Origin of the sequence: Isoptericola sp. NPDC019693, assembly GCF_044389085.1 — a bacterium.
In the GTDB taxonomy this organism is placed as follows: domain Bacteria; phylum Actinomycetota; class Actinomycetes; order Actinomycetales; family Cellulomonadaceae; genus Isoptericola.
This window is the reverse complement of record NZ_JBIRXP010000002.1, coordinates 625,061-680,601: the sequence shown is the minus strand read 5'-3', so window position 1 is coordinate 680,601 and position 55,541 is coordinate 625,061. Positions and strand designations below refer to the sequence as shown.

Here is a 55,541-nt window from a genome sequence, read left to right as displayed (position 1 = left end):
CGAGAACTACTCCGCCGTGCTGGCGCAGCCCCTGTTCTGGAAGTCCCTGGTCAACACGTTCTCGATCTTCGTCTTCTCGAGCATCCCGCAGGTGATCCTCGCGATCACCATCGCGGCGCTGCTCGACCAGAACCTGCGCGCCGCCACCTTCTGGCGGATGGGCGTGCTGATCCCCTACGTCGTTGCGCCCGTCGCGGTCTCGATGATCTTCGGCCGGCTGTTCGCCGACGACTACGGCCTCATCAACGAGCTGCTCGGGCTCGTCGGCATCGATCCCATCGGCTGGCACACCGACCGCGTCGCCAGCCACGTCGCGATCGCCAGCATGGTGAACTTCCGCTGGACCGGCTACAACGCGCTGATCTTCCTCGCCGCCATGCAGGCCGTGCCGCGCGAGCTCTACGAGGCCGCGGTCATCGACGGCGCCGGGCGTGCACGGCAGTTCTTCTCCATCACCGTGCCGCAGATCCGCGCCACCATCATCTTCGTGGTCATCACCTCCACGATCGGTGGCCTGCAGATCTTCGACGAGGTCCGCATGTACGACCCGAAGGGCCTCGGCGGGCCTGACCAGGACTGGATGACCACGGTCGTCTACCTGTACGACGTCGCATGGGGCAACCAGAAGAACCTCGGCCGGGCGTCCGCCGTCGCCCTGCTCCTCTTCCTGCTGATCGTCCTCATCGGCATGATCAACTTCCTCATCACGCAGCGGATCGCGACCTCCGGCCCGAAGCAGGCCAAGGTGAGCCGACGGCAGACTCGTCGCCTCCTGGCGGAGGCCCGTGCCGCGCAGGCTCCCGCGTCGGCCGCCCCCGAGGGCCGGGGCCCGGCCGCCGGGCCGCCGCCCACGTTCCCCCCGACCACCTCGACCACCGACCGGGAGGACCGCCGATGAGCTCCGTCGCCGTCACCGCCCAGACCGCCGGCCCGGGCGCGGCCCGCGCGGCCGCCAAGCGCCGCAACGGGAGCTCGCGAGCCGCCCGGACGGCCCAGCGCAGGCCCGGCCGTGTCACCTACGTGCTGCTCGGGATCACGCTGCTGATCTCGATCTTCCCGCTGTACTTCACGCTGCTCCTCGGGTCCTCCGACCCGGTGACGATCGCGAAGAACGCGGTGCCGCAGTGGCTGCCGGACTCAAGCCTCTTCCAGCAGTTCTCCGCCGTGATCGAGTCCACCAGGATCAACTTCTGGAAGGCGCTGACGAACTCTCTGATCGTCTCGGTGCTGACCTCGCTGTCCGTGGTGCTGTTCTCCACGCTCGCCGGCTACTCGTTCGCCAAGCTGCGGTTCCGGGGCCGCGGCCCGCTGCTGGTCTTCGTCATCGCGACGATGGCGGTGCCGACGCAGCTCGGCGTCATCCCGATGTACATCCTCATGACGGACCTGGGCTGGATCGGCAAGCTCCAGGCCGTCATCGTGCCGGCGCTCGTCACCGCGTTCGGCGTCTTCTGGATGACCCAGTACCTGTCCGAGGCGCTGCCCTACGAGCTCATCGAGGCGGCCCGCGTGGACGGCGCGTCGATGATCCGGACGTTCTGGTCGGTGGCCCTGCCGGCCGCCCGCCCGGCCGCCGCGATGCTGGGCCTGTTCACGTTCGTGCAGCAGTGGACGAACTTCTTCTGGCCGTCCATCGTGCTGAACAGCGAGAACCCGACGCTGCCGCTCGTCGTGCAGTCCCTGCAGGCCAACTTCTTCGTGGACTACTCGCTCGTCATGGCGGGCATCTTCCTCGTGACGCTGCCGCTGCTGGTGATCTTCGCCTTCGTCGGCAAGCAGCTCGTCGCGGGCATCATGGCCGGCGCCGTGAAGGGCTGAGCCCCTCCGTCGCCCCGGTTCGACGTCACGCCCCCGCAGCCGCGCCGCCGTGCGGCTGCGGGGGCCCACCACCGATGGAAAGATCCGAATTCATGACCCTCCCCACCCCCGGCGCGCGCCGGGCGGCCCCCGGCGTCGCCGTGCCGTTCGCGCCCAGCACCCCGCTCCCGAGCTCCCCGCACGCCACGGGGGCGGTCACGTTCCCCGACGGCTTCCTGTGGGGCACGGCCACGGCCGCCTTCCAGATCGAGGGCGCGTCCACCGAGGGTGGCCGCGAGGACTCCGTCTGGGACACGTTCTGCCGCATCCCGGGCGCCGTCGTGAACGGTGACGACGGGTCGGTCGCCGACGACCACTACCACCGCTACCGCGAGGACGTCGCGCTCATGCGGCAGATGAACCTCGACGCGTACCGGTTCTCGACGTCGTGGGCCCGGGTGGTCCCCGACGGGAAGACGGTCAACCAGGAGGGCCTGGACTTCTACTCCCGGCTGGTCGACGAGCTGCTCGGCGCCGACATCCTGCCCTGGCTGACGCTCTACCACTGGGACCTGCCCCAGGCGCTGGAGGACCTGGGCGGCTGGCCGAACCGGGACACCGCCTCCCGCTTCGTCGACTACGCGGTGACGATGCACGAGGCGCTCGGCGACCGGGTGAAGGTCTGGACGACGCTCAACGAGCCGTGGTGCTCCGCGTTCCTCGGCTACACGGCCGGCGCGCACGCGCCCGGGCGCAAGTCCCCGGCGGACGGTCTCGCCGCGGCCCACCACCTCATGCTCGCCCACGGCCGCGCCGTGCAGGCGCTGCGCGAGCGCGACCCGGAGGCGGTGCTCGGCCTCACCCTCAACTTCACCGTCTCCGACCCGGTCGACCCCACCGACCCGGCGGACGTCGACGTCGCGCGCCGCGACGACGGCATGTTCAACCGCATCTTCCTCGACCCGATCCTGCGCGGCACCTACCCGCAGGACCTGCTCGACGACGTCGCGCACCTCGGCTTCGCCGACGTCGTGCACGACGGCGACCTCGAGGTGATCTCCACGCCGATCGACGTGCTCGGCGTCAACTACTACAACGGCGGCGCGGTCTCGGCCCGGCCGCAGGGCGCCGCCGGCGAGAGCCCGGCGGGCACGGCCGACCCGGGCGGCGAGCGCGTCGATGCCGCGGTGTGGGAGACCCGCTCCCCCAACCCGGTGCCCGACGGCATCCACCACCACAGCCGGGGCCTGCCCCTCACGGACATGGGCTGGGAGGTGCAGCCGGAGGGCCTCACCCGCCTGCTGACCCGGCTGCAGGACGACTACACCGGCCCGCGCGGCACCTCGCTGTACGTCACGGAGAACGGCGCCGCGTACCCCGACGTGGTGCAGGCCGACGGGAGCGTCGACGACCCCGACCGTCTCGCCTTCGTCGACGCGCACCTGCGCGCCGTCCGGGACGCGATCGACGCCGGCGCGGACGTGCGCGGCTACTTCGCCTGGTCGCTGCTCGACAACTTCGAGTGGGCCCTCGGCTACACCAAGCGCTTCGGCCTCGTGCACGTCGACTACGACACGCAGGAGCGCACCGTGAAGTCCTCCGGGCGCTGGTACGCCGAGGTCGCGCGCACCGGCGTCGTGCCGGCACGCGACGGCGCGGACGCAGAGTAGTCTCCCGCAGGTGGTCATCGAGCATGCCAGCCCGACGCTGGACGACGTCGCCCGGGCCGCGGGGGTCTCGCGGTCCACGGCTTCGCGCGCCATCAACGGTGGCGACCGGGTCTCGCCCGAGGCGCAGACCGCCGTCGACGACGCCGTCGCCCGGCTCGGGTACGCCCCGAACCGGGCGGCCCGCTCGCTGGTCACCCGGCGCACCGACTCGATCGCCCTCGTGGTGCCCGAGCCCGACGCGCGCATCCTCACCGACCCGTTCCTCGCGGGGGTGCTGCGCGGCGTCAGCGAGGGGCTGACCGGCACGGAGCTGCAGCTCGTGCTGCTGCTCGCGCGCCCGGGCGAGCCGCCGGGCCACATCGCCCGGTACCTGCGGTCGGGGCACGTGGACGGCGTCATCGTGGCGTCGCACCACAAGGAGGACCAGCTCGAGTCCGAGCTGATGCGCTCGCACCTGCCCTCGGTGTTCGTGGGGCGGCCGTTCGACACCGAGTCGCTGCACTTCGTCGACGTGGACAACGCCTCGGGCGGCCGCACCGCCACGCAGCGCCTCGTGAACCGCGGCTGCACCCGCATCGCCACGATCACCGGCCCGCTGGACATGACCGCGGCGGTCGACCGGCACGACGCCTGGCAGCACACCCTCGAGGACGCCGGCCTGCCGGCCGTCGCGGTGGCGAACGGCGACTTCACGGTGGCCGGCGGAGCGTCGGCGATGGAGCGGATCCTGGCGGAGCACCCCGACGTGGACGGCGTCTTCGCGGCGTCGGACCTCATGGCCACGGGAGCGCTGCAGGTGCTGCGCGAGTCGGGCCGGAGGGTGCCCGACGACGTCGCGCTGGTCGGCTTCGACGCCCTCGGCGCGGAGCGGACGACGCCGCGCCTGACGACGGTGCTGCAGCCCGTGGTCGAGATGGTCACGGCCGCGACCGCGACGCTCCTCGACGTCCTCGGTGGGTCCGACGTGCCCGCCGAGCCGCAGATCTTCGTGCCGCGGCTCATCGAGGGCGAATCGGCGTAGCCGTCGATACCGTGCACGGGAGCCCGGCCGCAGCGGCCGGACCGCACCGGACGGAGGCGGCAATGAGCGACACCCCCACGGTCCAGACGTTCACCACCACCCTGCTCGCGACCGGCGGCAACAACGTCGGGCTCCCCGTGCCCGACGACGTCGTCGCGGCGTTCGGGCGCGGCAGGCGCGTGCCCGTCGTCGTGACGGTCGACGGCGGCTACACCTACCGCACCACCGTCTCGTCGATGGGCGGCCGCTTCCTGGTCTCGTTCAACGCGGAGACCCGTGCGGCCACCGGCCGTGGCGCCGGCGACGAGGTCGGCGTGCGCCTGGAGCTCGACGACGCTCCCCGCACCGTCGAGACGCCGGCCGCCCTCGCGACCGCCCTCGCCGCCGACCCGGTGGCCGCCGCGGCCTGGGAGCGGCTGTCCCCGAGCCGGCAGAAGGCGCACGCGCTGAGCGTGGACGGCGCCAGGACGCAGGAGACGCGCGACCGTCGCGTCGCGAAGGTGCTGGAGGCGCTCGCCGGCTGACCGGAGGCCCCGGCCCGGGACGCACGACGGTGGCCCGTCAGAGTGCTCTGACGGGCCACCGTGGCGTGCCGGGCGCGAGCGGTCAGCCGCGCCGCGGGGTGTCGTCGTCCACGCCGACGGCCGTCTGCATGGCCTCGCGGTAGTCGGCGGCGAGCTGCGACGGGTTCTTGCCCAGCTGCGAGTTGCGGTAGCCGTACAGGAAGTAGATCGCGAAACCGAGCGCGAGCCACACGAGGAACCGCAGCCACGTCTCGACGTCCAGCTGCAGCATCAGCCACAGGCACAGCACGCCCGAGATGATCGGCAGCACCGGCGACCAGGGCACGCGGAAGTGGTCGGCGTGCGCCTCGCCGCCGCCGGCCTTGAGCTGGCGCCGGCGCAGGATCGGGATGCCGAAGCTCACCAGGACGAACGCCGACAGGGTGCCGATGTTCACCATGTTGCCGAGCACGTCGACGGAGAAGAAGCAGGTGACGATCACCAGCAGGACGGCGGAGCCGATCTGGATCGTCACCGGGGTGCCGCGCTTCTCCGACGTCTTCGACATGCCGCGGGGCAGCAGGCCGTCGCGGCTCATCGCGAAGACGATGCGGGTGAGGCCGAGCATGAGCACCATGACCACGGTCGTGAGGCCCACGAGGATGCCCACCGTGATGACCTGGGTGGCCCAGGTCGGGGCGTTCGGCTGCAGCTGGAACGCGGTGATGATGGTCGCCGACGCGCCGCCGTCGGGCGTGGCGTCGCGCAGCTGCTGCGGGGTGGCCATCCCGGACAGGGCGATCGAGACGGCGATGTAGAGGCCGGTGCAGATCGCGAGGCCGCCGAGGATGCCGCGCGGGACGTTCCGCCGCGGGTTCTTGGTCTCCTCCGCCGCGGTGGCGACGACGTCGAACCCGATGAAGGCGAAGAACACGGTGCCCGCGCCGGCGAGGATGCCCATCACGCCGCCCACGGAGAGCTCGGCGCCGGCCAACCAGGAGAAGAGGGTCTGCGTCATCGTGGTGCCGTGCGTCGTGGACTCGCCGAACGACTCCGGGCTCGGCACGAACGGGCTGAGGTTGGACGCGCTGAAGAACGCGAAGCCGACCACGATGATGAGCAGCACGATCGCGACCTTGATGGCCGTGAGCACGCCGGTGACGCGCGTCGAGAGCTTGGTGCCGACGGCGAGGAGGGTGGCGAGCACGACGATGAGGACGGCGGTGCCCCAGTCGAAGGAGACGCCCCCGAGGTGCACGGTGTTGTGGATGCCGGACGCGACCCCTTCGGAGTCCACCCCGCCCAGCCCGAAGACGTTGAGGAAGTTGTCGAAGTACAGGCCCCACGCCTTCGCGACGACCGACGCGGCGAAGAACATCTCCAGGATGAGGTCCCAGCCGATGATCCAGGCGAGCAGCTCGCCCATCGACGCGTACGAGAACGTGTACGCGGAGCCCGCCACGGGCATGTACGACGCGAACTCGGCGTAGCACAGGGCCGCCAGGGCGCACACGGTCCCGGCGATCACGAACGAGATGACGACCGACGGGCCGGTCTGCGTGGCCGACACCTGCGCGGCCTTCGAGAAGATGCCGGCGCCGATCACCACGGAGATCCCGAGGACGACGAGGTCCCAGGCCCCGAGGGTGCGCTTGAGCTGTCGCTGTGGCTCGTCCGACGCCGCGATCGTGGCTTCGATCGAGCGTCTCCGCATGAGCTGCATCGTTGGGCTCCTCACTGCAGTGGTCTGTACCACCGGGTCTCGGCGGCCGGGAGACCCTACACGACGGTACGACATCACTGAACGGGTCGTTCAGCGGGAGCGGTCACGGCGTGCCCGCACGACGGGGCGGTCGACGTCCCGCTCCGAGATCCACGCGTCCACGCGCTCCCACTGCTCGAACAGCCACAGCTCGCGGCCCTCCCCGTCCCGGGGCAGGTCGGCCGCGCGGGTAAGCCTGCCGCCCAGCACGATCTCCTTGTCCATGGGCAGCTCGCGCCAGATGTCGCGGGCGGTGACGAGCCGTTCGAGCCCGCTGTGGGCCACCACCAGGACGGCCGCGTCGGGCGCGATGGCGTCGAGCGCGGCCAGGAAGCCGCCCGCGTGCGGCACCATGACGTGCGGCATGCGCTCGGCCCGGTCCGCGAGGGCGTCCTTGCCGCGCTCCCGGAGCTCCGCGATCCGCCGGGCCCGCCGCTGGGGGGTGACGTTGCCGCCCTCGGGGAAGAGCACCAGCGCGCCGTCGGTCCCCAGCCCGGCGGCGATCCGGGCGATCGTCGCGGCGGCCCCGGGCCGGCCCGGTGCGCGCCGCGACGCCGGCGTGACGAAGGCGGCCGGCAGGCGGTTCAGCAGGACGTCGATCGCCGGGTCCCACTGCAGCGTGTCCTTGAGGACGACGGCGGGCGCGCGGCGTCCACGCCCCAGCAGGGTGTCGACGAGGATGAAGGAGTCGCCCGGGCCGGCGTGCCGGCTCAGCACGAGGAGGGGCACGTCGGGCAGGCTCGCGCCGGTCGGGGCCTCGACGACGATGCGCAGCCGCAGCGTCCAGCGGACCTGCCAGAACAGCACGGCCAGCGCGGCGCGCGCGACGGCGACGTGCGCGCGCTGCATGCCGGGCCGGTGCATCGCCAGGCCGAACCCCGACGCCACCCAGAGCGCGAACAGCACCACCACGGCCGCCGCGTCCCACAGCACGTAGAACGACAGCATCCACAGCAGGCGGAGCACCCGCAGCCTGCCGGGGAGCAGCCAGGTGAGCGCGGCGCCGACGACCAGGGCGAGCATGATCGACGTCGGCACCAGCAGCACCGCGAGCAGCACCACGAGCGGCGCCAGCACGATCCGGCGCACCCAGCGGGGCGGGGGCGCGATCACGACCGTCCCGCGGCGTCCGGCGGCACCGCCGGTGCCGGCCCGGGCGGCGGCGCGGCCGCGAGGTAGTCCCGCCCGGCGGCGTACGACCGCGCGATCCGCGCCGCGGTGGCGTCCATGCGCCGGAACGCGCCGATCTTCTCGTCCCCCGGCAGCGCGCCGCCGGTGGGCAGCACGTGCACGGTCGCGACCCGGCGGGCCTCTTCCAACTCCCGGAAGTACCGGTGCCGCCGCGCGATCTCGAAGCTCACGCGGGCGACGTCGGACGGCTTCGACGGCACGGTCAGCGGCTCCTCGACGCGGCCCACCTGCAGCACGTACACCGTGGTCGCGCCGCGCCGCACGGCCTCACCGAGGGGGATGGAGTTCACCATGCCGCCGTCGACGAAGTGCTCGCCGTCGATCTCGGTGGGCGGCAGCGCCCCGGGCACGCTCGCCGAGGCCAGCACGGCGTCGACGAGGGGCCCGGAGTCGAACCAGCGCTCGGCCGCGCGCTCGATGCTGGCCGCGACCACCACGAGCGGCACCCGCAGGTCCTCGAAGCTGGTGCGCTCCCCCAGCGTGCCGGCGATGAGCCGTCGCAGCGCGGCCGGGTCGTAGAGGTGCGTGCGTGACCGGGCGAGCCGCGTGAGCTGCCGGTACCAGGGCTCCCCGTAGACCTCGTCCGCCGTGGGCGACGCCCACGCCTCGCCGAGCCGGTCGACGACGGCGACGCTCGGGTCCGCGGCGACGGCGGCGCCGTTGATCGCGCCGATCGACGTGCCGACCACGAGGTCCGGAGCCAGGCCCGCCTCGAACAGCGCCTGCAGCATGCCGACCTGGACGGCGCCGCGCACGCCGCCGCCGCCGAGCACGAACGCCACCGTCATGGGCGCGATCGTGCCACGCCGGGATGGAGAGGGCACCCGCGCGAAGAGAGAACCCTCTTCCGCGAGATGGAGTATCTCTCTCTCGCGGAAGAGGGTTCTTCAGCTCGCGATCAGGCGTGCACGTGCCCGTAGCGGTGACGAGTGCGGCTGACGGCCTGCTCGCGCACGACGGCGAGCAGCTCGCGGCGGCCGCTGGCGACCACCGGCGCGTCGAGCACCGTGACGGTGCCCAGGCGGGTCGCGGCCGCCTCGCGCAGGCCGGGCGCGCGACCGATCACGCGGACGCGGCCGGCGACGCGGCCCGCTGCCACGGCGGCGGCGAAGTCCTCGTGGGACACCGGGGCCTCGTGGGGCACGCCCCAGCCGGAGTCGGTGTCCGGCACGACGACGGCCGGCACGCCCGCGCGCTTCGCGGCGGCGAGCACGCGCCGCACCTCGATCGGCAGGGCGCCGTCGCCGACGCGCACGGTGAGGCGGTCGATCGGCCGGTAGCGGAAGGTGTTCTCCTCCACGCTCAGGCCCGACTTGTCGTGCCCGACGCCGATCTCCGTGGCCCAGGCGGCCTCGTCCGACGCCTGCGCCGCGGCGAGCCAGCCCTCGGGGTCGGCGGTGCGCGACGGCACGCCGGGCGCGTCGGCCCACGCGCCGAGCTCGGCCACGTAGTTGGGTCCGCCGGCCTTGGCGCCCGGGCCCACCGCCGAGGCCTTCCAGCCGCCGAACGACTGCCGCTGCACGATGGCGCCCGTGATGTGCCGGTTGACGTACACGTTGCCCGCCTCGACCCGGTCGAGCCAGGTCGCGATCTCGTCGTCGTCGAGCGAGTGGATGCCCGCGGTGAGGCCGAAGTCCACCTGGTTCTGCAGGCGGATCGCCTCGTCGAGGTCCTTCGCGGTCATGATGCCGAGCACCGGGCCGAACACCTCGGTGAGGTGGAAGAACGACCCGGGCGCGACGCCGGCGCGCAGGCCCGGCGACCAGAGCCGGTCGGCCTCGATCCCGGCCGCCGCGGCCGCGTCGTCCAGGCGGCGCGGCCGCACCAGCCACGACTCGCCGGGCTCGAGGGTGGTGAGCGCGCGCAGCAGCTTGCCCTGGGCGGGCTCGGTGAGCGGCCCCATGACGGTGGACAGCTCGGTGGGCGATCCCACGGCGAGCGACTGGACGGCGTCGACGAGCTGCCGGCGGAACCGCTTGCCGGTCTCGGTGGTCGGGTCGCCGACGGAGCCCACGAGGATGACCAGCGAGGCGGCGGAGCACTTCTGCCCGGCGTGGCCGAAGGCGCTCTTGACGAGGTCGGAGACCGCGAGGTCGAGGTCCGCCGACGGCGTCACGACCAGCGCGTTCTTGCCCGACGTCTCCGCGAGCACGGGCCGCTCCGGCCGCCAGGAGGCGAACAGCTCGGCCGTCTCGATGGAGCCGGTGAGGATCACGCGGGCGACGTCGGGGTGCGTGACGAGGTGCCGGCCGAGGTCGCCGTCGGGCACCCGCAGGAACTGCACGACGTCGCGCGCCGTGCCCGGGTCGAGGCCGATCTCGGGCCCGACCTCGTCGAGCGCCGCGTGCACGGCCTCGATCGCCAGCTCGTAGCACCGGGGCGTGGTCGGGGCCGGCTTGGCGAGCACGGCGGACCCGGCCGCGAGCGCCGCGAGGGCGCCGCCCGTGGGGATGGCGACGGGGAAGTTCCACGGCGGGGTGACGAGGGTGACGCCGGCGGGGGTGAACGTGGCGCCGTCCACCTGCTCCAGGGCCTCGGCCATCGCCGCGTAGTAGTTGGCGAAGTCGATCGCCTCGCTGACCTCCGGGTCGGCCTCGGCGACGGTCTTGCCCGGCTCGTGCACCATCGCGGCGACGAGGTCGGTGCGGCGCGCCTCGAGCTCGGTGGCGGCGGCACGCAGCACGCGTGCGCGGTCCGTCGGCGCGACGGCGGCCCAGGCCTGCTGGGCGGCGACGGCGCGCGCGACGGCCTCGTCGATCTGGGGGGTGCTGGTGACCTCGGGCGCCTGGACCGGGACGTAGCCCGAGTCCGGCCCGACGACGGCGCGCGCCCAGGCGCGGTGGGCGGCCACGGCGGGGTCCGTGTCGACGGCGTTGCGGAACGGCTCCGCGGACGGGCAGCCGGTGGCCGTGGGCGCGGTGGCCCCGCCGGCGAACCGGTCCCGGCGGCGCGGCGCGACGTCCACGGCCTCGTAGTGCACGCCGTGCGTCACCGACGCCCGGAACGCGAGCTCCTGGCGCTCCATCGGCGTCGCCCGGACGCCGGCGGAGCCGGACGCGGGCGCGAAGGCGGCGTGCAGGAAGTTCTGCTCGGCGGCGTTCTCCTCGAGGCGGCGCACCAGGTAGGAGATGGCGACGTCGAAGTCCTCGTCGCGCACGACCGGCGTGTACAGGACGACGTGGCCGCCGTCCTTGGCCACCTCGTCGCGCACGAGCCGCGCCTCGATGGGAGCCATGCCCTGGAGCATCTCGATGTCGAGCCCCTCCGTGACGCCGCGGGCGCGGGCGAGCAGCACCGCGAGCGCCACGTGGAAGAGGTTGTGCGACGCGACGCCGAGGCGCACGGCGGCGGTGCGGTCGGCGTGCAGGTGGTGGTCGAGGATGCGCACGTAGTTGGCGTCCACGTCCGGCTTGGTGGGGTACGGCGCCTGCGCCCAGTCGTGCAGCTCGGCCTCGACGTGCTCCATCGCCAGGTTCGCGCCCTTGACCAGGCGCACCTTGATGCGCGCGCCGCCGGCGGCCACCCGCTTCTGGGCGAACTCGGTGAGCTCGTCGAGGGCGCCCATCGCGTCGGGGAGGTAGGCCTGGAGCACGATGCCGGCCTCGAGGTCGCGGAACTCCTCGCGGTCGAGCACCTGCGTGAACACCGCGGTGGTCAGCGCGAGGTCCTTGTACTCCTCCATGTCGAGGTTGAGGAAGACGCCGTGGTCGCGCGCGGCCCGGTACAGGGGCAGCAGGTGCTCGACGACGCGCTCGCGCGAGCCGTCCAGGTCCCAGGTGACGAGCTGCGCCGCGACGGACGACACCTTGACCGACACGTAGTCGACGTCGGGCCGGCGCACCAGGTCGATGGTGCGCTGCAGGCGGGCGGCGGCCTCGTCGTCGCCGAGCACCGCCTCGCCGAGCAGGTTGACGTTGAGGGTGTAGCCCTCGGCCCGGGTGCGGGCGAGGTGCTGGGTGAGTCCCTTGCCGGCGTCGGCCACGAGGTGGCCGACGAGCTGGCGCAGCCGCACCCGCGCGGCGGGGACGACGACGGACGGCAGCACGGGGGCGACGACGGCGCCCACCTTGAACAGGGTGCGGTCGACGGGGCCCAGGAAGGTGGCGGAGCCCGCGTCCCGGCCCAGGCGCGCGAGCGCGGTGGCGGCGACGCCCACGTCGTGCGGGCGGGCGACGTCGTCGACGAACCCGACGGCGAGCTCGAGCCCGGCCGGGTCGGAGACGAGCGAGCCGAGCCGCTCGGCCGTGGCGCGCGTCCGGCGGTCGGCGCGGGTGGTCGACCCACCGCCCTGCGGGGTGGCGCCGGAGGCGACCGCGATCCAGTGATGGGCGAGGGCGACGGCGTCCTCGACGAGGGCTTCGGCGCCCTGCTGGCCTGCGACGGTGTCGGCGCTGAGCGCGGCGGGAGGGGTGGCGCCGCCGCGCGCCGGAACGGAGGTACTCATCCCCCCAGGGTGCGCCCTCGCGCCGGGGCCCGTCTTGTACGATCGGGCGCGCGATGGGCGCAGATTCCGACAACACCACCGGCACCTCGGCCGACACCCCGGGGCGCACCCCGGGCGACGCCGCTGCCGACCGCGCCGAGCCGCCCCCGGCCGTGCCCGGCACGGCCGCCCTCATGGCCGCCCTGTCCCCCGTGATGGTGGACCTCATGGACGAGCTCTCCGACGTCATGTTCTGCGCGAAGGACGCCGACGGCCGGTACCTCGCCGTCAACCAGGTGTTCGTGCGCCGCACCAACGAGCGCTCGCGCCGCCAGGTGCTGGGCCGCCGCGCCGTCGACCTCTTCGTGCCGGAGCTGGCGGAGCGCTACGAGGCGCAGGACGCCGAGGTGCTCCGCACGGGCCGGCCGCTGCGCAACGAGCTGGAGCTCATCCGCCGCGTGGGGGGCACGCCGGGCTGGTTCCTCACGGCGAAGCTGCCCGTGCGCGACGCCGACGGTCGCGTCGTCGGCCTGGTCTCCGTGTCCCAGGACCTGCGCTCGGGCGACGCCGACGACGCGACGATGGACGCCATGGCCCGCCTGGTGGCCGCCGTCGAGCGGCACCTCGACGCCTCCCCGGGCGGCCCGCTGTCGGTGGCCGACCTGGCGCGCCTGTCGGGCAGCACGCCCGCCGTCCTGGACCGCCGGGTGCGCAAGGTCTTCGGCCTCTCCCCGCGCCAGCTCGTGCTGCGCACCCGCGTGGACCGGGCGGCGCACCTGCTGACGTCCACCGCGACCCCGCTGGCCGAGGTCGCGGCGGCCGCCGGCTTCTACGACCAGCCGTCGTTCACGCGCACGTTCGCGCGGCTCACGGGCGAGACGCCGTCGTCGTTCCGGCGCCGCGCCCGCGCCGCGGCGGATCAGCGGCCGACCTGAGAGGTACACCATGCAGTTCGTCAGGGAGTTCGTGACGCGGGTGCCCGGGGTGCCGATCATCGTGGTGCTGGCCCTGAGCGGAGCCGGGCTCGTCGTGTCCCTCCCGGCCCTGTTCGAGCCCCATGACCGGCGCCACGAGCTCACGACGCTGCTGCTCGCCGCGATCTTCGTCGCGTCGTGGGCCCTGGCGCTGCTGAAGAAGCACAGGAGCGGCCGCCCCTCCGGCGGTTGAGCCTGTCGAAACCCCGGCGCGGTCTCGACAGGCTCCGACCGACGATCAGCCGAAGACCGGGGCGAGCGCCTCGACGAGCTGCTGCACGCCCAGCACGACGAACATCAGCGCCACCAGCGCCAGGATCACGTTCGTGACCGGCTTGTTGCGCCACCGCTGCGGCACCCGCGAGGAGTTCATGAGGATGAGCAGCGTGATCGCCAGGAACGGCATGAACAGCGAGCCGAGCGCGCCGTACGCGACGACGAGCGCGATGGGCTTGTCGAGCAGGAGCAGCAGCATCGGCGGGAACGTGAGCCACAGGATGTACGCCTTGTAGTACGTGCCGCCGGACTTGCGGCGGGGGTCGTCCTCGGCCAGGCCCCGGGCGGTCGCGACGAAGTCCGCGAACATCAGCGAGACGCCGTTCCACACCCCCAGCACCGACGAGAACGAGGACGCCCAGAAGCCGATCAGGAACAGCGGCGCCATGAACGCCCCGTACCGCTCGGCGAGCACGTCGGCGAGGTCGACCAGCCCTCCCTCGCCGTCGGCGACGGTGATGCCGGAGGAGTACAGCAGCTCCGCCCCCACGATCAGCATGGAGATCACGAAGACGCCGGAGATCACGTACGCCATCGCGTTGTCGATGCGCATGACCTTCATCCAGCGCGGCGTGTGCCAGCCCTTCTCCTTGAGCCAGTACCCGTAGGCCGCGAGCGTGATGGTGCCGCCGACGCCGCCGGCGAGGCTCAGCGTGTAAAGGATCGAGCCCTCGGGGATGCGCGGCACCAGGCCCCCGAGGACCTGGCCGAGGTTCGGCACCGTGAGCACCGCGGAGCCGACGATCGTCACGAACATGACGCCGACGAGCACGGCGATGACGACCTCGAACATCTTGTATTTCCCGAGCCACACGATGGCCGCGCCGATCAGCCCCATGGCGATGGCGAACCAGATGAGGTCGACCTGCGGGAACAGCGCGACGAGCGGCAGCGCCGAGCTCGACATCGCCGCGGCCCCGTAGCTGAAGCCCCACACCACGATGTAGATGCCGAAGTAGACGCTGGCCCATGCGCCGAGCGACTTCCAGCCGTCGAAGATCGTGCGGTTCGTGGCCAGCGACCACCGGCCCGCGCCCTCCACCAGCACGATCTTGATGACGACGCCGAGCACGGCCGCCCACAGCAGCGTGTACCCGAACTTGCTGCCCGCGACGAGCGTGGCCACCAGGTCCCCGGCGCCGATGCCGGTGGCCGCGACGACCAGCCCCGGGCCGACCAGCCGCCAGCGTGGGCGTTCCACGTCCGTGCCGGGGTCGAGGTCGCGGTCGAGGGGTGTGACGTCCTTGTCAGCCATGTCGCCGGAGGCTACCGCACGGAGGTTTCGGTCCTGTGACCCCTCGGGCGCGTCGCGGGCTCGAGTTGCACGATTCCCACAAGGGGACGGGCGCTGCACACTCCTCTCCCCGCCGCGACTGTACGACCTGCACAAACACCGAGCCTCGACTCGTGCGGCACCGGTGCGTGACCCGCCCCGCCGCGCGCCCCTAGCGTCGTCGTCATGACCGCAGCTGCACTCCCCCTCTCCCCCGCCCGCCCGCGCCGCGTCCTGGCGGACCTGCTGCCCGGCGCGCTCGCCCGCGACGTCGTGCTCGTGGTCGCCGTGGCCGCCCTGACGGCGCTGGCCGCCCAGGTCGTGATCCCGGTGCCCGGGCTGCCGGTGCCGCTCACCGGCCAGACGTTCGCCGTCCTGCTGGGGGCCGCCGCGCTCGGACCGTGGCGCGGGGCCGCCGCGCAGGCGGTCTACCTCACCGCGGGCGTCGCGGGGCTGCCGGTGTTCGCCGGCTCGACGGCGGGCTGGGAGTCCGTCGCCGGCGCGAGCGGCGGCTACCTCGTCGGGTTCCTCCTCGCGGCCGTGGTCGTGGGTTCGCTCGCCCGCCGCGGCGCCGACCGCCGCGTCCTGTCCACGGTCGGCACCTACGCGCTCGGCTCCCTCGCCGTCTACGCCGTGGGCGTGCCCTGGCTCGCCGCGAGCACCGGGATGCCCGTCGGCACCGCCCTGCTCACCGGCGCCGTCGTCTTCCTGCCCGGCGACGCCCTCAAGGCCGCGCTCGCCGCCGCCCTGCTGCCGACCGCGTGGCGCCTCGCGCGCTGACCGGGAGAACCGCGACGTGCGTGCTGACTTGTTCCTCAACCCTCAGTGTTGAGGAACAAGTCAGCACGCACGTCGCGTCGCTCGGTCAGGCCCGGGTCAACGCCCGGTCAGAGGTGCGACACGGCTCGACCAGGCCGCAGGTTTCGCCCGTCGACGCCGTCCCGGAAAGGGCTACCGTGGGCGCCGAGGCCCACCATCCCGGGCCGCGCCACCCCTGCCGGCCCCCCACCCGGGGCCACCGGCACCGTGTCCTGGAGGACCCGTGACGACGACGACGTCGATGACCTCGACCCCCCTGCCCGACACCCCGCTCGATCGCCTCGACGACCGCCCGGCCGTCCGGTCGGGCTCCCCGCTCGACACCGCGCACAGCCAGCTCGCCAGCGCCGTGGCCGTGCTCGGCTACGACGAGGGCCAGCACCGGATGCTCGCCACCCCGCGCCGGGAGATCCACGTGGCCGTGCCCCTGCGGCGCGACGACGGCGAGACCGTCCTGTTCCACGGCTTCCGCGTGCAGCACAACATCTCCCGCGGGCCCGGCAAGGGCGGCCTGCGGTACGCGCCCGGCGTCGACATCGACGAGGTGCGGGCGCTGGCCATGTGGATGACGTGGAAGTGCGGCATCGTCGACCTGCCCTACGGCGGCGCCAAGGGCGGCATCGCCATCGACCCGCGCGACTACTCGACCGCCGAGCTCGAGCGCGTCACCCGCCGGTACACCTCCGAGATCATGCCGATGATCGGCCCGGACACCGACGTCATGGCGCCCGACATGGGCACCGACGAGCAGACCATGGCCTGGGTCATGGACACCTACTCCGTCAACCGCGGGTACACGATCCCCGCCGTCGTGACCGGCAAGCCGCTCGCCGTGGGCGGCTCCCGCGGACGCGGCACGGCCACCAGCGCCGGCATCGTCCACGTCACCGCCGCCGCGCTCGCCGAGGCCGGTGTCCCGCTGACCGACGTGACGGTCGCCGTGCAGGGCTTCGGCAAGGTGGGCTCGCACGCCGCGGCGATCTTCGCCGCCCGCGGCGCCACCGTCGTCGCCGTGAGCGACCAGTACGGCGGGCTCCGCAACGACGCGGGCCTCGACCTCCCCCGCCTCCTGGAGCACGTCACGGCCACCGGGACCGTCGTCGGGTTCGACGGCGCCGACCCGCTGTCCAACGCGGACCTGCTCGGCCTCGAGGTGGACGTCCTCGTGCCCGCCGCCGTCGAGGGCGTACTCGACGGGTCCACCGCCGCGACCGTCCGCGCCCGCTGGGTCGTCGAGGGCGCCAACGGCCCCACGACCACCGACGGTGACCGCGTGCTCGCCGCGAACGGCGTCACCGTCGTGCCGGACGTGCTCGCGAACGCCGGCGGCGTGGTCGTCTCCTACTTCGAGTGGGTGCAGGCCAACCAGACGTACTGGTGGTCCGAGCAGGAGATCGCCGACCGCCTCGAGCACCGCATGACGTCCGCGTACGGCGACGTCTCCGCGCTCGCCGGGCGCGAGGGCCTGTCGCTGCGCGACGCCGCCCTGGTCATCGGCGTGCAGCGCACCGCCGAGGCGCACCGCATCCGGGGGCTGTACCCCTGAGCACCGACCGGACGGACCCCACCGGCACTCGGCCGCCCGCGGCCGACGACCTGGCTCCCCTGGTCGCGCGGCTGCGGGCGGCGGGCTGCGTGTTCGCGGAGGACGAGGCCGCGCTGCTGCTCGATGCGGCCACGCACCCCGAACCGGCGGCTCGGCGCGGCACTTCGGGTTCGGCGCGGCAGTTCGGACTGCCGCGCCGAACCGGAACTGCCGCCGTCCCGGACGCCGTCGACGCCGACCGTCTCGAAGAGCTCGTCGCACGACGGGTCGCGGGCGAGCCGCTGGAGCACGTGCTCGGGTGGGTGGGGTTCGCCGGCCGTCGCTGGTCGGTGGGGCCCGGGGTGTTTGTGCCCCGCCGCCGCACGGAGCTGATGGTCGCGGCGGCGCTCGCGCTCCCCGCGCCGGCGACGGTGCTCGACCTGTGCTGCGGGTGCGGCGCGGTGGGCGGGGCCGTGCTGCTCGGCCTGCGCGCCGCCGGGGCCGACCCCGTGCTGCACGCCAGCGACGTCGAGCCGGCCGCCGTCGCGCACGCCCGCCGCAACCTGGCGCCGCTCGGCGCCGCGGTGCACGAGGGCGACCTGCTGGCCGTCGTCCCGGCCGTGCTGCGCGGCCGCGTCGACCTGCTGCTGTGCAACGCGCCCTACGTCCCCACCGACGCCATCGCCACGATGCCGCCCGAGGCGCGCGACCACGAGCCCGCCGTCGCGCTCGACGGCGGCGCCGACGGCCTCGACGTCCTGCGCCGCGTCGTCGCGGCGGCGCCCGGCTGGCTCACGCCGGGCGGGTCGCTGCTCTTCGAGGTCGGCACCGGCCAGGTCGCGGGCGCGACGGCGCTGGTCGAGACGCACGGCCTGCGCGCCGCCGTCGTCACCGACGAGGACCCGGACGCCGACGACGCCACCGGCGGCACCGTCGTCGTCGCCACCCTGAGCGCGAGTCAGAATCTGCCGAGGTAGTTCGAAAAATGCCGAGGTAGTTCGAGTGAACGGGCGGCCGGTAGACCGCCCGTCGTCCTCGAACTACCTCGGCATTTTTCGAACTACCTCGGCAGATTCTGAACTACCTCGCGCTCAGGCGCGCGGCTGCTTCTCCGCCCAGTCGGCGAGGGTGACGCGCGGGCCGGTGAAGAACGGCACCTCCTCGCGCACGTGGCGGCGGGCCTCGGTGGCGCGCAGGTCGCGCATGAGGTCGACGATGCGGTGCAGCTCGTCCGCCTCGAACGCGAGCAGCCACTCGTAGTCGCTCAGCGCGAAGGTGCTCATCGTGTTGGCGCGGACGTCCTTGTAGCCCGCCGCGGCCATGCCGTGGTCGCGCAGCATCGTGCGGCGCTCGTCGTCGGCCAGCAGGTACCAGTCGTACGAGCGCACGAACGGGTACACGGAGAGGTAGTCGCGCGGGCGCTCGCCGGCGAGGAAGGCGGGGACGTGGCCCTTGTTGAACTCCGCGGCGCGGTGCAGCGCCACGACCGACCACTCCGGCGCCAGCGACGCCCCGAGCCGCGAGGCGCGCAGCCGCTGGTAGGCGCCCTGCACCGACTCGACGGACGGCCCGTGCACCCACACCATGAGGTCGGCGTCGGCGCGCAGGCCGGCGACGTCGTACACGCCGCGCACGACGACGTCGCCCTCGGCGCGGGCCGGGTCGCGGGCGTCGTCGGGCTGGCCGTCCCACAGGGCCGCCTCCGCCTCGGCGGCGAGCTCGGCACGCTCCGCGTCCCCGGCGGGCAGCGGCTCGGCGGTGGAGAAGACCGCGATCATCGCGTACCGGATGGACTCGTTGATCGCGGCGGCGTCGACGGTCTCGCCGGTGTCGCCGTGGATGTGGCTGTCGGTCATGACGTCCTCTCGGTCCGGGTCAGGAGTTCAGGTCGACGCCGCACAGGGCGGGCACGCCGCTCGGCTCGCCGTCGCGGCGCAGGCAGCATCCGGGGGCGCACACGGAGCGGAACGCGGGGAGGTCGCCGACCGTCTCCTCCGTGACCTCCTCGCCGCGGGCGATCGCCGCGCGCTCGAGGAGCAGGTCCACCAGGCCGGACACGAACGCCGGGCGGGTGCCGACGGTGCCGGCCCGCACGGCCGTCATGCCGAGCTCAGCGGCCGTGGCCATGGCCTCGGTGTCGAGGTCGTAGGCCACCTCCATGTGGTCGGAGACGAAGCCGATCGGGGACAGCACGACGTCCTTGAGCCCCTCGCCGGCACGCTCGGTGAGCAGGTCGTTGACGTCGGGCTCGAGCCACGGCTGCGACGGCGGGCCGGAGCGCGAGCAGTACGCCAGCTCCCACTCGACTGCGTGGCCGCGCACCTCGGAGACGACGGCCGCGATCACGGCGGCCACGTCGAGGTGCTGGGCGGAGTAGGTCGCGTGCGAGATGCGGGACGCCGCCTCCATCGTGTCCGGGATGGAGTGCGTGACGAAGACGAGCTTCGCCGCGGCCGGGTCGCCGCCCTTCGCCTCGAGCGCCTCGTAGCCCTCGAGCACGGCCTCCGCGTTGGCCGCGACGAAGCCGGGGTGGTTGAAGTAGGAGCGGATCTTGTCGAACTGGACGCCGGTGGAGCCGTCCTCGCCGAGCTGGCCGCGCTTCTGCAGCGTCACGGCGAGGTCCTCGCGGTACTGGCGGCAGCCCGAGTACGACGAGTAGGCCGAGGTGACGAGGGCGACGGCACGCTGCGCGCCCAGCCGCTCCAGCTCGTCGATCGCGTCGGTCGTGTACGGCTCCCAGTTGCGGTTGCCCCACACGACGGGCAGGTCGAGGCCCCGCTCGGCGAGCTCGGCCTCGAGCGCCGCCTTCAGCGCGAGGTTCTGCTCGTTGATGGGGCTCTTGCCGCCGAAGCCGTAGTAGTGCTCGCCGACCTCCTCGAGCCGCGAGTCGGGGATCCCCTTGCCGGCGGTCACGTTGCGGAGGAACGGGACGACGTCCTCCGGCTTGTTCGGACCACCGAAGGAGTACAGGAGCAGGGCGTCGTAGGGGCCGGCATCGGCCGACTGGGGGGTCAGCGACATGACTGACATCATGGCACCGGCTCGGATCCCGGCCCGACGAGAACGACCGCTGCCCGACGTGACGTTGAAGGCACGCCTTGTCATCTCGCGTCCCGGTCCCCGTTCGGGAGCTCCGTCAGCCCGACGACGGCCTGTCGGGGATGCCGGGCTGCGCCTGCCGCAGCCGGTCGAGCAGGTCCCGCATCCGTTCGAGCTCGTCGGGCGGCAGCGCCGGGCCGACGTACTCGGCGATCGTGCGGACGTGGGCGAGCCCCGTCTCGCGCTGACGCCGCGCTCCCTCCGCGGTGAGGCGGACGAGGGTGCCGCGGGCGTCGTCGGCGGGGACCGACCGCGCCACCAGCCCGCGCGTCTCGAGCCGGTCGACCATGCGGGACAGGGACGACTGGGCGATCAGCATCCCCTCGTTGAGGTCGCGCAGCCGCAGCTCTCCCTGCGGCGCCCGGGACAGCGTGAAGAGGACGTCGTACTCCCGCATCGACAGGTCGTGCCAGATGTCGTCGGCCTGGAACCGGCGCATGAGCGTGACCTGCGCCCGGAACAGCGACTCCCAGGCCTCGGCGGCGAGGCGGACGTCGGTGGTGGGGCGGTTCTCGGGGTCGGGCGGGCGTGCGGACGGCGGCGTCGGCTCGGGCAGGGTCACCGTGGCAGTGTGCCGCAGGCCTCCGACGAACGCCCGGCGATGTCTGCGCGGTCGGCGCGACGCCGGGGCTCAGCGGCCCAGGCGCCGCTCCCGCCGGGAGAAGTCGCGCAGGGCGCGCAGGAAGTCCACGCGCCGGAAGTCGGGCCAGTACGCCTCGCAGAAGTACAGCTCCGAGTGCGCGCTCTGCCACATGAGGAAGCCCCCCACCCGCAGCTCCCCCGACGTCCGGATCACGAGCTCCGGGTCCGGCTGGCCCTTGGTGTAGAGGTGGGCGGCGATGTCGTCGACGTCGATCCGCTCGGCCAGCTCCTCCAGCGACGCCCCCGTGGCGGACTCCTGCTTGAGGTAGGACCGCACGGCGTCGGCGATCTCGTGCCGGCCGCCGTAGCCGACGGCGACGTTCACCTGGAGGCCCTGGACGTGCTTCGTCGCCTCCGCCGCGGCACGCACGGCCTCCGCGAGCTCGCCGGGCAGCAGGTCGAGGCGGCCCACCACGCGCAGCCGCCAGCGCCCCGACCCCGCGAGGTCCTGGATCGCGTCGCGGATGATGTCGAGCAGGTCGGCGAGCTCTGACGCGGGGCGCGCGAGGTTGTCGGTGGACAGCATCCAGAGCGTGACGACCTCGACGCCGAGCTCCTCCGCCCAGCCCAGGAACTCCGCGATCTTGTCCGCGCCGCGCCGGTGGCCGGTGGCCGCGGTCTCGCCGAACGAGCGGGCCCACCGCCGGTTCCCGTCGAGGATGACGCCGACGTGCCGCGGCGTCTGCGCCGTCGGCAGCGAGGCGGCCAGGCGCCGCTCGTACAGGCCGTAGAGCAGGTGGGGCATGCGCACGCGGGACCTCGGGGGTTCGGGCCGGACCGCGGGCGCGCGACGGCGCGGGCACCCGGCGGGACGGGGACGGACGGAGAGCGGGTCAACGGTACCGCTCCCGCAGACCCGCAGGTCCGGGGCCTGGCGACGCACCGGGACGCCCCGCAACCCCTGCGCACGATCTTCACCGCCCGAGGTCGCCGCGTCCGCACCACGTCGCCTACGCTGGCGTAACCTACGGATGCGTAGGTTAGTTTCGACCGAGAAGGAGCACCCGTGGCAGCAGCCGCCCAGCCCCACGGCCGCCGGCACGACCGGGTCGACGTCGACGACGTCAAGGAGGTCGCCCGCGAGGCGAAGGGGGTCATGGGCGAGGCCGTGCAGACCGTGTCGGCCGCGGCCGCCGGGAAGCCGGCCCTGCTCAAGCCCCACCTGCGCGGCTGGATCCATGCCGTGACGGCCCCGCTGGCGCTGGCCGCCGCGATCGTGCTCGTCGTCCTCGCCGACACCACCGCCGACAAGGTCGCCTGCGCGATCTTCGGCGTCACCGCCGTCATGCTGTTCGGCACCAGCGCCGTCTACCACCTGGGCACCGGGAGGTGGTCGCCCCGCACCGCCGCCGTCCTGCGGCGCCTGGACCACGCCAACATCTTCCTCATCATCGCCGGCACGTACACGCCCCTGGCCGTGATGCTGCTGCCGCGCGGCACCGCCACCGTGCTCCTCGCCGTCGTCTGGGGCGGAGCGATCCTGGGCCTCGTCGGGCGCGTGCTGTGGATGAGCGCGCCGCGCTGGCTGTACGTGCCCGTCTACGTGGCGCTGGGCTGCGTGGCCGTCGGCTACATCCCGCAGTTCTCCGCCGCGGGCGGCGCCGCCGTCGCGTGGCTGGTCGCCTCGGGCGGCATCGCGTACATCCTCGGCGCCGTCGTCTACGGCACGAAGTTCCCGAACCCGTCGCCCCGCTGGTTCGGGTTCCACGAGATCTTCCACGCGCTCACCGTGGTGGGCTTCACCTGCCACACCGTCGCGATCTACCTCGCCGCCCTCTGACGTGCCCGCGGGCGGCGCCCGGCGGGCTCAGGACGCGGGCACCACGAGGTAGCGGCGGTTCGCCAGCGACGGGTTCTGCCGGCGCACCTGCGCCAGGGGCTCCGGGTCCAGGTCCACGGTGCGCACCTGCGGCGTCTCGTCGAGCTCGAGGCCGACGACGCCGTCCGGACCCGCCAGGAGCGACCGCCCCACGAGCCCCGGGCCGGCCATGCCGACGCCGATGACCACGGCCGTGTTCTCGATCGCCCGCGCCCGCAGCAGCGTGCGCCAGTGGTCCGCCTTGAGCGGACCGTCCACCCACGCCGCCGGGACGACGATGACGTCCGCCCCGGCGTCCACGAGCCGGCGCGCCGACTCGGGGAAGCGCAGGTCGTAGCAGGTGACGACCCCGAAGGTGAGGCCGCCCAGGCGCAGCACGAGCGGCGGCACCCCGGGCGGGCCCGCCTCCAACCGGTCGGACTCGCGGCTGCCGAACGCGTCGTAGAGGTGCACCTTGCGGTACGCGCCGACGACGGCGCCCCCCGCGTCGACCGCGACCACGGTGTTGAACGCGCGCGTCGGCGGCTCGGGCGCCGAGCCCACCGTCGGCGTCGTCCCCGTGATCGCGGGCAACGACCCCGTGACCGCCGGGAACGAGCCCGTCACGGTCGGGAAGGCGCCGCTGACGGCGGGGAACGTCCCGCTCACCGCCGGGTGCTGCCCCGTGCCCGTGGACGGCGGGCCGTAGGAGGGCAGGGTCGTCCCCGCCACCACCGCGACGCGGTACCGGGCGGCGTGCTGGCGCAGCATGGTGACGAACGGGCCGTCGAGCGGCTCGGCGTGCTCGACCCCGACGCCGTGCGCGTCGTAGCCCGAGGAGTACTCGGGCAGCACCAGCAGGTCCGCCCCCACGCGGCCGGCCGCGAGGAAGGCCTCCGCGACCGCCTCGCGGTTGGCGTCGTGGTCGGCCGTGATCGCCAGCTGGCCGACCGTGACACGCACGCTGGAGCTCATCGCCCGGGCTCGCCGTCCGTGCCGTCGCTCCTGCCCGCGTCGTCGGCGCCGTCCCCCGCGTCGTCGCGCGACGTGTCGCCGCCGGACGTCGCGTCGGGGTCCCCGGGGCGGCGCACCGGGCCGTCCAGCCCGAAGTGCTTGGGCTCCTCGAGCGGGATGCCCTGGTCCTCCGCGTTGCGCTGCGCACGGCGCAGGTGCCGCGTGAGCGACAGGAACAGCAGCACGCAGGCCACGGCCACCGCGAAGGTCGCCACGAAGCCGGCCAGGCCGGGCGTCACCTGGAGCTCGTCGGGGCCCTGGGTCGGGCTGGGGCTGGGGCTGGGCACGGCGGCGAGGAGCGCGGTCCAGGCGGCGCTCATCGGTCCCCCTCGCGCAGGCCGGCGAACAGGTCGTCCTCGGGCAGCGTCGTCGGCACGCGCGCGTCCGCGAGCTCGTACTCCTCCGTGGGCCACACGTCGGCCTCGAGGTCGCGCGGCACGGCGAAGAAGAACCCGGCCGGGTCGATCTGCGACGCGTGCGCCACGAGGGCGGCGTCACGCTGGGCGAAGTAGTCCGCGACGGCGACGCGCGTGGTCGCCTCCCGCTCGGGGATCTCCCGGGCCGCGCGCGACTCGATCCAGTCACCGAACGGCGACTCCAGGCCCGCGCCCTGCATGGCCTCGTGCACGGCGCGCATCCGCGCCATCGAGAAGCCATGGTTGTAGTACAGCTTGAGCGGCTCCCACGGCTCCGCCCCGCCCTCGACGACGTACCGGGAGGCGTCGCCGGCGGCGTGGTACGCCTCGAACGACACCTCGTGGCACTTGACGTGGTCCGGGTGCGGGTACCCGCCCGACGGGTCGTAGGTCGTCATCACGTGCGGGCGGAACTCGCGCACGAGCTCCACGAGGGGCGCGGCCGCCTCCTCGAGCGGGACGAGGCCGAACGAGCCCTCCGGCAGGGGCGGCAGGGGGTCGCCCTCCGGCAGGCCGGAGTCCACGAAGCCGAGCCACGTCTGCCGCACGCCGAGCGCCTCCGCCGCGGCCGCCATCTCCAGGCGACGGACCGCCAGGCGGCCCTCGATCGTGTCGAACTCGTGTCCCTCGGGCACCTGGAAGCTCGGGTTGAGGACGTCGCCCCGCTCGCCGCCGGTGCAGGTCACGACGAGCACCTCGACTCCTTCGGCGGCGTACCGCGCGGTGGTCGCGGCGCCCTTGCTGGACTCGTCGTCCGGGTGCGCGTGCACCGCCATCAGACGCAGGGGCTCGTGCCGCGGGGTGGGCGGCGCGGTGGGGGCGGAGGACAAGGTCCCTCCCGGGGTGACGGGTCGGCTGCGAGGTTCAGGGACAATGGTGCACCATGAGCGACCCCGTCAGCCCCACTCCCCCCTCCGACCGGTACGGCGCGCAGCCCGGTCGCCAGGACGGTCGACGGCCGCTCGGGACGGCGGCGAAGGTGGCGATCGGCGCCGTCCTCGCGGCGGCGGTCGGCGTGACGGCCTGGTTCTCGGTCGAGCAGACCCGTCGGGACCCGGTGACGGTGGAGATGGTGGGCTTCGACGTCCCCGACGCCGAGCAGGTGGACGTCACCTTCCAGGTGCACATGCCGCCCGGCACGACGGCGGTGTGCGAGGTCGAGGCGCTCGCGCAGAGCTATGCCCAGGTCGGCACGCTCGACGTGCCCGTCGGGCCCGCCGAGCAGCAGACGTCCACGTACTCCGTCACGGTCCGCACGTCCGAGGAGGCCACGACCGCGGTCGTCGAGACCTGCGACGTCGTCGACCCGTCCTGACGCCACCCGACGCCGCTCCCGGTATCGCCTCGCGGCCTCCCGACCGGAACCTCGCCGTCCTCCCGAGGCCCAGGCCTGGGTTCTGGCGCCCCGCCGGGCTATCCTGAGGGATTCACACGCAGTCCTGCCCAGCCGACGCGCGTGCCGACGCCCGTCGGTCGCCCGCGCACGGCCGAATCAGGCCATCGAGCACCACGAAAGGAGAGCCCTCGTGACCGAGAGCACTGTCACCTGGCTCACCCAGGAGGCTCACGACCGGCTGCAGGCCGAGCTGGAGCACCTCTCCGGCCCCGCCCGCACCGAGATCGCCGAGCGCATCGCCGCCGCCCGCGACGAGGGCGACCTCAAGGAGAACGGTGGTTACCACGCCGCCCGCGAGGAGCAGGCGAAGAACGAGGCCCGCATCCGCGAGCTCACCGAGAAGCTGCGGCACGTGCAGATCGGCACGCCCGCCGACGACGGCGTCGTGGAGGCCGGCATGGTCGTCACCGCGGTCGTCGCCGGGGACGAGATGACGTTCCTGCTCGGCTCCCGCGAGATCGCCGGCACCACCGACCTGGACGTGTACTCGCCGACGTCGCCGCTCGGCGCCGCGATCGACGGGCACCGCATCGGCGAGAAGGTGGCCTACACGGCGCCGAACGGCCGCGAGATCCCGGTCGAGATCCTCAAGGCCACGCCCTTCGCGGGCTGACCTCCGCCGGGCCCGGCCCGGAACCGACGCATGCCGTGGGCGTGCCCGTCACGGACGGGCACGCCCATCGTCGTCCCTGGGCGCCCACCGGCCGCGACCCGCCGTTTGTCTCACGATACGAGACACATGGAGATCTGCAGAGCTGTCGATGATGCGTCGATGGCCGACACGATCTTTCGTTGCGCTGCCAACGATCCACGGCCCGCCGTCGCGCCCCCTCGGTCGAGGAATGGTCATGACGGAGGTGAACTTTCCCCCGCGATGCGTCTATGGTCGATGGCGGTATGGACACGACGGACACCGCAACGACCAACCATTCGACCGACGACAGCTCGACCGACGCCACGGCGTCGTCCCGTGCGACCGCACCCCTCGCGGGGCTCACGGTGCGCCCGCCGACGACGACGGACGGCGCCGCGATGTGGCGCCTGGCGCGCGACTCGGGCTCGCTCGACCTCAACTCCTCCTACGCCTACCTGCTGCTCGCGGACCACTTCGCCGCGACCTGCCGCCTGGCGTTCCTCCCCGACGGCCCCGACGGCCCTGACGGCCCCGACGCGGAGGGCGACGCCGTGGGCTTCGTCTCCGCGTACCGGCTGCCGGCGGACCCCGCCACGCTCTTCGTGTGGCAGGTCGCCGTCGACCCGCGGGCCCGCGGCCGGCGCGTCGCCGGGCGGCTCCTGGACGCCGTCGTCGACGGGGCCCCGGACGACGGCGGCCCCGCCGTCACCCGGCTGCACACCACCGTCACCACGGACAACGCGTCGTCCCGGCGCCTGTTCGCGCGGTGGGCCGCCGCACGGGGGGCGACCCTGCGCGAGACGACGGGCTACGAGGCCGAGCACTTCCCGGACGGTCACGAGGCCGAGCCGCTGCTGGTGATCGAGGGCATCCGCCCTCCCCGTTGACGTCCGTACCTCTCAGGTCCCCAGACCTCGGGCTGCGCCGGTTCGGCGCGCAGGTGACGACGCAGCCCTCTCCACCACAACACCGCACCGGCGCGCACCACCTCAAGGAGTGTCCTTCGTGACAACCCCGACCGTCCCCACCACCGAGGCGTCCGCCGCCGACGACCCGCTGGGCTTCACGGCCCTCGAGTCGGAGGTCCGCAGCTACTCGCGCTCCTGGCCCGTCGTGTTCGACCGTGCCTCCGGAGCGACGGTCTACGCCGAGGACGGCACCGAGTACCTCGACTTCTTCGCCGGCGCCGGCACCCTGAACTACGGGCACAACAACCCGCTGCTCAAGCAGGTGCTGCTGGACTACCTGACCGACGACCGCATGGTGCACACGCTCGACATGTTCACCTCGGCACGGCGCGAGTTCCTCGAGACGTTCAACGAGGTGATCCTCGAGCCGCGCGGCCTGGACCACAAGGTCGTGTTCCCGGGCCCGGGCGGCGCCAACGCGGTGGAGGCGGCCCTCAAGCTGGCGCGGAAGGTGACGGGCCGCGAGTCCGTCATCAACTTCACCAACGCGTTCCACGGCATGACGCTGGGCGCCCTGTCCGTCACGGGCAACTCCATGAAGCGCGGCGGCGCCGGCATCCCGCTGGTGCACGCGACGCCGATGCCGTACGACGACTACTTCGACGGCGACGTGCCCGACTTCGTGTACCTGGAGCGCCTGCTCGAGGACAGCGGCTCGGGCCTCAACGCGCCCGCCGCCGTCATCGTCGAGACCGTGCAGGGCGAGGGCGGCATCAACGCCGCGCGCGCCGAGTGGCTGCGCGGCCTGGCGGACCTGTGCAAGCGCCACGGCATCCTGCTGATCCTCGACGACATCCAGATGGGCTGCGGCCGCACCGGCAAGTTCTTCTCGTTCGAGGAGGCCGGCATCGTGCCCGACATCATCTGCCTGTCGAAGTCGATCTCCGGCTACGGCCTGCCGATGGCGCTCACCCTCGTGCGCCCGGAGCTGGACATCTGGGAGCCGGGCGAGCACAACGGCACGTTCCGCGGCTTCGCCCCTGCCTTCGCGACGGCAGCCGAGGCGATCCGCACCTACTGGACGGACGACACGCTCGAGACCGCGACGATCGACAAGGGCGCGCTGGTCGAGGCGCACTTCAACTCCCTCGTCGCCCGCTACGGCGACGACGTGCTGGTGGCCAAGGGCCGTGGCCTCGCGCGCGGCCTGCAGACGCCGGACGGCGAGACCGCGGGCCGGATCTGCGACGAGGCGTTCTCCCGCGGGCTGCTCATGGAGACCTCCGGCCCCGACGGCGAGGTCGTCAAGCTGCTGCCGCCGCTGACCATCACGTACGACGAGCTGCAGCGCGGGCTGCGGATCATCAGCGAGTCGGTCACCGCCGTCCTGGGCTGACGCCCGCGGCCGACGGCCCGTCCACCCGAACCACCGCACCACGAACCACCGGAGGTACCCCCATGCTCGTGCGCACGCTCGACGAGATCACCGACACCGACGCCGACGTCAAGAGCGAGAACTGGCGCTCGAAGCGGATCATCCTGGCGAAGGAGGGGGTCGGCTTCTCCGTGCACGAGACCACCCTGTACGCCGGCACCGAGAGCTTCTTCTGGTACGCCAACCACATCGAGGCCGTCTTCATCACGTCCGGCGAGGGCGAGATCGAGGACCTGGGCACCGGCGAGGTGCACCAGCTCAAGCCCGGCTCGCTGTACCTGCTGAACGACCACGACAAGCACAAGGTGCGCCCCCGCACCGACATCACGTGCGTGTGCGTGTTCAACCCGCCGGTCACCGGCCGCGAGGTCCACGACGAGAACGGCGTCTACCCGCTCGTCACCGAGCCGGAGGCCGCGGCGGTCTGACGACGTCCGACGCGCGCGACGCACGCCCTGTGGCCGACCCGGCCGCAGGGCGTGCGTCGTCTCAGGCCGGCGGCGCACCGCCCAGGGCGGCCAGGCGTGCCCGCAGCAGCCGCCTGTCGCCCTCGCGGTCGACCTGGTCGAGGGCACGACGCAGCTCGACGACGGCGTCGGCGGGCCGGCCCGCGCGCGTCAGCAGGTCCGCCCGCAGCGCCGGCAGCAGGTGGTAGCCCGCGAGCGCCGGGTCCTGCGCGACGGCGTCGACGGCGACGAGGCCCGCCTCCGCGCCCTGCACCTCGGCCACCGCGACCGCCCGGTTGAGCGCGACGACGGGCGACGGCGCCAGGTCGAGCAGCACGTCGTACAGGGCGAGCACCTCCGCCCAGTCCGTCTCCCCCGCGGTCGCGGCCCGGCAGTGCAGCGCCGCGATCGCCGCCTGCACCTGGTACGGCCCCGGCCGGCGTGCCGCGAGGGCCGCGTCGAGCACCGCCAGCCCCTCGTCGATCTCGTCGCGGCGCCAGCGGGAGCGGTCCTGCTCGGCCAGGGTCCGCGCGACGCCGTCGTCCCCGCTGCGGGCGTCACGGCGCGCGTGCTGCAGCAGCATCAGGGCGAGCAGGCCGCGGGCCTCGGGCTCGCGGGGCAGGAGCCGGGCGGCGAGCCGTGTCAGCCGCACGGCGTCGTCGGCCAGCGCCCGGCGCTCGGCACAGCCCTCGACGTCGCCCGCGGGCTCCGCCCAGGCGTCGTAGCCCTCCGTGAACAGCACGTAGAGCACGCCGAGCACCGCGTCGGTGCGCTCGGCCAGCAGCCCCGGCGGCGGCACCCGGAACGCGATGCCGGTGGCACGGATGCGCCGCTTGGTCCGGACGAGCCGCTGGGACATCGTCGCCTCCGGCACGAGGAACGCCCTCGCCACCTGGCCCGTCGTCATGCCGGTGAGCGACCGCAGCGTGAGCGCCACCCGGCCGTCGAGCGGCAGGGCCGGGTGACAGCACGTGAACAACAGCCGCACCAGGTCGCCGTCGGGGTCGTCGGGCGACCAGCCCGCGTCGTCGAGGCCGCGCTCGACCTCGTCGTGCACGCGGTCGGCGGCCCGGCCCGGCCCGTCGACCCGCTCGCCGCGCCGCGCGGCGGTCACGCTCTTGTCCGCCTCGACCCGGCGTCGGCGCAGCACGTCCAGGGCGTGGCGCCGCGCCGTCGTCGTGAGCCAGGCGCCCGGCCGGTCGGGCACGCCGTCGCGCGACCAGGTGCGCAGCGCGGTCGCGAACGCCTCCTGCGCGGACTCCTCCGCGAGGTCCAGGTCGCCGGTGGCGCGCGCCACCGCGCCGAGGACGCGCCCCCACTCGGCGCGGAAGGCGTCCTCGACCGCGGCGGCCGGCGCCGTCACGCCGGTGCGGTCCCGTCGGTCGGCCAGAACGGGTGCACCTCGACCGTGCCGCCGCCCCAGGAGCCGGGGTGCTCCGCGGCGATCGCGAGCGCCGCGGAGAGGTCGGGCGCCTCGACGACGTCGAAGCCGCCGATGACGTCCTTCGTCTCGGTGAACGGTCCGTCCGTCACCAGGGTGCGGCCGTCGCGCACGCTCACGCGTCGCACGTCGGCGGCCGGGCGCAACCGCTCCCCCAGCACGCGCGAGCCGTCGGCGTCGTGCCGGCGCACCCAGTCCTCGATGTCGCCGTCCGGCCCGCGGTCGGGCACGTCGGGCTCGATCACCAGCAGCAGGTAGCGCATCACGCGCCCCCGTCCGTCGCGCCGGCGCCGTCGAGGCCCAGCGGCCAGAACGGCCGCAGCTCGATGGCGCCCCCGTGGGCCACGGGGTGCTCCGACGCGATCGTGATCGCGGTGTCGAGGTCGGGCGCCTCGATGACGTCGAACCCGCCGATGGCCTCCTTCGTCTCCGAGAACGGGCCGTCGGTCACGAGCGTCCGCCCGCCCCGCACCCGCACCCCGACGGCGTCGCCCGGCGGCCGGAGCCGGTCGCCCAGCACGGCGGCGCCGCTGCCGTAGTACTTCTCCACCCACCCCTCGATGGGCGGCGCCCCCGCCGCGTCGTCCGGCCGCAGCTCCGGGTCCTCGGGGGTGGACAGCACCAGCATCAGGTAGCGCACGACGATCTCCTTCGGTCGGTCTCATCCTGCACGGCTCGGGTGGCCGTGTACACGAGCACGACGAACGGGAGCGTCCCGGACAGACACCTCGCCGACGACTACTTGATCCCCGTGCTCGCGATGCCCTGCACGAACGTCTTCTGGAAGACCAGGAACACGACGAGCAGCGGCACGACGGCGACGGTCGCCACGGCCATGACAGCGCCCCAGGGCGAGCTGAAGGCCGGGTTGCTCGTCAGCGTCGAGAGCCCGACGGGCACGGTGAGGCTCTCGTTGCCCTGCAGCACGACCAGCGGCCACAGGAAGTCGTTCCAGCGGTTCATGAACCCGAGGATGACGAGCACGCCGACCAGCGGCCCGCACGACGGCAGCACCACCCGGAAGAAGGTGCGCAGCTCCCCCGCCCCGTCGAGCCGCGCGGCCTCGACGAGCGCGTCCGGCACGCCGAGCATGAACTGGCGGGCGATGAAGATCCCGACGACGTCGAACAGGGTCGGCAGGATCACCGCCCACGGCGAGTCGACCAGGCCGAGCCGCGCGACCACGAGGAACGCCGGCACCAGCGTGACCTGGATGGGGATCATGATCGTCACGAGGAACACGGCGTACAGCAGCCCGCGCCCGCGGAACCGGTACTTCGCGAGGGCGTACCCGGCGCCGAGGGAGACGCACACGGACAGGGCCGTGCCGACCGTGGCGACGAGGAACGAGTTGCCGAGCCAGTGCCAGACCGGCTGCGTCGCGAAGACCTCGGTGAAGTTGCCGGTGGTCGGCGCGGCGGGCCAGAGGTAGAACTCGCTGCTCTGCGACTGCCCGCCCGGGGTGAGGGCCGAGACCACCATCCAGTACAGCGGGAAGACGACGACGATCGCGACGGCGGTGAGCCCGGCGGTGAGCAGCCAGCGGCGGCGGGACGACCTGCGCTCGCGCGGGGAACGACCGGGGCGGGGCGCCGCGGGCGGCGCGGGGCGGGCGGGGACGGCGGTGGCGGTCACAGGAGCTCCTCGGCTTTCTTCGTCGCCCGCTGCCGCAGCAGCGTGAACACCAGCAGGATCAGCACGAGCAGGAGGCCGAGCGCCGCCGCGTAGCCCATGCGGGCGTCGGCGAATGCGGAGCGGAACACGTACTGGATGAGGACGGTGGTGGAGAAGCCGGGGCCGCCGCCGGTCATCACGTAGATGACGTCGAAGGCCTGCAGCGAGAACACCACGTTGAGGATGAGCAGGATCGACGTCGTCGGCGCGAGCATCGGCACCGTGAGACGCCGGAACCGCTGCCAGCGGCTCGCGCCGTCGATGGCGGCGGCCTCGCGCAGCTCGGAGGGGATCGACTGCAGCGCGCCCAGGTAGATGACCATGCAGAAGCCGATGCGGGTCCACACGACGACGAGCACCAGCGTGAGCATCGCCGTGCGCGGCGAGGTCAGCCACGGCAGCCCCTCGAGCCCGACGGCCCGGAGCGCGTTGTTCGCGACGCCGTAGTCGGGGTTGAAGATCCACGACATGATCACGCCGACGACGACGCCGGCGGCGACCATCGGCACGAAGAACAGCGCCCGCAGCAGGCCCCGGCCGGGCAGCGGGCGGTTGAGCGCGACGGCCAGCGCCAGGCCGATCGCCATCGCCGTCGGCACCGTGCCGACGGTGAAGACCACCGTGTTGAGCAGCGCCGTGCGCAGCAGCGGGTCGGACAGCATGGTGCGGTAGTTGTCCGCGCCCACCCAGCTGCCCTCGCCGAGGGTCGCGGTGTCCTGGAACGACAGCGCGACCGCGATGACGATCGGGACCAGCGAGAACGCCAGGAAGAGCAGGGCGGCGGGGCCGACGAACAGGTACGGCGCCCACCGCGCGCGGCGTCGTGGGGGTGGAGCGCCGTCGGGCACCGTCGACCGGGTCCTGGGCGCGGGCCCGCCCGCCGTGTCGCGGGCCGGAGCACCTGGGGCCGTGAGGGTCTCACCGTGTGGTGACACTGCGCATCGCCTCCGTCATCTGGGCGCCGCACTCGGCGGGCGTGAGCTCGCCGAGGAAGCACAGGTCGAGGTAGTCCGCGAAGACCGAGTTGAGCGAGCTGAAGTACGGGCCGGACTGGGCGCGCACCATGGACAGCGGGATGGTCGAGGCCTGGTCGATGAACTGCTGCATCGTGGCCTCGTGCCGGTCGTAGCCGATGTCGGCCGCGTCCAGCGAGGAGCGGGCGGGCAGCCAGTTGCCGCGCCGGCAGAACTCGGCGACGTTGGTGCGGCTCGTGAGGAACGCGACGAGCTCGGCCGCCAGCTCGGGGTGCTTGCTGGACCGTGTGACGGCCAGCGCGTTGCCGCCGAGGTCGGACGCCTCGCCCCCGTTGCGGATCATGTACGTGGTGCCCCACTCGTCCGGCCGCGCCTCGTCGAGGGCCGCGATCGCCTCGGGGTTGTCGAGCAGCAGCCCGGTCTGCCCCGTCGCGAACAGGTCGCGCCCGACAGCGCCGCCGCCGGACTTGCTCATGTTCGCCGGCGAGACGAGACCGTCGGCGTACCAGCGGCGGCCGAAGTCGAGCGCGCCGACGGCGGCGTCGGTGTCCATGCTCGGCGTCTCGCCGTCCTCGCCGAGGAACGCGCCCCCGTTCTGGTAGACGAGCGGCATCCAGCGGTACGCCGTCTCGGGGCCGCTCCAGCCGTAGCCGAAGCCGTACCGGCCGGTGATCTTCTGCGCCTCGGCGGCGATCTCGAGGAACTCGTCCCACTGCCACGCCTCGTCGAGGGTCTGCGGCACGTCGACGCCGATCTGCTCGATCACGCGCTTGTCGTAGTAGGTGATGAAGTTGTCGGTGTGCTGGAAGACGCCGAACAGGCCGTCGGCCTTGGCCCCGATCGCCCAGAACGGCTCCGACCAGTCGTCCTGGTACTCCGGCGGCACGGCGCCGGTGAGGTCGACGAGGCTGCCGTTGGCGGCGTAGCGGCCGATCTGCTGCGGGGTGATGCGAATGATGTCGGGGGCCAGGTCCGCGGCCAGCCGGGTGATGAACCACTGGTGGAACTGCCCGGTCGTGACCTCCACCGCGACGCTGGTGCCCGGGTGCGCGGCGACGAACTCGTCGGCGAGCGCCTGGTAGGACTCCAGGTCCAGCGGGATGTTCCACGAGGACAGCCGCAGGTGCTTGGTGCCGGTCGGGGCTCCGGAGCACGCCGCGAGCGCCCCGGCCACGCTGATCCCGGCCACCGCCAGGAAGCTGCGCCGGGACAGCCGGCGGACGGCCGGGCGCCTGCCGGGCACCGCAGGGGTCGGCATGTCGTCTCCTCTTCGTCGAGGGAATGTCGGGACGGCGCGGCGCGCGGCCCCGTGAGGCGGGTGCCCCGGCCACGTCGCCGGGGCACCCCGGGCGCTCAGCGCGCCAGGACGGCCTCCCGCTCCGGGGCGGGGGCCGACGCCGGGCGCAGCGCGGCGGGCAGCAGCGCGGCGTGCGCCTCGAGCAGCTCGTCGGTCATGGACCGGATCTGCTCGAGCGTGCAGTGCGCGGCCGTCAGCGGGTCCAGCGCGACGGCGTGGTGGACGTGCTCGACGTCGCCGGTCAGGGCGGCGCGGACGGCCAGCGTCTGCACGTTGACGTTGGTGCGGTTGATCGCCGCGAGCTGCGGGGGGAGCTCCCCGAACGACGTCGGCTGCACGCCGTTCGCGTCGACGAGGCAGGCGACCTCGACGCACGCGTCGTCGGGCAGGTTGGTGATGACCCGGCCCGCGTTGGGCACGTTGCCGTAGACGACGGCGGGCACGCCCGTGACCACGGCGTTGACGATCGACGCCCCGTACTCGACCGACGGGCTGAGGTCGGCCTTGAGCCGCTCGAGCTGCTCGTCCACGTCGCCCTGCTCGTCGTGGGCGGAGCAGATCTCGTAGTAGTCCCAGCGCTCCGGGATGTAGCTCAGGACGGTGTCGGCGTCCTTGCGGAACCACGGCACGTACTCCGACGCGTGGTGGCTGGACTCCGTCTCGAAGTACCCGAAGTGGTTCATGAGCGCGGTGCGGACCTGCTCGTTGCCGCCCTCGTAGGTGCTGGCGGCGAGCGCGGCGTCGGAGTGGTCGCCGTCGTCGGCGAGCAGGTCGGCGGCCGCGCGCCCGGGGACGTGGCGCTCGCGCATGACCTCCCGCAGGCGCGGGTACAGGTCCTCGCCGCCGCGGCGGAACTCGAGGATCCAGGCCTGGTGGTTGATGCCCGCGCAGCGGTAGGACACCTCGTCGTAGGGGACGCCGAGGGTGCGGGCGAGCATCCGCGTGGTGCCCTGCACGCTGTGGCACAGGCCCACGGTGCGCAGCCCGACGGCGTTGAGGTACGCCGTCGCCATGGCCATGGGGTTGGCGTAGTTGATGAACTGCGCGTCGGGGCAGACCTCGAGCGCGTCGGCCGCGATGTCCTGGTAGGCGCGGACCGAGCGCAGGAAGCGGAACACCCCGCCGGGGCCGACGGTGTCGCCCACGGTCTGGTCGACGCCGTACCGGCGCGGGATCTCGACGTCGTGCCGGTAGGAGTCCACGCCGCCCACCTGGAAGGTGATGATGACGAAGTCGGCCCCGTCGAGGGCCGCGCGGCGGTCGGTGGTCTGCTCGACGACCGTGGGCAGGCCGTGGTGGTCCACGAGCTCGCGCGCGGCGCCCGCCACCCGGTCCAGCCGGCCGGCGTCGAGGTCCATCAGGCAGAGCGTGGCGTCGCGCAGGGCCGGGAAGCTGAGCAGGTCGCCGATGAGCCGGAACGGGAACACGAAGCCGCCGGCGCCGATGATGGTGATCTTCGGGGAATGAGCCATGCAGCGACGCTAGGCCCGAGGATGGCGGTCGATCCTCCGGATCGGTCGCCCCGGTTTCCGGGATCCTTCGACCGTCCTAGGATCCCCGCATGACGCTGACGGTCGACGACGTCCGCCTGGAGGAGGCCGCCCTGTGGGTGCGCCGAGGCGCGCCCCCCGTGATGGAGCACCCGCACCGGCACGACGACCTCGAGCTCAACCTCGTGCACACCGGGTGCCTGGAGTACCTGTTCGGCGGGTCGACGCTGCGGGTCGAGGCGGGCGAGGTGGCGCTCTTCTGGGGCGGCACGCCCCACCAGCTCGTCGACCCCGAGCCGGTGGAGTCCACCGTGTCGTGGGTGCACGTGCCGCTCACCGAGGTGCTCGGCTGGGCCCTGCCGGCCGAGCGGATCGCCGTGCTGCTGCGCGCCCGTCCCGTCGTCGTGCCCGCGGCCGCGCTGCCCCGCGACGTCGACGCGCTCTTCGCGGCCTGGCACCACGACGTCCTCGCGGGGACGGAGCACGCCGTCGTCATGCTGGAGGTGCAGGCGTTCGTGCGCCGGGCGCTCGCGGCCGCCGAGGCCGCCGGCAGCGGGCCCGGGCGCGACGCGGCGGCCGGCCCGGAGCCGTCGGGCGCGGCGGCGCGCGCCACCGCGATGGCCCAGTTCGTCGCGGAGCACTACCGCTCGCCCCTCACCCCGTCGGACGTCGCGCGGGCGGTGCACCTCAGCCCCAGCCATGCGATGACGCTGTTCAAACGGGTCGTGGGCACCACCCTCGGCACGTACATCGCCCGGTGCCGGGTGGCGGAGGCGCAGCGTCTGCTCATCACGACGGACGCGACCACGGTCGAGGTGGGGCACGCCGCGGGGTTCACGTCGCAGAGCAGCTTCTACGACACGTTCCGCCAGATCTGCGGGTGCGCGCCCGGGGACTACCGGCGCGCGCTGCGCTGACGGGACCCGGCCCAGGTCAGGAGACCGCGAACCCCGCCGCCCGCAGGCGCTCGACGACGGCCTCGCAGTGTTCCTGGCCCTTGGTCTCGAGCTGCAGGTTCACGAGCACCTGCGACACGGTGAGCGTGGTGTCCGTACGGGTGTGCTCCACCTGCACGATGCTGGCGCCGGCGCGCGCGACGACGTCGAGCAGCTCGGCCAGCGAGCCGGGCTTGTCGTCGATGCACACCCGCAGCTGCAGGTACCGCCCGGCGGCGACGAGGCCGTGCTGGACGACGCGCAGCAGGAGCAGCGGGTCGATGTTGCCGCCCGTGAGGACGGGCACGATCGTGCCGGGCAGCGAGCCCGGCTCGGCGGCGAGCACCGCCGCGACCCCCGCGGCGCCCGAGGGCTCCACGATCAGCTTGCCCCGCTCGGCCACGAGGAGCAGGGCGCGTGACATCTCCTCCTCGGAGACGGTCCGCACCTCCACCCCCAGGCGCGCGAGCACCTCGAAGGGCACGTCGCCGGGGGTGCCGATGGCGATGCCGTCCGCCATCGTCGCGCCGAGCGCGCGCGGCACGGGGCGGCCCGCGACGAGGGACTCCGGGTACGCGGCGGCCGTCTCCGCCTGCACGCCGACCACCTTGACGTGGGGTGCCGCCTCGGCGAGCACCGTCGCGATGCCCGCGACCAGGCCGCCGCCGCCCAGGGGCACGACGACCGTGCCGACGTCGGGCACCTGCTCGAGGATCTCGAGCGCCACCGTGCCCTGCCCGGTGACGACGTCGAGGTGGTCGAACGGGTGGATGAGCGTGCGCCCGGAGCGGGCGGCCTCCGCGCGGGCGGCGACCAGCGCGTCGTCCACGGACTCGCCGACCTGCCGCACCTCGGCGCCGTAGCCGCGCGTGGCGCGCAGCTTGGGCACGGAGGCGTCCACGGGCATGTAGACGATGGCGTGGATGCCGAGCATCTGGGCGGCGAGCGCCACGCCCTGCGCGTGGTTGCCGGCGCTGGCCGCGACGACGCCGCGCGCCTTCTCCTCGTCGGACATCCGGCTCAGGCGCGTGTACGCCCCGCGGATCTTGAACGAGCCCGCGCGCTGCAGGTTCTCGCACTTGAGGACGACGGGAGCGCCCGCCACCTCGGACATCGCACGGAACGCCTGCACCGGGGTGCGCGTGATGACGCCGTCCAGGAGGGCCGCGGCGGCGCGGACGTCCTCGAGGGTGACGCGGTCGATCGGGGGGTGTCCTGCCACTGCGCCGTTCTCTCCTGCCCTGCCTGTCAGCTGCTCGCGTCGGGCGAGGAAGGGCCGTCGGTCGTGCTGCCGCCCGAGGTGCCGCCCGTCGTCGCCGTCTCCTGCGACGACGCGCGACCCGACCAGAGCAGGGTACCGGGCAGCTGAGGTCGCCGGCGCAGCAGCGGCACGTGGTCCTCGGTGCCCAGCTCGGGGAACTTGTCGTGCCCGTGCAGGTACAGGAGGATCGTGTTGAGCACGGCCGCGAGCGGCACGGCGAACAGGGCCCCGACGATCCCCGCGGCGAGGCTGCCGGCGGCGACCACGAGCACCACGGCCACCGGGTGCAGGGACACCGCGTGGCCCATGAGGAACGGCTGCAGGATGTGGCTCTCGGCCTGCTGCACCAGCAGCACGATGCCGAGCATGATGAGCGCGGCGACCCAGCCGTTCGCCACCAGCACGACGGCGGTGGCGATGGCGCCGGTGACGATCGCACCGATGATCGGCACGAACGACCCGATGAACACGAGGATGCCGATCGGGAGCGCGAGCGCCGGCACGAAGAACGCGGACCCCACCCCGATGCCGACGGCGTCGACGAACGCCACGAGGATCTGGGTGCGCACGTACGCCGACAGCGTGACCAGCCCGCGGCGGCCGGCCTGGTGCACGTTCTCCCGGGCCCGCACGGGCAGCAGGTTGACCAGCCAGGTCCAGATGGTGCGGCCGTCGAGCAGGAAGAAGATCGTGCAGAACAGGGCGATCACCGCGCCGACGAGGACGTGCCCCACGGTGGTGGCCGCGCCGAGCGCGCCCGAGACCAGGCCGGAGCTCTCCACGACAGAGTCCTGCAGCTGCTGGCCGTAGTCCGACAGCTGCTTCGAGTCGAGGCTCAGCGGCCCCTCGGCCAGCCACGTCGTGAACTGCTTGAAGCCCGCCACCGCCTGGTCGGCGAGGTCCTGGAACCCTCCGACGATCGAGCGTCCCGCCAGCGTGACGAGCGCGCCGACCAGCACGATCAGGCCGACGATCGAGATCGCCGTCGCCAGGCCCCGGCGCACGTGCCAGCGCTCGAGGGTGCGTCGCACCGGGGCCAGCAGGATCGTCAGCAGCAGCGCGATCGCGACAGGCACGACGATCGTCTTCAGCGCCGCCAGCAGCCACAGCAGGCCCGCGACGGCCGCCGCGATGAGGAGGATGCGCCACGACCAGGAGGCCGCGGCACGGATGCTCAGCGGGACGGCGTCCGCGCCGGAGGGAGAGGTTCGGTCCGAGCTCACGCCAAAACCTTAGGTGGCCTGCGGGCACGACGCCCGAGGGCCACGCCCGGCGCCGCGCCGGGGCCCGGCCAGCACCCGGGATCTTCACGGCGTGTCCACACGTCGGTCTCCCGGGCGCACGGATGTCCGCCCATGGGCCGCCCTCGGCTCGTCAGCCCGTCGGACGCCGCTTCTGCGGGTACGGGGTCTCGCCCCGCTCCAGCATCGCGACGTACTTCGCCACGTTGCGCTCGCGCGCCTCGGCCGTCTTGAGGGTGCCGAGACGGTGCAGGATCGCGAACCGGTTCTGCGACGTGAGCACCTCGAACATCGCCGTCGCCGCCGGGCTGGCCGCGAGCGCCGCCGCCAGGTCGGGCGGCACCTCGATCCGGGCGGGCCCGTGGTACGCGGCGTCCCAGCGCCCGTCCGCCTTCGCCGCGTCGATCTCCGCCTGGCCGCGGGGCCGCATCCTGCCCTCGTCGGCCAGGCGGGCGACGATCTCCTGGTTGCGGACCGACCATCGGCTGCGGGGCCGGCGGGGGCAGAACCGCTGCAGCATCGTGTCGGCGCCCAGGCTGCGCATCTGGGCGTCGATCCAGCCGCTGCACAGCGCCTCCTCGAGCGCCGTGGCGTGCGTGAGCGTCGTCGGCGCCGGGCGGCCTTTCTTCGCGAGCACCAGCCACGCCCCGTCAGGCGTGTCGTCCTCGTGCTGGTCCAGCCAGGCCCGCCACCCCGCGGGGTCGGGAAGCAGGAGCTGGTCCGGGGCGCCGTCGGCCATGCGCCGACCCTACGGCGCCCGGGCCCCTCGCGGGCACCGGCGCCGGAACACCACGCCCCTTCGTACGGTTGGCATCAGCGGGACACCATCCCGTCCCGGTCATGGAGGTAAAGCGATGAACTCGATCTTCGACCAGCTGCTCGGCCGCTCCGGCAGGACCACGATGGTGGCGCCGGAGGACGCGCTGCCCGGGCGCGAGTCGCCGGTGCTGCCCGCCGCCCGCCCGCACACGGTGCTCGGCACCTCGATCGTGGGCCCGTGGCCCGAGGGCACGCGGGTGCTGTACCTCGCGATGGGCTGTTTCTGGGGCGCCGAGGAGATCTACTGGCAGGTGCCGGGCGTCGTGAGCACGGCCGTCGGGTACATGGGCGGCACGACGCCGAACCCGACGTACGAGGAGGTGTGCACGGCCCGCACCGGGCACACCGAGACCACGCTCGTGGCCTACGACCCCGCGAAGGTCTCCGAGGCCGAGCTGCTCAAGGTCTTCTGGGAGCGGCACGACCCGACCCAGGGCTTCCGGCAGGGCAACGACGTCGGCACGCAGTACCGGTCGGCGGTCTACTGGACCACCGCGGAGCAGGAGCAGGCGGTGCGCGAGACGGCGGAGCGGTACTCCGAGGTGCTCGCGGCGAAGGGCTACGACCCGATCACCACCGAGCTGCGCCCGGCCGTCGAGGCCGGCCCGTTCTACTACGCCGAGGACTACCACCAGGAGTACCTGGACAAGAACCCGAACGGCTACCGCTGCCACGCGACGACGGGCGTCCCCTACCCCGACGCCGCATGAGCGCCGACACGGCGTGACGGAGCACGGCTCCGGCCGGCGGACAGTGCGCCGGCCGGAGCCTCCGGGACCGGGCGACGCCCGACGGGGCACCGCCAGGAGGTTGGGGCGATGGACGGGTGCGTGTTCTGCGCGGTCGTCGGGGAGCCGTCCGGCAGCCAGGTCGTATGGCAGGACGACCTCGTCGTGGCCTTCCTGGACATCGCGCCGATCACCGAGGGCCACTGCCTCGTCGTGCCGCGCGAGCACCACGTGGGGCTCGACGACCTCCCGCCCGAGGTCGCGGCCCGGATGGTCCACGTCGCGCAGGGCCTCGGCGGGGCGCTGAAGCGGTCGGGCCTGCGGTGCGACGGGGTGAACCTGTTCCTCGCCGACGGTGCGGCGGCGTCGCAGGACGTGTTCCACGCCCACCTGCACGTGATCCCCCGGTTCGCCGGGGACGGCTTCACGGTCGACGCCGACCGGCGACGCCCTTCCGCCGGCGAGCTGGAGCGTGCGGCGGACGCGGTCCGCGCGGGCCTGTCCTCGGCCTGAGGATCGCCGCCGCCCCCGCCGGGCGACCCGCCGGGCCGCGGGTGTGGAATGGACGCATGAGCGAGCAGAGCACCACGCCCGACATCCCCACCCGCACCGCCGCCGACGGCACCGCGATCCCCGCGGTCGGCTTCGGCACCTACAAGCTCAAGGGCTCGGACGGCGTCGACGCGGTCGCCCGCGCGATCGACGCCGGCTACCGGCTGATCGACTCCGCGTTCAGCTACGAGAACGAGGGCACGGTCGGCCGTGCCGTGCGGGCCTCGTCCGTGCCGCGCGAGGAGCTGCTGATCACGTCGAAGCTGCCCGGCCGCCGCCAGGCCTATGACGACGCCGTCGCCACCGTGGAGGAGTCCGTGTACCGCAGCGGGCTCGACCACCTCGACCTGTACCTCATCCACTGGCCCAACCCCCGCATCGGGAAGTACGTCGAGGCGTACCAGGCGCTCGTCGACTGCCGGGAGCGGGGCCTGATCCGCCACGTCGGGGTGTCGAACTTCCTGCCCGAGCACCTCGACGCCGTCATCGAGGCCACCGGCGTGACGCCGGTCGTGAACCAGGTGGAGCTGCACCCGTACTTCCCGCAGGCCGACCAGCGCGCCGCGGACGCCGAGCGCGGCATCGTCACCGAGGCGTGGAGCCCCCTGGGCCGCGCGAGCGACATGCTCGAGGACCCCGTGATCGCGGAGATCGCCGCGGCCCACGGCGTCTCCCCCGTGCGCGCCATCCTGCGCTGGCACGTGCAGCTCGGCGTCGTGCCCATCCCCAAGGCGTCCAGCCCGCAGCGGCAGGCCGACAACCTCGACCTGTTCTCGTTCGAACTCACCGACGACGAGATGGCCCGCATCACCGGCCTCGGCCGCCCCGACGGCCGCACCGCAGACCAGGACCCGGCGGTCTACGAGGAGCTCTGACGCCGGGCCGGACGCCCCTCACGCGTGGTGCAGGGCGTGGGGCTCCGCGTCGACGTCGTGCCCCATCGCCTCGCGGTACAGGGCCGGGTAGTCGGCGGCGACGCCCTGCAGCAGCGTCTCGACGACGGACTCGATCTCGGCGGGGGTCGTCGTCGCGTGCCCGAAGAGGGCCCGGTAGTGCACAAACGACCCGAGCAGGTCGACGGCGAGGTCGAGGTCCAGGTCGGCACGCAGGTCGCCGCGGTCGCGCGCCCCCGACAGGGTGCGGCGCACGGCCTCCCGGGGCGGGTCGAAGAGGCGCGCCATGAACTCGGCGCGCAACTCGGGGTCGTCCGCCGTGTCGGCGAGGAGCGGCGCGAGCACTCCCGGCGGTAGCTGCTCGAACGCGGCGACGAAGAGGCCGAGGCACTCCGCGAGGTCGCACATCGTGCACGACGTGTCGGGGGGCGTCACGCGGCCGATCCGACGTTCCAGCGCCGCGAGCGCCAGGCGCTGCCGCGTGGGCCAGCGCCGGTAGAGCGCCGGCTTCGACGTGCCCGCACGACGCGCCACGTCGCCGAGGGAGAGCCGGGCGTAGCCGACGTCGTCAAGGGCGGCGAGGGTCTCGGCGAGCACGGCGCCGTCGATCCCCGTGTCGCGCGGCCGGCCGACGCGCGCGGACGGCTCGGGCGGGCCCGGCTCGGAGAAGACCGTTGACATGCCCTCACCCTACAGTTTAATTTCGTTACGCCACGCAATGAAACGACGAGGGGACCGACGATGATCCGCACCCGCGGCCTGGCCCGCACGTTCCGCACCGACCACGGCACGGTCGAGGCCGTCCGCGGGATCGCCCTCGACGTCGCCGAGGGCGAGGCCGTCGCCCTGCTCGGCCCCAACGGCGCCGGCAAGAGCACCACCCTGCGCATGCTCACCACGTTGCTCCCCCTCACCCGTGGCACCGCGACGGTGGCGGGGCACGACGTCGCGCGCGACCCGGTCGCCGTCCGCCGCCGCATCGGCTCCATCGGGCAGGGCAACGGCTCCTTCGACGGCCTGCGCGTCCTCGAGGAGCTCACCGCCCAGGCCCGCCTCTACGGTCTGCCGCGGCGCGCGGCGCGCCGCCGCGGCGAGGAGCTGGTCGCCGAGCTGGAGCTCGCCGGGCTCGCGGACCGGGACGTCGCCACCCTCTCCGGCGGCCAGCGGCGCCGCCTCGACCTCGCGATGGGGCTCGTCCACCGCCCGCCCGTCGTCTTCCTCGACGAGCCGTCGTCCGGGCTCGACCCGCACAGCCGGGCCCACCTGTGGGCCCACGTCGCGCGGATGCGGGCCGAGCAGGGCACCACCGTGGTGCTCACCACGCACTACCTGGACGAGGCGGACACGGCGGCCGACCGTGTCGTGGTCGTGGACCACGGCGAGATCATCGCCGACGGGACGCCGGACCAGCTCAAGGGCAAGGTCTCCGGAGACCTCGTGACCGTGGAGCTCGCCGACGCCGCGGACGCGTCGACCGCCTGCGGCGTCGCGGCCCGCCTGCCGGGCGCCCAGGGCGTCGAGCCCGCCGGAGACGTCGTGCGCTTCCGGATCGCCGGCGGGGACACGGTGACGCCCCAGGTGGTGCGGGCCATGGACGCCGCGGGCGTCCGACTGCGGGGCACCCGCGTGCAGCGCCCCACCCTCGACGACGTCTTCCTCACCCTCACCGGCCGGAGCCTGCGCGACGGCGCCACCGCCTGAGGCCCCCAGCGGACCGGCCACACCGACCACACCCCGACGGCACGACGGAGGACGACCATGACCGCCTTGAGCGACACCGCCACCCTCTTCGACCGCGACGTGCGCGCCAAGCTGCGCACCCCGTGGCCCTACGTGGAGTCCCTGGCCGACCCCCTGCTTCTCCTGCTGCTCTTCGCCCCGTTGGCGGGCGCGGTGGGCGCGGCGCCCGACCGTGCGTCCGGGAGCACCATGCAGTGGTTCGTGCCCGGGATGCTCGTGATCATGACGTTCAGCACGTCGGCGTTCATCGGTTCCGGGATCCAGGAGGAGCGGGCGGCGGGCTCCCTGGAGCGTCTGCTCGTGACCCCCACGCACCGCAGCGCCATCCTCACCGGACGAGTGCTGCGCGTCATGGTGACCGTGCTCGTGCAGGCGCTGGTGATCGTCGCGGTGACGGCGCCGATGGGGCTCCGGGTGCCGGTGTGGGGCGCGCTCCTGGCCGCCGTCGAGCTCGCCGCGTTGGCCGCCGGGCTCGCACTCCTGTCGCTGGCCGCCGGCGTCGGCCTGCGCAACGCGTACGCCTTCTGGGGCGTCGTCACGCTGATCTACACGCCGCTGATCGTCACGTCGGGGGCGCTGCTGCCCATGCAGGTGGCTCCTGACTGGCTGTACGCGCTGTCCCGGGTCAACCCGATGGCGCACACGGTCGACGCCCAGCGCGCCCTGTTCGCCGGTGAGCTCGCCGACCCGAGCATCGCCCTCGGCCTGGCGGTCTCCCTCGGCATGGCCGTGCTGGGCCTCGTCCTCGGCGTCCGGGCGATGGGGCGGCTGCGGGCCTGACCACCCCACGTCCGGTTCCGCCCGCCGCAGCACGAGGGCGCCCGCGCCAGCGTCGGAGGCTGGTGCGACGATCGACGGGTGCTGCTCACCGAGCTGGTCACCACGCACGCCGCCGTCGCCGCGACGCGCTCGCGGCTGCGCAAGCGGGAGCTGCTCGCGGACGCGCTGCGCGCCGCGGAGCCCGGCGACGAGGTCGAGGTCGTCGCGGCGTTCCTCTCGGGCCGGCCGCGCCAGCGACGCACAGGCCTCGGCTGGCGCACGCTCGGCAGCCTTCCGGAGCCCGCCGCCGAGTCGTCCCTGACGCCCGCCGACGTCGACGACGCCCTCGGGCGTCTCGAGCGGCTCGCGGGCGCGGGCTCGCAGGCCGCGCGCCGAGCCGCCGTCGACGAGCTGTTCGGGCGCGCCACCGCCGAGGAGCAGGACTTCGCGCGCCGACTCGTGCTCGGCGAGCTGCGCCAGGGCGCGCTCGACTCCCTGCTGCTCGACGCGGTCGCCGCGGCGGCAGAGGTGCCGTTGCCGGTCGTGCGGCGCGCGGCCATGTTCAGCGCGCTCACCGGGCCCATCGCGCGGGCGGCCCTCGACGGCGGAGCGCCCGCTCTGGAGGGGTTCCGGCTCGAGCCCGGCCGCCCCGTGCGGCCCATGCTCGCCGCGTCCGCACCCGACGTCGCCGCAGCGCTGGAGCGGTTTGAGGGCGCGGCCGTCGCCGCCGACACCAAGCTCGACGGCATCCGCGTGCAGGTGCACCGGCGCGGCGACGACGTCGTCGTGTTCACCCGCTCGCTCGACGACGTCACCGAGCGGCTGCCCGAGGTGGTCACCGTCGTGCGCTCGCTCGACGTGCGCACCGTGGTGCTCGACGGCGAGGCGATCGCCCTCGACGACGCCGGGCGCCCCCGCCCCTTCCAGGAGACGGCCGCCCGCACCGGGAGCCACGACGCCGAGGCGGGCAGCGCGGCCGTGCCGCTCAGCGTGCGGTTCTTCGACGTGCTGCACCACGACGGCACCGACCTGATCGACGCGCCCGCCGCCGAGCGGCTCGAGGTGCTGGACCGCGTGCTGCCGCCCGAGGTCGTCGTGCCGCGGCTGGTCTCCGCCGAGGTGAGCGAGGTCGAGCGGTTCTTCGCCGACACGGTCGCCGCCGGGCAGGAGGGCCTGGTGCTCAAGGCCCTCGACGCGCCCTACGCCGCCGGCCGCCGGGGCGCCGGCTGGGTCAAGGTCAAGCCGCGGCACACGCTCGACCTCGTCGTCCTCGCCGTCGAGTGGGGCTCCGGCCGCCGCCAGGGCTGGCTGTCCAACATCCATCTCGGCGCCCGGGACCCCGACACCGGCGGCTTCGTCATGCTCGGCAAGACGTTCAAGGGCATGACGGACCAGATGCTCGCCTGGCAGACCGAGCGGTTCACCGAGCTGGCGACGTCACCCGCCGACGGGTCGTCGTACGTCGTGCAGGTGCGGCCCGAACAGGTGGTCGAGATCGCCTTCGACGGCGTGCAGCGCTCCACCCGCTACCCCGGCGGCATGGCGCTGCGGTTCGCGCGGGTGGTGCGCTACCGGGACGACAAGACCGCCGCCGAGGCGGACACGGTGGACACCGTGCGCGCCCTGGCGGCGGTCTCGAGCGGGGCCGGCTGAGCCCCGGCGACCGACCGGGTCGTCAGCTCGCGCGGCGCTGCCGCGTCCAGATCAGCGCGCCGACGCCCGCGCCCAGCAGCGCGACGGCGGCCATGACGATGCCGAGCACCTGGGCGCCCGTCACGGGCAGCGACTGCGGGGCCGCCGCCGCGGCGGCGTCCGGCCCGACGCTGCCCACGTCGCCACCACCGCTGACGGAGCGGACGTCCTCGACGACGGAACCCTGCTCCGGGTAGTCCGCGCCGCCCATGCCCGGGGTCGAGCCGTCGGTCGGCGCCGTCGGGAGCGTGGAGGGGGCGGGCGACGGCGACTCCTGCGCCGGCGTCGTCTCCTCGGGTGCCGGCGGGGCGGCCTCCTCGCCCGTCGTGGGCGTGGTCTCCTCGGGCGCGGGCGGGGTCTCCTCCTCCGGGGGCGCGGTCTCCTCGGCCGCCGGCGGGGTCTCCCCCTCGGTGGGCGAGGTCGGCTCCTGCGGGGTCGGGGCGTCGACGTACTCGACGGCGTAGTGGCTGATCGCCCGGCACTTGCCGCCGATCGGGTAGGCGATCGTGATCTCCTCGACGGGGACGTCGAGCTCGACGACCTTGGGCCCCTCACCGCGCTTGGCCGACCCGGCCTTGACGCAGTACGCGGAGATCAGCTCGCCCTCGGGGGCCTCGAGCGTGATCGTCTGCTCCTCGCCGCGGACATCCGTCTTCGGCACGTCCATGTCCGGGCAGACGTTGTCGCCCCAGGAGCGGGTGTCGTCGGGCCACGAGAAGCGCTCGCCGTCGACCCAGCCCGCGCCGCCGTCCCATGAGTCGCCTGTCCGCGAGTCCCCCGTACCGCCCCAGCCGTCACGGTCACCGTGCCCCGCGGGCAGTGCGGCGGCCGGGCCGGCCGCGAGGCCGACGACGAGGAGGAGCGAGGCTCCGAGAACAGCGGGTGTGCGCACGAGCACTCCAAGGGGCAGGCGGGATCGACCGCATCAGCAGGTGGTGCGGCCTCCGGCCGCGCCGGAATGCTAGCGAGTCGGATGTTCCGGGGGAAGGGTGAAATTTCCGGACGAGGCACCCATACTCCGCGCCGGCGTCAGCGCCGTCCGCGTCCCCCGCGAGGGCGCCCGCGCCCCGGCTTCCCGCCACGGGGCCGGGCCGCACGGCCGCCCGTCCCGCCAGCCGGCCCGCCCGAGTCGCGCCGGCCCGAGCCACGACGGCCCTCCGCCACCCGCGCAGGCTCCGGCGCGTCGTCCCGCTCCCGGCCCGCGCGCCCGCGCGAGCTGTTCACCGTGCGGCCCCGCACGATGCCGATCATCTCCTCCACCAGCTCGCGGACGTCCTCGGGCAGCCCCTCGACCAACCAGGCGAGCCCCACCGGGGCGCCGGGGCCGCCGTCGAGCACGCGGTACGTCACGTCCTTGCGATGGTGCAGCCGCGCGAGGGACATGGGCACGACCGTGACGCCGACCCCGGTCGCGACCAGGGCGATCGCGTCGGCCGCCGTCGCCGGCCGCAGCGGCTCGACGAGCCCGCCGGCGCCGTCGTCGTAGGCCTCGGGAACCCGCCCCGGCACCGGCGCGCCCGCCGGGTAGAGGACGTCGTCCACCGGCAGCCACACGACGTCGTCGACGAGGTCGTCCGCCGCGACGACCTCGTCCTCGGTGGTCGCCGCGATCAGGTGGTCGCGGGAGACGGCGACCACGGGCAGCTCCGTGTACAGCGGGATGGCGTGCAGCACGTCGCCGTCGACCGGCAGGCGCAGGAGCGCCGCGTCCACCTGCCGCCCCGCCAGCGCGGCGGGCGCGTCGGCGGCGTCGACCTGGACCAGCTCGAGGCGCGTGTCCGGGAGCCGGTCGCGCCACGTGCGCGCCCACCGCCCCGGCGTCGCGCCCGGCACGTACCCGAGCCGGAACGTCGGGCGGCCGTCGTCGGGCACCTCGACGAGGGCGTCCTCGCTCTCGACGGCGTCGTCCAGCTCGTCGTCCGTCGTGTCGTCGAGGGCCTCGCCCGGCTGGTCGTTCACGGCACCAGGCTACGTGGGCGTGCCGCACCGTCCGCCGCGACTACCCTGGACCCATGGCCGGAACCCCCTTCTCCCAGCAGGTCCTCAAGCCGATGAACGCGGCGAAGAAGCTCGGGGTGTACCTGCCCGCCACGCCGCCCGAGTTCCAGGAGCACGGCATCACGCGTGCGCAGCTCGAGGAGCTCGAGACCAACCCGCCCGAGTGGCTCGCCGACCTGCGCCGCAACGGCCCGCACCCGCGGCCCGTCGTCGCCGGTCGCCTCGGCATCTCGATCGCCGGGCTGGCGCGCGGCGGCATCACCGAGCCGCTCACCACAGAGCAGATCGACGAGCTGCGCGACGACCCGCCCGCGTGGCTCCTCGCCGAGCGGGAGACCGCCGCCAAGGTGCGCGAGGAGGAGGACCGGGTCGCCGCCGAGGCCGCACGCAAGGCGGAGAAGGCGGCCCGCCGCTCCCGCTGAGCGGCCGTTCAGTTCGGCAACCGTTCGATCTCTTCGGCAGCCGGACGTGCCGAGGAGATCGGCGAGCTGCCGAACAGATCGCTCAACTTCGCGGCTGCACCCGGTCCGTGTGCCCGAGCGAGAGGTCCGGCGCGACCGCGTCGCGCATCGCCGTCTTGAGCGGCGGGATCTCCGGGAACCCGCCCTCGGCCGCGCGGTCCCACAGGAGCACCGCGGGGCGGCCGTCGCCGGGATCGAGCTCGACCCGGAAGACGCCGCCCGTGCCCGGCACCAGCGCGACCTCGCCGAGCCGGGTGCGGAACGTCTGCAGCAGCTCCTGCGCCACCCAGGCGGCGCGCATCAGCCACCGGCACTGCGTGCAGTAGGTGATCGACACGCGCGCGGTGGACGTCGGCTCGGGCGCGTCGGGGGCATCGCTCATGGCGCCAGGGTAGGGCGCTGGGCAGAGCGCGGTCGGGCGGTTCCGCCCGGGTCGGGGAGACTGGACCCGTGCACCAGACCCCCGAGCCCGACTCCCCTGCCGCCGGCGACCCCGCCACGCGGCTGACCGCCGTCCTCGACGCCCTGACCCCGTGGCCCGACGACGGCTCGCGCGCCGACGGACCCGTCGCCGTCGACGCCACCGACCGGCTGCTGCTCGACGAGGCCGCCCCGCTCCTCGCCGACGCCGGCCCGGACGACGTCGTCGTCATCGGCGACCGGTTCGGCGCGCTCACGCTGGGGGCGCTGACGCTCGGGCCGTCGCGGGTGCGCATGTTCACCGACACCGCGACCGCCGAGGCGGCGCTCGACCATCATCTCGCCGCGGACCTCATGGACCTCGTCCGGGGCGGCCGGCCGCAGCTCGACGTCGTCGGTGCGGACCTGTACACCGAGACGTCGCACCTGCTCGGCGGCGCCCGGCTCGTGCTGCTCCAGCTCCCGCCGTCCCTCGCCGAGCTCACGGAGATCGCGGAGGCGATCGCCCGGCACGCCGCGGACGACGTCGTCGTGCTGGCCGGCGGGCGGGTCAAGCACATGACGCGCTCGATGAACGAGGTGCTGGCCGCGTCGTTCACCGACGTCCGCGCCACGCTGGCGCGCCAGAAGTCCCGCGCGCTGGTCGCCACCGGGGTCCGTCCGGAGGCGCGCGACGCCGTCCCCGCCTTCCCCGCGCGCGCCGTGCTGCGCGACCGGGAGCTGCTGGCGGCCGCGGCCCCGTCGGGCGATGCCTCTCCGGAGGACGTCGCCGTCGTCGCGCACGGCGGGGTGTTCGCCGGGACCTCGCTCGACCTCGGCACCCGCTTCCTGCTCACGACGGCGGAGAAGTGGCCCACCGCCGACCGCGTGCACGACGCCGTCGATCTCGGCAGCGGCAGCGGCCTGCTCGCCACGGTCCTCGCGCTCCGGTACCCCGACGCCCGCGTGGTGGGCTCCGACCGTTCGGCGGCCGCCGTCGCCTCGACCCGTGCGACGGCCGGGACGAACGGCGTCGGCGAGCGCGTCGTCGCGCTGCGCGGGGACGCCGGCGAGGACCTGGAGCCCGCCAGCGTGGACCTGATCCTGCTCAACCCGCCGTTCCACGACCGGACAGCCGTGCGCACCGACGCCGCCCACCGGATGTTCCGCGCGGCGGGGCGGGCGCTGCGCCAGGGCGGCGAGCTGTGGTGCGTCTTCAACACGGCGCTGCACTACCGGCAGGCGCTGACCCGCGCCGTCGGGCCCACCGTGCACATCGCGCAGAACCCGAAGTTCACCGTCACGCGGTCCCGCCGCCGCTGACCTCCCACGCAGCCCTCCGAACGCCGAACAGGCGGTTGACACCGTTATCGCGCGCCAGCAGGCGCGATAACGGTGTCAACCGCCTGTTCGGCGAGGGGTGCGGTCAGCGCACGCCGACGACGTCGACGACGAAGACGAGCGTCGCGCCGCCGGGGATGCCGGCCTGCGGCACGCCGCGCTGGCCGTAGCCGTGCTCGGACGGGATGGACAGCAGCACGCGGTCGCCCACGTTGCGGCCGACCAGACCCTTGTCCCAGCCGCCGATGACGGCGCCGACGCCGATCGGGAAGTCAATGGTCTGGCCGCGGTCGTAGGAGTTGTCGAACACGCCGCCGCCCCAGGTCTGGCCCAGGTAGTTGACGACGATCGTGCGGCCGGCGTCAACCACCGGGCCGGTGCCCTCCTCGAGCACCTGCACCTGCAGGCCGGCGGGGGCGTCGCCCGCGGGGAACGTGATCTCAGGCTTGTCGCCGAAGCCGCCGGTGGCGGTGGGGAGCGTGGTCACAGGGGTACCTCGTCTTCGTCGTCGTGCAGGGTGGGTGCCGCGGCCACCGGGCAGGGACCCAGCCGGAGCCGCGCCGTCCAGCCTACGCGGCGGACGGGATCGGCGACCCGGCGGCCTGGCGCAGGGCCGCGAGCGCGGCCTGCACGGGCGGGGTGTCCGCGACGGCGTCCTGCACGAGCGCGTAGATGGAGCGGACGGGCACCGGCCGCACCACGGGCACGGCCACCGTCCCGGCGGCGGGCCGCGCGGAGCCCAGCGCGGGCAGCACGGTGATGCCGATACCGGCGGCGACGAACGCGAGGGCCGTCGGGTAGTCGTGGGCCTCGACCGCGAACGCCGGGCTGAACCCCGCGGCCCGGCAGGCCTCGAGCAGGTTGCGGCGGCACCACCCGCGCGCGAAGTCGTTGTCGATCCACCGGTCGCCCACCAGCTCGGCGAGCTCGATCTCGTCCCGGCCGGCCAGCGGGTGGTCCTGCCGGACGACGGCGACGTACGGGTCGTCGAGCAGATGGTGCGCGGTGGTCCCGGCCGCGGGTCGGAAGTCCGTCTGCGCGACGGCGAGCTGCAGGTCCGCGCGCTTCGAGGGGTCGGTGGGGATCTCCTCCGTGAGCTCGAGGTCGAGCCGCACGCCCGGGAACTGGGTGCTGAGCGCGCTGACGACGGCGGGCAGCCAGGCCGCGCCGACGGAGGCGAAGTACGCGAGGGACAGGCTGCCGGAGCGACCGGAGCGCAGGTCGGCCACGAAGGTCTCCACCTCCCCGAGCCGAGCCAGCAGGCCGTCGGCCTGGGCGGCGAGCGCCTGCCCCGCCGCGGTGGGGCGCACGCCGCGGCCGTGCCGGGCCAGCAGCTGCAGCCCGGTCTCGCGCTGCAGGGCGGCGACGTGCTGGCTCACCGCGGACGGCGTGTACCCGAGGTTGGCGGCCGCCGCGGCGACGGAGCCGCTGGCGACGACGGAGCGGAAGACGCGGAGACGGTGGACGTCGAGCATGCTCGCGACGATACAGCGATACTGAAGCATTCGGTAGATATCTGAACTGGTGCTCACGGGACGGGTAAGGGCACGATCGGTCCATGGCCGAGACCACCGCGCGCACCGCGCCGCCCGCACCGACCGGGACCCCGTCGAGTGCCGACCGCCGCGCCGGCGCGCTGACGGCGGCCGCGATGGCCGTGACCGTGGTCCTGTGGGCGTCGGCGTTCGTCGGCGTGCGCGCCGTGGGGCACGACCTCGACGCCGGCGCGCTCACCCTCGGCCGGGTCGCCGTCGGCTCCGTGGCCCTGACCGTGATCCTGCTCGTGGCCCGCGCCCGCCGCCGCGCCCCCGTACGGCTCCCCCGCGGCCGGGTGCTGCTGCTCGTGCTCGCCTGGGGCGTGGCCTGGTTCGGCGCGTACAACCTCACCCTCAACGCCGCGGAGCAGCACCTCGACGCCGGCACCACCGCACTGCTGGTGAACATCGCGCCGATGCTCGTCGCCGTGCTCGCCGGCGTCCTGCTGCGCGAGGGCTTCCCGCGCCGCCTGCTCGCGGGCATCGCCGTGGCGTTCACGGGCGTCGTCGTCATCGCCGTCGCGACGACCACCGGCCGGTTCGACGTCGTCGGCGTCGCCCTCGGCCTCGCCTCCGCCGTCCTCTACGCCGGGGCGGCCACGCTGCAGAAGCGGCTGCTGCCGCACACGGACGCGCTCACCATGACCTGGCTGGGCTGCCTGGCCGGCACCGTCGCGGCGCTGCCGTTCCTGCCCGCGCTGGTCTTGCAGGCCGCGGACGCGCCGTCGTCCTCCCTGCTCGGCGTCGTCTACCTGGGCGTGTTCCCGACCGCGATCGCGTTCACCACCTGGGGTTACACCCTGGCCCGGGTGAGCGCCGGTCGGGCCGCGGCGTCCACGTACGCCGTCCCCCCGCTGGTCGTGCTGATGTCGTGGGCGCTGCTCGACGAGGTGCCCGCTCCCGTCGTCCTGCTCGGCGGCGTGCTCGCCCTGGCCGGTGTCGCCGTCGCCACCCTCCCCCGTCGACCTGTCAGGACCCGCGCCGCGCATACCCCGCGCTCGTCCTGACAGGTCGCGCGTCAGAGGGCGGCGGCCTTCGCCTCCAGGACGCCCCTCTCCCGGGCGTTGCCGCACAGCCGGGCGGCGAGCTCGAGCTCGGCGCGCGCCTCGTCGGCCCGCCCGAGCCGGGCCAGCAGCTCCCCGCGGACCGACGGCAGCAGGTACGACCCCGACAGCACCTCGCGCGCGACGAGGTCGTCCACGACGGCGAGCCCGGCCGCCGGGCCCGACGCCATCGCGACCGCGACGGCGCGGTTGAGCTCGACGACGGGCGACGGCGCCACGCGGCCCAGCGCCTCGTAGAGGACGACGATGCGCTCCCAGTCGGTCTCCGCGACCGAGGGCGCGACGTCGTGCTGCTCCGCGATGGCCGCCTGCAGCCCGTACGGCCCCAGCCCGCGCCCGACGGCGACCGCCCGGGCGAGGGCGTCGCGACCGCGCCGGATCGCCGACCGGTCCCACCGGCGACGGTCCTGGTCCTCCAGCAGCACGGGCTCGCCGTCCGGCCCGGTGCGTGCCGGGAACCGCGCGGCGGTGAGCTCGAGCAGCGCGAGCAGGCCGAACGTCTCGGGCTCGGGCGCCAGCCGCGTCAGCACGCGCGCGAGACGCACCGCCTCGTACGCAAGGTCCGGGCGCATCCAGTCGTCACCGCCCGAGGCCGTCGACCCCTCCGAGAAGATGAGGTACACGACGTTGAGCACGGAGCCGAGGCGCTCGGCCCGGTCCTGCGCCGCGGGGACCTCGAACGGCACCCGCGCGGCCGTCAGGGTCTTCTTCGCGCGCGTGATCCGGGCCTGCACGGTGGGCACGGGGACGAGGAACGCCCGCGCGATCTCCTCGCTGCCCAGGCCGGCCACCACGCGGAGGGTCAGCGCGACGCGCGCCTCCTTCGACAGGACCGGGTGGCACGCCACGAACAGCAGCGCGAGGCGGTCGTCCTCGATCTTGTCGGGGTCCCACAGCAGGTCGTCCCCCGCCGCGGGCACGGAGCCCGGACCGCCCGTGACGGCGCCGCCCTCGCCCAGGTCCCGGGCGAGCGCCGCGTAGCGCTCGTCCCGCCCCGCGCGGCGGCGGAACGCGTCGATCGCACGACGACGCCCGGTCGCGAGCAGCCACGCCACCGGGTCGCGCGGCACGCCGTCGCGCGGCCAGGCGACGAGCGCCTCGGCGAGCGCCTCCGACGCGACGTCCTCCGCGAGCGCGAAGTCGTTGGTGTACCGGGCGAGCGCGCCGACGATGCGGCTGGACTCGATGCGCCAGACGGCCTCGACGACACGCCGGGAGGCCGCGCCGTCGTCGGCACGGCCTCCGTCAGGGGCGCTCCCGCTCACGCCTGCTGGGTGCGCTGGGCCTGCTCCTCGCGCCATCCCTGCTCCTTCTGGATCCACTCGTTGTCCTGCGGGAAGTCCTCGGGCCCGTTGACACGGCGCACCTCGAGCTTCGTGCCCTGGCCGCTCAGCGGGGCGCGCTTGGCCCACTCGATCGCCTCCTCCTTGGAGGCCACGTCGACGATCCAGAACCCGTTGAACAGCTCCTTGGTCTCGCCGTAGGGGCCGTCGGTGACCACCGGGGTCTCGGTGGAGAAGTCGACGACGGCGCCCTCGGACGCGTCGGAGAGACCCTCGCCGGCGGCCAGCACCCCGGCGTTCATCATCGACTCGTTGTAGCGGCCCATCGCCGCGATGACCTCCGTGAAGTCCATCTGCTCGAAGGCCGCCTGACCCTCGTCGGTCCCGCGCATGATCAGCATGTACTTGGCCATCGTCCTGCTCCCTGTCGTGATCGCGGTCACCCTCGTGGCGACCTTCTCACTCCCAGGTCGAACGGGGAACCTCGGGATCGACACCGGCCGTGAACTTTTTTCGGGACGCCTCTTGCCACCGTTGGCTATTGGCATTAGCTTTGCGGCTATGGACATGATCCAGGCAGCGCCGATCCGGCACCTCGCCCGCCCCGAGGGGCGGATCGCCTACACCGACACCGGCTCCGGCCCGCTCGTCGTCGCCGTCCCCGGCATGGGCGACCTGCGGTCCACCTATGACGACGTCGCCCCCGCGCTCGTCGCCGCGGGCCACCGGGTCGTCGTAGCCGACCTTCGCGGTCACGGCGACTCCGACACCACCTTCACCACCCACGGCGACGTCGCCACCGGCACGGATCTCGTCGCCCTGGTCGAGCACCTCGACGCCGGCCCCGCCGTGCTGGTCGGCAGCTCGATGGGCGGCTCGGCCGCCGTCTGGGCCGCCGCCGAGCGGCCCGACCTCGTGCGCGGGCTGGTGCTGGTCGCCCCG

Annotated in this window: 57 protein-coding genes (2 of these 57 running past the window's edge); 27 read left to right on the top strand and 30 right to left on the bottom strand. The window is 74.0% G+C overall.

The features are described 5' to 3' along the window. The 5 genes from ACH436_RS08515 to ACH436_RS08495 all read left to right on the top strand — a co-directional run. Nucleotides 1-898, top strand: partial view of a carbohydrate ABC transporter permease gene (locus ACH436_RS08515; protein ID WP_430559760.1) — the 3' portion only. 242 nt of this gene lie to the left of the window's left edge; the window shows 898 of its 1,140 coding nt (coding positions 243-1,140); its start codon lies off the left edge, out of view; the stop codon is at nt 896-898. Beyond that, nucleotides 895-1,818: a carbohydrate ABC transporter permease gene (locus tag ACH436_RS08510; protein ID WP_430559759.1), complete on the top strand. Its 924-nt coding sequence runs from the start codon at nt 895-897 to the stop codon at nt 1,816-1,818. The genes ACH436_RS08515 and ACH436_RS08510 overlap by 4 nt, the downstream gene beginning before the upstream one ends. Before the next feature lie 92 nt (nt 1,819-1,910). Next, complete coding sequence (locus ACH436_RS08505) at nt 1,911-3,467, top strand: glycoside hydrolase family 1 protein (RefSeq protein WP_430559758.1); 1,557 nt, start codon at nt 1,911-1,913, stop codon at nt 3,465-3,467. A gap of 10 nt (nt 3,468-3,477) precedes the next feature. Continuing rightward, nucleotides 3,478-4,488, top strand: a complete 1,011-nt coding sequence (locus ACH436_RS08500) for a LacI family DNA-binding transcriptional regulator (protein WP_430559757.1) — start codon at nt 3,478-3,480, stop codon at nt 4,486-4,488. A gap of 62 nt (nt 4,489-4,550) precedes the next feature. Continuing rightward, nucleotides 4,551-5,012: a YdeI/OmpD-associated family protein gene (locus ACH436_RS08495; protein WP_430559756.1), complete on the top strand. Its 462-nt coding sequence runs from the start codon at nt 4,551-4,553 to the stop codon at nt 5,010-5,012. 82 nt (nt 5,013-5,094) lie between these two features. Here ACH436_RS08495 and ACH436_RS08490 read toward each other — a convergent pair whose 3' ends face one another. From ACH436_RS08490 to ACH436_RS08475, 4 genes are all read right to left on the bottom strand, one after another. After that, nucleotides 5,095-6,714: an APC family permease gene (locus ACH436_RS08490; RefSeq protein WP_430559755.1), complete on the bottom strand. Its 1,620-nt coding sequence runs from the start codon at nt 6,712-6,714 to the stop codon at nt 5,095-5,097. A 90-nt stretch (nt 6,715-6,804) separates the two neighbouring features. Beyond that, complete coding sequence (locus ACH436_RS08485; RefSeq protein ID WP_430559754.1) at nt 6,805-7,866, bottom strand: 1-acyl-sn-glycerol-3-phosphate acyltransferase; 1,062 nt, start codon at nt 7,864-7,866, stop codon at nt 6,805-6,807. Beyond that, nucleotides 7,863-8,732, bottom strand: coding sequence for a patatin-like phospholipase family protein (locus ACH436_RS08480; RefSeq protein WP_430559753.1), 870 nt, complete (start codon nt 8,730-8,732; stop codon nt 7,863-7,865). The genes ACH436_RS08485 and ACH436_RS08480 overlap by 4 nt, the downstream gene beginning before the upstream one ends. A gap of 110 nt (nt 8,733-8,842) precedes the next feature. After that, nucleotides 8,843-12,388 (bottom strand): proline dehydrogenase family protein, encoded by a 3,546-nt coding sequence (locus ACH436_RS08475; protein ID WP_430559752.1) that lies wholly within the window; start codon nt 12,386-12,388, stop codon nt 8,843-8,845. Nucleotides 12,389-12,441: 53 nt separating this feature from the next. On the opposite strand from ACH436_RS08475, the gene ACH436_RS08470 reads away from it, so the two are divergent. Further along, complete coding sequence (locus tag ACH436_RS08470; RefSeq protein WP_430559751.1) at nt 12,442-13,302, top strand: helix-turn-helix domain-containing protein; 861 nt, start codon at nt 12,442-12,444, stop codon at nt 13,300-13,302. Between the two features lie 10 nt (nt 13,303-13,312). Next, nucleotides 13,313-13,534, top strand: coding sequence for a hypothetical protein (locus ACH436_RS08465; RefSeq protein WP_430559750.1), 222 nt, complete (start codon nt 13,313-13,315; stop codon nt 13,532-13,534). A 45-nt stretch (nt 13,535-13,579) separates the two neighbouring features. On the opposite strand, the gene ACH436_RS08460 is transcribed toward ACH436_RS08465, so the two are convergent. Then, nucleotides 13,580-14,872, bottom strand: a complete 1,293-nt coding sequence (locus tag ACH436_RS08460; protein ID WP_430559749.1) for an Nramp family divalent metal transporter — start codon at nt 14,870-14,872, stop codon at nt 13,580-13,582. Between the two features lie 204 nt (nt 14,873-15,076). Here ACH436_RS08460 and ACH436_RS08455 point away from each other — a divergent pair, with 204 nt between their 5' ends. The 3 genes from ACH436_RS08455 (at nt 15,077) to ACH436_RS08445 (ending at nt 18,211) form a co-directional block, all read left to right on the top strand. Continuing rightward, nucleotides 15,077-15,670, top strand: coding sequence for a biotin transporter BioY (locus tag ACH436_RS08455; RefSeq protein ID WP_430559748.1), 594 nt, complete (start codon nt 15,077-15,079; stop codon nt 15,668-15,670). A gap of 280 nt (nt 15,671-15,950) precedes the next feature. Then, nucleotides 15,951-17,255 carry a Glu/Leu/Phe/Val dehydrogenase gene (locus ACH436_RS08450; protein WP_430559747.1) on the top strand — a complete coding sequence of 435 codons (1,305 nt, stop codon included), beginning with the start codon at nt 15,951-15,953 and terminating at the stop codon, nt 17,253-17,255. Between the two features lie 89 nt (nt 17,256-17,344). Then, nucleotides 17,345-18,211 carry a putative protein N(5)-glutamine methyltransferase gene (locus tag ACH436_RS08445; protein ID WP_430559746.1) on the top strand — a complete coding sequence of 289 codons (867 nt, stop codon included), beginning with the start codon at nt 17,345-17,347 and terminating at the stop codon, nt 18,209-18,211. 114 nt (nt 18,212-18,325) lie between these two features. Here ACH436_RS08445 and hemQ read toward each other — a convergent pair whose 3' ends face one another. From hemQ to ACH436_RS08425, 4 genes are all read right to left on the bottom strand, one after another. Further along, a complete protein-coding gene (gene hemQ / locus ACH436_RS08440) occupies nt 18,326-19,090 on the bottom strand; it encodes a hydrogen peroxide-dependent heme synthase (RefSeq protein WP_430559745.1) in 765 nt (254 codons plus the stop codon). 19 nt (nt 19,091-19,109) lie between these two features. Beyond that, complete coding sequence (locus ACH436_RS08435; protein WP_430559744.1) at nt 19,110-20,255, bottom strand: ferrochelatase; 1,146 nt, start codon at nt 20,253-20,255, stop codon at nt 19,110-19,112. A 115-nt stretch (nt 20,256-20,370) separates the two neighbouring features. Then, the gene (locus tag ACH436_RS08430; RefSeq protein ID WP_430559743.1) at nt 20,371-20,895 is read right to left on the bottom strand and encodes a MarR family winged helix-turn-helix transcriptional regulator; all 525 of its coding nucleotides are present in this window, start codon (nt 20,893-20,895) and stop codon (nt 20,371-20,373) included. 69 nt (nt 20,896-20,964) lie between these two features. After that, entirely contained in the window at nt 20,965-21,726 is a 762-nt protein-coding gene (locus ACH436_RS08425) for an isoprenyl transferase (RefSeq protein WP_430559742.1), read from the bottom strand. 345 nt (nt 21,727-22,071) lie between these two features. Here ACH436_RS08425 and ACH436_RS08420 point away from each other — a divergent pair, with 345 nt between their 5' ends. Further along, nucleotides 22,072-22,755, top strand: coding sequence for a hemolysin III family protein (locus ACH436_RS08420; RefSeq protein ID WP_430559886.1), 684 nt, complete (start codon nt 22,072-22,074; stop codon nt 22,753-22,755). A gap of 27 nt (nt 22,756-22,782) precedes the next feature. Here ACH436_RS08420 and ACH436_RS08415 read toward each other — a convergent pair whose 3' ends face one another. The 3 genes from ACH436_RS08415 to mca are packed head-to-tail and all read right to left on the bottom strand — an operon-like array spanning nt 22,783 to nt 24,979. After that, complete coding sequence (locus tag ACH436_RS08415; protein ID WP_430559741.1) at nt 22,783-23,736, bottom strand: carbon-nitrogen hydrolase family protein; 954 nt, start codon at nt 23,734-23,736, stop codon at nt 22,783-22,785. Between the two features lie 8 nt (nt 23,737-23,744). Next, complete coding sequence (locus ACH436_RS08410) at nt 23,745-24,107, bottom strand: hypothetical protein (protein ID WP_430559740.1); 363 nt, start codon at nt 24,105-24,107, stop codon at nt 23,745-23,747. Then, nucleotides 24,104-24,979 carry a mycothiol conjugate amidase Mca gene (gene mca / locus ACH436_RS08405; protein ID WP_430559885.1) on the bottom strand — a complete coding sequence of 292 codons (876 nt, stop codon included), beginning with the start codon at nt 24,977-24,979 and terminating at the stop codon, nt 24,104-24,106. The genes ACH436_RS08410 and mca overlap by 4 nt, the downstream gene beginning before the upstream one ends. A gap of 107 nt (nt 24,980-25,086) precedes the next feature. Here mca and ACH436_RS08400 point away from each other — a divergent pair, with 107 nt between their 5' ends. The 5 genes from ACH436_RS08400 (at nt 25,087) to ACH436_RS08380 (ending at nt 29,004) form a co-directional block, all read left to right on the top strand. Further along, nucleotides 25,087-25,518 carry a DUF4307 domain-containing protein gene (locus ACH436_RS08400; RefSeq protein ID WP_430559739.1) on the top strand — a complete coding sequence of 144 codons (432 nt, stop codon included), beginning with the start codon at nt 25,087-25,089 and terminating at the stop codon, nt 25,516-25,518. Between the two features lie 211 nt (nt 25,519-25,729). After that, nucleotides 25,730-26,212: a transcription elongation factor GreA gene (gene greA, locus ACH436_RS08395; protein WP_429764557.1), complete on the top strand. Its 483-nt coding sequence runs from the start codon at nt 25,730-25,732 to the stop codon at nt 26,210-26,212. A 284-nt stretch (nt 26,213-26,496) separates the two neighbouring features. Continuing rightward, entirely contained in the window at nt 26,497-27,120 is a 624-nt protein-coding gene (gene ectA, locus ACH436_RS08390) for a diaminobutyrate acetyltransferase (RefSeq protein WP_430559738.1), read from the top strand. Nucleotides 27,121-27,238: 118 nt separating this feature from the next. Then, nucleotides 27,239-28,537: a diaminobutyrate--2-oxoglutarate transaminase gene (ectB, locus tag ACH436_RS08385; RefSeq protein ID WP_430559737.1), complete on the top strand. Its 1,299-nt coding sequence runs from the start codon at nt 27,239-27,241 to the stop codon at nt 28,535-28,537. A gap of 62 nt (nt 28,538-28,599) precedes the next feature. Then, the gene (locus tag ACH436_RS08380; protein ID WP_430546779.1) at nt 28,600-29,004 is read left to right on the top strand and encodes an ectoine synthase; all 405 of its coding nucleotides are present in this window, start codon (nt 28,600-28,602) and stop codon (nt 29,002-29,004) included. Nucleotides 29,005-29,065: 61 nt separating this feature from the next. Here the strand turns inward: ACH436_RS08380 and ACH436_RS08375 are convergent, their stop codons facing one another. The 7 genes from ACH436_RS08375 to melA form a co-directional block, all read right to left on the bottom strand. Next, a complete protein-coding gene (locus ACH436_RS08375) occupies nt 29,066-30,385 on the bottom strand; it encodes an RNA polymerase sigma factor (RefSeq protein WP_430559736.1) in 1,320 nt (439 codons plus the stop codon). Further along, on the bottom strand, nt 30,382-30,726 hold the full coding sequence (locus ACH436_RS08370) for a YciI family protein (protein ID WP_430559884.1): 345 nt from the start codon (nt 30,724-30,726) through the stop codon (nt 30,382-30,384). The genes ACH436_RS08375 and ACH436_RS08370 overlap by 4 nt, the downstream gene beginning before the upstream one ends. Continuing rightward, complete coding sequence (locus tag ACH436_RS08365) at nt 30,726-31,103, bottom strand: YciI family protein (RefSeq protein WP_430559735.1); 378 nt, start codon at nt 31,101-31,103, stop codon at nt 30,726-30,728. Before ACH436_RS08365 ends, ACH436_RS08370 begins: the two co-directional genes overlap by 1 nt. A 98-nt stretch (nt 31,104-31,201) precedes the next feature. Next, entirely contained in the window at nt 31,202-32,098 is an 897-nt protein-coding gene (locus ACH436_RS08360) for a carbohydrate ABC transporter permease (protein WP_430559734.1), read from the bottom strand. Beyond that, nucleotides 32,095-32,985: a carbohydrate ABC transporter permease gene (locus ACH436_RS08355; RefSeq protein WP_430559733.1), complete on the bottom strand. Its 891-nt coding sequence runs from the start codon at nt 32,983-32,985 to the stop codon at nt 32,095-32,097. The genes ACH436_RS08360 and ACH436_RS08355 overlap by 4 nt, the downstream gene beginning before the upstream one ends. Before the next feature lie 70 nt (nt 32,986-33,055). After that, nucleotides 33,056-34,369, bottom strand: coding sequence for an ABC transporter substrate-binding protein (locus ACH436_RS08350; protein WP_430559732.1), 1,314 nt, complete (start codon nt 34,367-34,369; stop codon nt 33,056-33,058). Nucleotides 34,370-34,464: 95 nt separating this feature from the next. Further along, nucleotides 34,465-35,880 carry an alpha-galactosidase gene (melA, locus tag ACH436_RS08345; RefSeq protein ID WP_430559731.1) on the bottom strand — a complete coding sequence of 472 codons (1,416 nt, stop codon included), beginning with the start codon at nt 35,878-35,880 and terminating at the stop codon, nt 34,465-34,467. Nucleotides 35,881-35,969: 89 nt separating this feature from the next. On the opposite strand from melA, the gene ACH436_RS08340 reads away from it, so the two are divergent. Beyond that, nucleotides 35,970-36,815 (top strand): helix-turn-helix domain-containing protein, encoded by an 846-nt coding sequence (locus ACH436_RS08340; protein WP_430559730.1) that lies wholly within the window; start codon nt 35,970-35,972, stop codon nt 36,813-36,815. Between the two features lie 16 nt (nt 36,816-36,831). Here ACH436_RS08340 and ilvA read toward each other — a convergent pair whose 3' ends face one another. The 3 genes from ilvA to ACH436_RS08325 all read right to left on the bottom strand — a co-directional run bounded on the left by ilvA (nt 36,832) and on the right by ACH436_RS08325 (nt 40,074). Then, nucleotides 36,832-38,055, bottom strand: coding sequence for a threonine ammonia-lyase (gene ilvA, locus ACH436_RS08335; RefSeq protein WP_430559729.1), 1,224 nt, complete (start codon nt 38,053-38,055; stop codon nt 36,832-36,834). 26 nt (nt 38,056-38,081) lie between these two features. Beyond that, nucleotides 38,082-39,317, bottom strand: coding sequence for an AI-2E family transporter (locus tag ACH436_RS08330; RefSeq protein ID WP_430559728.1), 1,236 nt, complete (start codon nt 39,315-39,317; stop codon nt 38,082-38,084). A 151-nt stretch (nt 39,318-39,468) separates the two neighbouring features. Further along, on the bottom strand, nt 39,469-40,074 hold the full coding sequence (locus ACH436_RS08325) for a YdeI family protein (protein WP_430559727.1): 606 nt from the start codon (nt 40,072-40,074) through the stop codon (nt 39,469-39,471). 115 nt (nt 40,075-40,189) lie between these two features. On the opposite strand from ACH436_RS08325, the gene msrA reads away from it, so the two are divergent. The 3 genes from msrA (at nt 40,190) to ACH436_RS08310 (ending at nt 42,309) form a co-directional block, all read left to right on the top strand. After that, nucleotides 40,190-40,864, top strand: a complete 675-nt coding sequence (gene msrA, locus ACH436_RS08320; RefSeq protein WP_430559726.1) for a peptide-methionine (S)-S-oxide reductase MsrA — start codon at nt 40,190-40,192, stop codon at nt 40,862-40,864. Between the two features lie 108 nt (nt 40,865-40,972). Beyond that, a complete protein-coding gene (locus tag ACH436_RS08315) occupies nt 40,973-41,395 on the top strand; it encodes an HIT family protein (protein ID WP_430559725.1) in 423 nt (140 codons plus the stop codon). A 56-nt stretch (nt 41,396-41,451) separates the two neighbouring features. After that, nucleotides 41,452-42,309: an aldo/keto reductase gene (locus tag ACH436_RS08310; protein ID WP_430559724.1), complete on the top strand. Its 858-nt coding sequence runs from the start codon at nt 41,452-41,454 to the stop codon at nt 42,307-42,309. An 18-nt stretch (nt 42,310-42,327) separates the two neighbouring features. Here the strand turns inward: ACH436_RS08310 and ACH436_RS08305 are convergent, their stop codons facing one another. Further along, nucleotides 42,328-43,008: a TetR/AcrR family transcriptional regulator gene (locus tag ACH436_RS08305; RefSeq protein ID WP_430559723.1), complete on the bottom strand. Its 681-nt coding sequence runs from the start codon at nt 43,006-43,008 to the stop codon at nt 42,328-42,330. Nucleotides 43,009-43,068: 60 nt separating this feature from the next. Here ACH436_RS08305 and ACH436_RS08300 point away from each other — a divergent pair, with 60 nt between their 5' ends. The 3 genes from ACH436_RS08300 to ACH436_RS08290 all read left to right on the top strand — a co-directional run bounded on the left by ACH436_RS08300 (nt 43,069) and on the right by ACH436_RS08290 (nt 46,479). Beyond that, a complete protein-coding gene (locus tag ACH436_RS08300; protein WP_430559722.1) occupies nt 43,069-44,028 on the top strand; it encodes an ATP-binding cassette domain-containing protein in 960 nt (319 codons plus the stop codon). A gap of 57 nt (nt 44,029-44,085) precedes the next feature. Beyond that, nucleotides 44,086-44,847, top strand: coding sequence for an ABC transporter permease (locus ACH436_RS08295; RefSeq protein ID WP_430559721.1), 762 nt, complete (start codon nt 44,086-44,088; stop codon nt 44,845-44,847). 78 nt (nt 44,848-44,925) lie between these two features. Beyond that, nucleotides 44,926-46,479 carry an ATP-dependent DNA ligase gene (locus tag ACH436_RS08290; protein WP_430559720.1) on the top strand — a complete coding sequence of 518 codons (1,554 nt, stop codon included), beginning with the start codon at nt 44,926-44,928 and terminating at the stop codon, nt 46,477-46,479. Between the two features lie 22 nt (nt 46,480-46,501). Here the strand turns inward: ACH436_RS08290 and ACH436_RS08285 are convergent, their stop codons facing one another. Both ACH436_RS08285 and ACH436_RS08280 read right to left on the bottom strand, forming a co-directional pair. After that, entirely contained in the window at nt 46,502-47,410 is a 909-nt protein-coding gene (locus tag ACH436_RS08285; protein WP_430559719.1) for a hypothetical protein, read from the bottom strand. Nucleotides 47,411-47,547: 137 nt separating this feature from the next. Next, nucleotides 47,548-48,477 (bottom strand): LysR substrate-binding domain-containing protein, encoded by a 930-nt coding sequence (locus ACH436_RS08280; protein ID WP_430559718.1) that lies wholly within the window; start codon nt 48,475-48,477, stop codon nt 47,548-47,550. Nucleotides 48,478-48,530: 53 nt separating this feature from the next. On the opposite strand from ACH436_RS08280, the gene ACH436_RS08275 reads away from it, so the two are divergent. After that, entirely contained in the window at nt 48,531-48,938 is a 408-nt protein-coding gene (locus ACH436_RS08275) for a DUF5997 family protein (RefSeq protein WP_430559717.1), read from the top strand. A gap of 82 nt (nt 48,939-49,020) precedes the next feature. Here ACH436_RS08275 and ACH436_RS08270 read toward each other — a convergent pair whose 3' ends face one another. Beyond that, the gene (locus ACH436_RS08270) at nt 49,021-49,359 is read right to left on the bottom strand and encodes a SelT/SelW/SelH family protein (protein ID WP_430559716.1); all 339 of its coding nucleotides are present in this window, start codon (nt 49,357-49,359) and stop codon (nt 49,021-49,023) included. Nucleotides 49,360-49,427: 68 nt separating this feature from the next. Between ACH436_RS08270 and ACH436_RS08265 the strand changes: the two genes are divergently transcribed. Next, nucleotides 49,428-50,699 (top strand): class I SAM-dependent methyltransferase, encoded by a 1,272-nt coding sequence (locus tag ACH436_RS08265; RefSeq protein ID WP_430559715.1) that lies wholly within the window; start codon nt 49,428-49,430, stop codon nt 50,697-50,699. Nucleotides 50,700-50,802: 103 nt separating this feature from the next. Here the strand turns inward: ACH436_RS08265 and ACH436_RS08260 are convergent, their stop codons facing one another. Together ACH436_RS08260 and ACH436_RS08255 are read right to left on the bottom strand one after the other, a co-directional pair. Beyond that, a complete protein-coding gene (locus ACH436_RS08260) occupies nt 50,803-51,204 on the bottom strand; it encodes an FKBP-type peptidyl-prolyl cis-trans isomerase (RefSeq protein WP_430559714.1) in 402 nt (133 codons plus the stop codon). A gap of 82 nt (nt 51,205-51,286) precedes the next feature. Continuing rightward, nucleotides 51,287-52,192, bottom strand: coding sequence for a LysR family transcriptional regulator (locus tag ACH436_RS08255; protein WP_430559713.1), 906 nt, complete (start codon nt 52,190-52,192; stop codon nt 51,287-51,289). 83 nt (nt 52,193-52,275) lie between these two features. Between ACH436_RS08255 and ACH436_RS08250 the strand changes: the two genes are divergently transcribed. After that, nucleotides 52,276-53,259, top strand: coding sequence for a DMT family transporter (locus ACH436_RS08250; RefSeq protein ID WP_430559712.1), 984 nt, complete (start codon nt 52,276-52,278; stop codon nt 53,257-53,259). A gap of 11 nt (nt 53,260-53,270) precedes the next feature. On the opposite strand, the gene ACH436_RS08245 is transcribed toward ACH436_RS08250, so the two are convergent. Both ACH436_RS08245 and ACH436_RS08240 read right to left on the bottom strand, forming a co-directional pair. Beyond that, the gene (locus tag ACH436_RS08245; protein ID WP_430559711.1) at nt 53,271-54,581 is read right to left on the bottom strand and encodes an RNA polymerase sigma factor; all 1,311 of its coding nucleotides are present in this window, start codon (nt 54,579-54,581) and stop codon (nt 53,271-53,273) included. Beyond that, nucleotides 54,578-55,012, bottom strand: coding sequence for a YciI family protein (locus ACH436_RS08240; RefSeq protein ID WP_430559710.1), 435 nt, complete (start codon nt 55,010-55,012; stop codon nt 54,578-54,580). Before ACH436_RS08240 ends, ACH436_RS08245 begins: the two co-directional genes overlap by 4 nt. Nucleotides 55,013-55,160: 148 nt before the next feature. Here ACH436_RS08240 and ACH436_RS08235 point away from each other — a divergent pair, with 148 nt between their 5' ends. Then, a protein-coding gene (locus tag ACH436_RS08235) for an alpha/beta fold hydrolase (protein ID WP_430559709.1) crosses the window boundary here: on the top strand, nt 55,161-55,541 show its start. Its footprint extends 495 nt past the window's final position; the window shows 381 of its 876 coding nt (coding positions 1-381); the start codon lies at nt 55,161-55,163; its stop codon lies beyond the right edge, outside the window.

Excerpts from the sequence above, each read along its gene's own strand:
- ACH436_RS08270 (WP_430559716.1), bottom strand. The coding sequence starts at position 49,359 with ATGAGCGATGCCCCCGACGCGCCCGAGCCGACGTCCACCGCGCGCGTG.
- ACH436_RS08450 (WP_430559747.1), top strand. The coding sequence starts at position 15,951 with ATGACCTCGACCCCCCTGCCCGACACCCCGCTCGATCGCCTCGACGAC.
- ACH436_RS08400 (WP_430559739.1), top strand. The coding sequence starts at position 25,087 with ATGAGCGACCCCGTCAGCCCCACTCCCCCCTCCGACCGGTACGGCGCG.
- ACH436_RS08495 (WP_430559756.1), top strand. The coding sequence starts at position 4,551 with ATGAGCGACACCCCCACGGTCCAGACGTTCACCACCACCCTGCTCGCG.
- ACH436_RS08305 (WP_430559723.1), bottom strand. The coding sequence starts at position 43,008 with ATGTCAACGGTCTTCTCCGAGCCGGGCCCGCCCGAGCCGTCCGCGCGC.
- ACH436_RS08465 (WP_430559750.1), top strand. The coding sequence starts at position 13,313 with ATGCAGTTCGTCAGGGAGTTCGTGACGCGGGTGCCCGGGGTGCCGATC.
- ACH436_RS08510 (WP_430559759.1), top strand. The coding sequence starts at position 895 with ATGAGCTCCGTCGCCGTCACCGCCCAGACCGCCGGCCCGGGCGCGGCC.
- ACH436_RS08340 (WP_430559730.1), top strand. The coding sequence starts at position 35,970 with ATGACGCTGACGGTCGACGACGTCCGCCTGGAGGAGGCCGCCCTGTGG.
- ACH436_RS08315 (WP_430559725.1), top strand. The coding sequence starts at position 40,973 with ATGGACGGGTGCGTGTTCTGCGCGGTCGTCGGGGAGCCGTCCGGCAGC.
- msrA (WP_430559726.1), top strand. The coding sequence starts at position 40,190 with ATGAACTCGATCTTCGACCAGCTGCTCGGCCGCTCCGGCAGGACCACG.
- ectA (WP_430559738.1), top strand. The coding sequence starts at position 26,497 with ATGGACACGACGGACACCGCAACGACCAACCATTCGACCGACGACAGC.
- ACH436_RS08460 (WP_430559749.1), bottom strand. The coding sequence starts at position 14,872 with ATGGCTGACAAGGACGTCACACCCCTCGACCGCGACCTCGACCCCGGC.
- ACH436_RS08490 (WP_430559755.1), bottom strand. The coding sequence starts at position 6,714 with ATGCAGCTCATGCGGAGACGCTCGATCGAAGCCACGATCGCGGCGTCG.
- ACH436_RS08370 (WP_430559884.1), bottom strand. The coding sequence starts at position 30,726 with ATGCGCTACCTGCTGCTGGTGATCGAGCCCGACGTGCCCGACCGCGGG.
- ACH436_RS08475 (WP_430559752.1), bottom strand. The coding sequence starts at position 12,388 with ATGAGTACCTCCGTTCCGGCGCGCGGCGGCGCCACCCCTCCCGCCGCG.
- ACH436_RS08310 (WP_430559724.1), top strand. The coding sequence starts at position 41,452 with ATGAGCGAGCAGAGCACCACGCCCGACATCCCCACCCGCACCGCCGCC.
- ACH436_RS08480 (WP_430559753.1), bottom strand. The coding sequence starts at position 8,732 with ATGACGGTGGCGTTCGTGCTCGGCGGCGGCGGCGTGCGCGGCGCCGTC.
- hemQ (WP_430559745.1), bottom strand. The coding sequence starts at position 19,090 with ATGACCGACAGCCACATCCACGGCGACACCGGCGAGACCGTCGACGCC.
- ACH436_RS08300 (WP_430559722.1), top strand. The coding sequence starts at position 43,069 with ATGATCCGCACCCGCGGCCTGGCCCGCACGTTCCGCACCGACCACGGC.
- ACH436_RS08470 (WP_430559751.1), top strand. The coding sequence starts at position 12,442 with ATGGGCGCAGATTCCGACAACACCACCGGCACCTCGGCCGACACCCCG.
- ACH436_RS08325 (WP_430559727.1), bottom strand. The coding sequence starts at position 40,074 with ATGGCCGACGGCGCCCCGGACCAGCTCCTGCTTCCCGACCCCGCGGGG.
- ACH436_RS08255 (WP_430559713.1), bottom strand. The coding sequence starts at position 52,192 with ATGCTCGACGTCCACCGTCTCCGCGTCTTCCGCTCCGTCGTCGCCAGC.
- ACH436_RS08295 (WP_430559721.1), top strand. The coding sequence starts at position 44,086 with ATGACCGCCTTGAGCGACACCGCCACCCTCTTCGACCGCGACGTGCGC.
- ACH436_RS08435 (WP_430559744.1), bottom strand. The coding sequence starts at position 20,255 with ATGTCGCTGACCCCCCAGTCGGCCGATGCCGGCCCCTACGACGCCCTG.
- melA (WP_430559731.1), bottom strand. The coding sequence starts at position 35,880 with ATGGCTCATTCCCCGAAGATCACCATCATCGGCGCCGGCGGCTTCGTG.
- mca (WP_430559885.1), bottom strand. The coding sequence starts at position 24,979 with ATGGCGGTGCACGCGCACCCGGACGACGAGTCCAGCAAGGGCGCCGCG.
- ACH436_RS08250 (WP_430559712.1), top strand. The coding sequence starts at position 52,276 with ATGGCCGAGACCACCGCGCGCACCGCGCCGCCCGCACCGACCGGGACC.
- ACH436_RS08420 (WP_430559886.1), top strand. The coding sequence starts at position 22,072 with ATGGGCGAGGCCGTGCAGACCGTGTCGGCCGCGGCCGCCGGGAAGCCG.
- ACH436_RS08275 (WP_430559717.1), top strand. The coding sequence starts at position 48,531 with ATGGCCGGAACCCCCTTCTCCCAGCAGGTCCTCAAGCCGATGAACGCG.
- ACH436_RS08505 (WP_430559758.1), top strand. The coding sequence starts at position 1,911 with ATGACCCTCCCCACCCCCGGCGCGCGCCGGGCGGCCCCCGGCGTCGCC.
- ACH436_RS08380 (WP_430546779.1), top strand. The coding sequence starts at position 28,600 with ATGCTCGTGCGCACGCTCGACGAGATCACCGACACCGACGCCGACGTC.
- ACH436_RS08240 (WP_430559710.1), bottom strand. The coding sequence starts at position 55,012 with ATGGCCAAGTACATGCTGATCATGCGCGGGACCGACGAGGGTCAGGCG.
- ACH436_RS08350 (WP_430559732.1), bottom strand. The coding sequence starts at position 34,369 with ATGCCGACCCCTGCGGTGCCCGGCAGGCGCCCGGCCGTCCGCCGGCTG.
- ACH436_RS08455 (WP_430559748.1), top strand. The coding sequence starts at position 15,077 with ATGACCGCAGCTGCACTCCCCCTCTCCCCCGCCCGCCCGCGCCGCGTC.
- ACH436_RS08410 (WP_430559740.1), bottom strand. The coding sequence starts at position 24,107 with ATGAGCGCCGCCTGGACCGCGCTCCTCGCCGCCGTGCCCAGCCCCAGC.